This window comes from Cupriavidus sp. 10L43_2, assembly GCF_056395265.1.
This window is the reverse complement of sequence record NZ_JBFTJE010000003.1, coordinates 166,545-222,766: the sequence shown is the minus strand read 5'-3', so window position 1 is coordinate 222,766 and position 56,222 is coordinate 166,545. Positions and strand designations below refer to the sequence as shown.

General features: G+C 66.9%; 52 protein-coding genes (2 of these 52 cut by a window edge). 19 read left to right on the top strand and 33 right to left on the bottom strand.

Going from position 1 to position 56,222, the window contains the following annotated elements; all coding sequences use genetic code 11:
• On the bottom strand, positions 1–615 hold the 5' portion of the coding sequence (locus AC1DEL_RS05780; RefSeq protein WP_092290452.1) for a gamma-glutamylcyclotransferase. It extends 180 nt beyond the left edge of the window; only the first 615 of its 795 coding nucleotides appear in the window; it begins with the start codon at positions 613–615; its stop codon lies beyond the left edge, outside the window.
• 148 nt (positions 616–763) lie between these two features.
• Between AC1DEL_RS05780 and AC1DEL_RS05775 the strand changes: the two genes are divergently transcribed.
• Complete coding sequence (locus AC1DEL_RS05775) at positions 764–1,084, top strand: hypothetical protein (protein ID WP_092290450.1); 321 nt, start codon at positions 764–766, stop codon at positions 1,082–1,084.
• Positions 1,085–1,162: 78 nt separating this feature from the next.
• Here AC1DEL_RS05775 and AC1DEL_RS05770 read toward each other — a convergent pair whose 3' ends face one another.
• The 7 genes from AC1DEL_RS05770 to AC1DEL_RS05740 all read right to left on the bottom strand — a co-directional run bounded on the left by AC1DEL_RS05770 (position 1,163) and on the right by AC1DEL_RS05740 (position 5,749).
• Entirely contained in the window at positions 1,163–1,510 is a 348-nt protein-coding gene (locus AC1DEL_RS05770) for an FKBP-type peptidyl-prolyl cis-trans isomerase (protein ID WP_092290448.1), read from the bottom strand.
• 58 nt (positions 1,511–1,568) lie between these two features.
• Positions 1,569–2,117, bottom strand: coding sequence for a YaeQ family protein (locus AC1DEL_RS05765; RefSeq protein ID WP_092290873.1), 549 nt, complete (start codon positions 2,115–2,117; stop codon positions 1,569–1,571).
• Between the two features lie 150 nt (positions 2,118–2,267).
• The gene (locus AC1DEL_RS05760; protein ID WP_092290446.1) at positions 2,268–2,576 is read right to left on the bottom strand and encodes a hypothetical protein; all 309 of its coding nucleotides are present in this window, start codon (positions 2,574–2,576) and stop codon (positions 2,268–2,270) included.
• A gap of 177 nt (positions 2,577–2,753) precedes the next feature.
• Complete coding sequence (locus AC1DEL_RS05755) at positions 2,754–3,338, bottom strand: YceI family protein (protein WP_441590600.1); 585 nt, start codon at positions 3,336–3,338, stop codon at positions 2,754–2,756.
• A 1-nt stretch (position 3,339) separates the two neighbouring features.
• Positions 3,340–3,726: an MAPEG family protein gene (locus tag AC1DEL_RS05750; protein WP_092290442.1), complete on the bottom strand. Its 387-nt coding sequence runs from the start codon at positions 3,724–3,726 to the stop codon at positions 3,340–3,342.
• Between the two features lie 38 nt (positions 3,727–3,764).
• A complete protein-coding gene (locus AC1DEL_RS05745) occupies positions 3,765–3,989 on the bottom strand; it encodes an RNA-binding S4 domain-containing protein (protein ID WP_092290440.1) in 225 nt (74 codons plus the stop codon).
• A 2-nt stretch (positions 3,990–3,991) separates the two neighbouring features.
• Positions 3,992–5,749 (bottom strand): glutamine--tRNA ligase/YqeY domain fusion protein, encoded by a 1,758-nt coding sequence (locus AC1DEL_RS05740; RefSeq protein ID WP_092290438.1) that lies wholly within the window; start codon positions 5,747–5,749, stop codon positions 3,992–3,994.
• 241 nt (positions 5,750–5,990) lie between these two features.
• On the opposite strand from AC1DEL_RS05740, the gene AC1DEL_RS05735 reads away from it, so the two are divergent.
• Complete coding sequence (locus tag AC1DEL_RS05735; RefSeq protein WP_477125470.1) at positions 5,991–7,478, top strand: CoA transferase; 1,488 nt, start codon at positions 5,991–5,993, stop codon at positions 7,476–7,478.
• Positions 7,479–7,525: 47 nt separating this feature from the next.
• Here AC1DEL_RS05735 and AC1DEL_RS05730 read toward each other — a convergent pair whose 3' ends face one another.
• The 5 genes from AC1DEL_RS05730 to AC1DEL_RS05710 form a co-directional block, all read right to left on the bottom strand.
• The gene (locus AC1DEL_RS05730) at positions 7,526–8,149 is read right to left on the bottom strand and encodes an FMN-binding negative transcriptional regulator (RefSeq protein WP_477125471.1); all 624 of its coding nucleotides are present in this window, start codon (positions 8,147–8,149) and stop codon (positions 7,526–7,528) included.
• Between the two features lie 45 nt (positions 8,150–8,194).
• A complete protein-coding gene (locus tag AC1DEL_RS05725) occupies positions 8,195–8,812 on the bottom strand; it encodes a pyridoxamine 5'-phosphate oxidase family protein (protein ID WP_092290432.1) in 618 nt (205 codons plus the stop codon).
• A gap of 35 nt (positions 8,813–8,847) precedes the next feature.
• On the bottom strand, positions 8,848–9,708 hold the full coding sequence (locus AC1DEL_RS05720) for a PhzF family phenazine biosynthesis protein (protein ID WP_092290430.1): 861 nt from the start codon (positions 9,706–9,708) through the stop codon (positions 8,848–8,850).
• A gap of 215 nt (positions 9,709–9,923) precedes the next feature.
• Complete coding sequence (gene ggt / locus AC1DEL_RS05715; RefSeq protein ID WP_441590593.1) at positions 9,924–11,549, bottom strand: gamma-glutamyltransferase; 1,626 nt, start codon at positions 11,547–11,549, stop codon at positions 9,924–9,926.
• Positions 11,550–11,562: 13 nt separating this feature from the next.
• Positions 11,563–12,540, bottom strand: coding sequence for a Bug family tripartite tricarboxylate transporter substrate binding protein (locus AC1DEL_RS05710; RefSeq protein WP_092290426.1), 978 nt, complete (start codon positions 12,538–12,540; stop codon positions 11,563–11,565).
• Between the two features lie 147 nt (positions 12,541–12,687).
• Here AC1DEL_RS05710 and AC1DEL_RS05705 point away from each other — a divergent pair, with 147 nt between their 5' ends.
• Positions 12,688–13,572, top strand: coding sequence for a LysR substrate-binding domain-containing protein (locus AC1DEL_RS05705; RefSeq protein ID WP_092290424.1), 885 nt, complete (start codon positions 12,688–12,690; stop codon positions 13,570–13,572).
• A 13-nt stretch (positions 13,573–13,585) separates the two neighbouring features.
• Here AC1DEL_RS05705 and AC1DEL_RS05700 read toward each other — a convergent pair whose 3' ends face one another.
• The 3 genes from AC1DEL_RS05700 to AC1DEL_RS05690 all read right to left on the bottom strand — a co-directional run bounded on the left by AC1DEL_RS05700 (position 13,586) and on the right by AC1DEL_RS05690 (position 17,434).
• Positions 13,586–15,223, bottom strand: coding sequence for a hypothetical protein (locus AC1DEL_RS05700; RefSeq protein ID WP_477125472.1), 1,638 nt, complete (start codon positions 15,221–15,223; stop codon positions 13,586–13,588).
• Between the two features lie 233 nt (positions 15,224–15,456).
• Complete coding sequence (locus tag AC1DEL_RS05695) at positions 15,457–16,959, bottom strand: tripartite tricarboxylate transporter permease (RefSeq protein WP_092290420.1); 1,503 nt, start codon at positions 16,957–16,959, stop codon at positions 15,457–15,459.
• 13 nt (positions 16,960–16,972) lie between these two features.
• Positions 16,973–17,434, bottom strand: a complete 462-nt coding sequence (locus AC1DEL_RS05690) for a tripartite tricarboxylate transporter TctB family protein (RefSeq protein ID WP_092290418.1) — start codon at positions 17,432–17,434, stop codon at positions 16,973–16,975.
• A 384-nt stretch (positions 17,435–17,818) separates the two neighbouring features.
• Between AC1DEL_RS05690 and AC1DEL_RS05685 the strand changes: the two genes are divergently transcribed.
• Positions 17,819–19,591, top strand: coding sequence for a potassium/proton antiporter (locus AC1DEL_RS05685; protein WP_092290416.1), 1,773 nt, complete (start codon positions 17,819–17,821; stop codon positions 19,589–19,591).
• Between the two features lie 15 nt (positions 19,592–19,606).
• Here the strand turns inward: AC1DEL_RS05685 and AC1DEL_RS05680 are convergent, their stop codons facing one another.
• The 3 genes from AC1DEL_RS05680 to AC1DEL_RS05670 all read right to left on the bottom strand — a co-directional run bounded on the left by AC1DEL_RS05680 (position 19,607) and on the right by AC1DEL_RS05670 (position 22,431).
• Positions 19,607–20,635 carry a tripartite tricarboxylate transporter substrate binding protein gene (locus tag AC1DEL_RS05680; protein ID WP_092290414.1) on the bottom strand — a complete coding sequence of 343 codons (1,029 nt, stop codon included), beginning with the start codon at positions 20,633–20,635 and terminating at the stop codon, positions 19,607–19,609.
• Between the two features lie 31 nt (positions 20,636–20,666).
• Positions 20,667–21,122 (bottom strand): DUF2214 family protein, encoded by a 456-nt coding sequence (locus AC1DEL_RS05675; RefSeq protein WP_477125473.1) that lies wholly within the window; start codon positions 21,120–21,122, stop codon positions 20,667–20,669.
• A gap of 88 nt (positions 21,123–21,210) precedes the next feature.
• A complete protein-coding gene (locus AC1DEL_RS05670; RefSeq protein WP_477125474.1) occupies positions 21,211–22,431 on the bottom strand; it encodes a CaiB/BaiF CoA transferase family protein in 1,221 nt (406 codons plus the stop codon).
• Between the two features lie 251 nt (positions 22,432–22,682).
• Between AC1DEL_RS05670 and alaS the strand changes: the two genes are divergently transcribed.
• Entirely contained in the window at positions 22,683–25,307 is a 2,625-nt protein-coding gene (alaS, locus tag AC1DEL_RS05665) for an alanine--tRNA ligase (protein ID WP_477125475.1), read from the top strand.
• A 99-nt stretch (positions 25,308–25,406) separates the two neighbouring features.
• Here alaS and AC1DEL_RS05660 read toward each other — a convergent pair whose 3' ends face one another.
• From AC1DEL_RS05660 to AC1DEL_RS05650, 3 genes are all read right to left on the bottom strand, one after another.
• Positions 25,407–26,150, bottom strand: coding sequence for a slipin family protein (locus AC1DEL_RS05660; RefSeq protein WP_092290406.1), 744 nt, complete (start codon positions 26,148–26,150; stop codon positions 25,407–25,409).
• A 1-nt stretch (position 26,151) separates the two neighbouring features.
• On the bottom strand, positions 26,152–27,579 hold the full coding sequence (locus tag AC1DEL_RS05655; RefSeq protein WP_477125476.1) for an NfeD family protein: 1,428 nt from the start codon (positions 27,577–27,579) through the stop codon (positions 26,152–26,154).
• 107 nt (positions 27,580–27,686) lie between these two features.
• A complete protein-coding gene (locus AC1DEL_RS05650; RefSeq protein WP_092290402.1) occupies positions 27,687–28,565 on the bottom strand; it encodes a LysR family transcriptional regulator in 879 nt (292 codons plus the stop codon).
• Between the two features lie 121 nt (positions 28,566–28,686).
• On the opposite strand from AC1DEL_RS05650, the gene AC1DEL_RS05645 reads away from it, so the two are divergent.
• From AC1DEL_RS05645 to AC1DEL_RS05620, 6 genes are all read left to right on the top strand, one after another.
• Positions 28,687–29,934 (top strand): YbfB/YjiJ family MFS transporter, encoded by a 1,248-nt coding sequence (locus AC1DEL_RS05645; RefSeq protein ID WP_454757233.1) that lies wholly within the window; start codon positions 28,687–28,689, stop codon positions 29,932–29,934.
• A gap of 101 nt (positions 29,935–30,035) precedes the next feature.
• Positions 30,036–30,809, top strand: a complete 774-nt coding sequence (locus AC1DEL_RS05640; protein WP_477106396.1) for a class II aldolase/adducin family protein — start codon at positions 30,036–30,038, stop codon at positions 30,807–30,809.
• A gap of 34 nt (positions 30,810–30,843) precedes the next feature.
• On the top strand, positions 30,844–31,032 hold the full coding sequence (locus AC1DEL_RS05635; RefSeq protein ID WP_092290396.1) for a 4-oxalocrotonate tautomerase: 189 nt from the start codon (positions 30,844–30,846) through the stop codon (positions 31,030–31,032).
• Between the two features lie 10 nt (positions 31,033–31,042).
• On the top strand, positions 31,043–32,074 hold the full coding sequence (locus tag AC1DEL_RS05630) for a threonine aldolase family protein (protein WP_454757232.1): 1,032 nt from the start codon (positions 31,043–31,045) through the stop codon (positions 32,072–32,074).
• 19 nt (positions 32,075–32,093) lie between these two features.
• Positions 32,094–32,690: an NUDIX domain-containing protein gene (locus AC1DEL_RS05625; protein WP_092290392.1), complete on the top strand. Its 597-nt coding sequence runs from the start codon at positions 32,094–32,096 to the stop codon at positions 32,688–32,690.
• Between the two features lie 14 nt (positions 32,691–32,704).
• Complete coding sequence (locus AC1DEL_RS05620) at positions 32,705–32,932, top strand: sulfurtransferase TusA family protein (RefSeq protein WP_092134760.1); 228 nt, start codon at positions 32,705–32,707, stop codon at positions 32,930–32,932.
• Positions 32,933–33,003: 71 nt separating this feature from the next.
• Here AC1DEL_RS05620 and galU read toward each other — a convergent pair whose 3' ends face one another.
• Both galU and AC1DEL_RS05610 read right to left on the bottom strand, forming a co-directional pair.
• Complete coding sequence (galU, locus tag AC1DEL_RS05615; protein ID WP_092290390.1) at positions 33,004–33,873, bottom strand: UTP--glucose-1-phosphate uridylyltransferase GalU; 870 nt, start codon at positions 33,871–33,873, stop codon at positions 33,004–33,006.
• Positions 33,874–34,042: 169 nt separating this feature from the next.
• Complete coding sequence (locus tag AC1DEL_RS05610; protein WP_092290388.1) at positions 34,043–36,910, bottom strand: valine--tRNA ligase; 2,868 nt, start codon at positions 36,908–36,910, stop codon at positions 34,043–34,045.
• Between the two features lie 240 nt (positions 36,911–37,150).
• Between AC1DEL_RS05610 and AC1DEL_RS05605 the strand changes: the two genes are divergently transcribed.
• Positions 37,151–39,544: a UvrD-helicase domain-containing protein gene (locus tag AC1DEL_RS05605; protein WP_092290386.1), complete on the top strand. Its 2,394-nt coding sequence runs from the start codon at positions 37,151–37,153 to the stop codon at positions 39,542–39,544.
• A gap of 45 nt (positions 39,545–39,589) precedes the next feature.
• Here the strand turns inward: AC1DEL_RS05605 and AC1DEL_RS05600 are convergent, their stop codons facing one another.
• The 4 genes from AC1DEL_RS05600 to AC1DEL_RS05585 all read right to left on the bottom strand — a co-directional run bounded on the left by AC1DEL_RS05600 (position 39,590) and on the right by AC1DEL_RS05585 (position 43,042).
• Positions 39,590–40,390 carry a BPSS1780 family membrane protein gene (locus AC1DEL_RS05600; RefSeq protein WP_441644025.1) on the bottom strand — a complete coding sequence of 267 codons (801 nt, stop codon included), beginning with the start codon at positions 40,388–40,390 and terminating at the stop codon, positions 39,590–39,592.
• Positions 40,391–40,396: 6 nt separating this feature from the next.
• On the bottom strand, positions 40,397–41,383 hold the full coding sequence (locus tag AC1DEL_RS05595; RefSeq protein ID WP_092290382.1) for a homoserine kinase: 987 nt from the start codon (positions 41,381–41,383) through the stop codon (positions 40,397–40,399).
• Positions 41,384–41,529: 146 nt separating this feature from the next.
• Positions 41,530–41,898 carry a DUF2782 domain-containing protein gene (locus AC1DEL_RS05590; RefSeq protein ID WP_092290380.1) on the bottom strand — a complete coding sequence of 123 codons (369 nt, stop codon included), beginning with the start codon at positions 41,896–41,898 and terminating at the stop codon, positions 41,530–41,532.
• Between the two features lie 196 nt (positions 41,899–42,094).
• A complete protein-coding gene (locus tag AC1DEL_RS05585; RefSeq protein ID WP_441590580.1) occupies positions 42,095–43,042 on the bottom strand; it encodes an LOG family protein in 948 nt (315 codons plus the stop codon).
• A 4-nt stretch (positions 43,043–43,046) separates the two neighbouring features.
• Here AC1DEL_RS05585 and polA point away from each other — a divergent pair, with 4 nt between their 5' ends.
• The 4 genes from polA to AC1DEL_RS05565 all read left to right on the top strand — a co-directional run bounded on the left by polA (position 43,047) and on the right by AC1DEL_RS05565 (position 49,514).
• Entirely contained in the window at positions 43,047–45,869 is a 2,823-nt protein-coding gene (gene polA, locus AC1DEL_RS05580) for a DNA polymerase I (protein WP_477125477.1), read from the top strand.
• A gap of 204 nt (positions 45,870–46,073) precedes the next feature.
• Positions 46,074–47,546: an NAD(P)/FAD-dependent oxidoreductase gene (locus AC1DEL_RS05575; RefSeq protein ID WP_477125478.1), complete on the top strand. Its 1,473-nt coding sequence runs from the start codon at positions 46,074–46,076 to the stop codon at positions 47,544–47,546.
• A 105-nt stretch (positions 47,547–47,651) separates the two neighbouring features.
• Positions 47,652–48,527: a dienelactone hydrolase family protein gene (locus AC1DEL_RS05570; RefSeq protein WP_441590578.1), complete on the top strand. Its 876-nt coding sequence runs from the start codon at positions 47,652–47,654 to the stop codon at positions 48,525–48,527.
• Positions 48,528–48,704: 177 nt separating this feature from the next.
• Positions 48,705–49,514, top strand: a complete 810-nt coding sequence (locus AC1DEL_RS05565) for a ZIP family metal transporter (RefSeq protein WP_255370686.1) — start codon at positions 48,705–48,707, stop codon at positions 49,512–49,514.
• 21 nt (positions 49,515–49,535) lie between these two features.
• Here AC1DEL_RS05565 and AC1DEL_RS05560 read toward each other — a convergent pair whose 3' ends face one another.
• From AC1DEL_RS05560 to AC1DEL_RS05540, 5 genes are all read right to left on the bottom strand, one after another.
• Positions 49,536–50,411 (bottom strand): sulfurtransferase, encoded by an 876-nt coding sequence (locus AC1DEL_RS05560; RefSeq protein ID WP_477125479.1) that lies wholly within the window; start codon positions 50,409–50,411, stop codon positions 49,536–49,538.
• A 53-nt stretch (positions 50,412–50,464) separates the two neighbouring features.
• Entirely contained in the window at positions 50,465–50,743 is a 279-nt protein-coding gene (locus tag AC1DEL_RS05555) for a hypothetical protein (RefSeq protein ID WP_477125480.1), read from the bottom strand.
• A complete protein-coding gene (locus tag AC1DEL_RS05550) occupies positions 50,740–51,198 on the bottom strand; it encodes a DUF2778 domain-containing protein (protein WP_477106407.1) in 459 nt (152 codons plus the stop codon). Before AC1DEL_RS05550 ends, AC1DEL_RS05555 begins: the two co-directional genes overlap by 4 nt.
• Positions 51,199–51,296: 98 nt before the next feature.
• The gene (locus AC1DEL_RS05545; RefSeq protein WP_144198115.1) at positions 51,297–52,217 is read right to left on the bottom strand and encodes a DMT family transporter; all 921 of its coding nucleotides are present in this window, start codon (positions 52,215–52,217) and stop codon (positions 51,297–51,299) included.
• 196 nt (positions 52,218–52,413) lie between these two features.
• The gene (locus tag AC1DEL_RS05540; RefSeq protein WP_092290362.1) at positions 52,414–53,517 is read right to left on the bottom strand and encodes an aromatic ring-hydroxylating oxygenase subunit alpha; all 1,104 of its coding nucleotides are present in this window, start codon (positions 53,515–53,517) and stop codon (positions 52,414–52,416) included.
• A gap of 489 nt (positions 53,518–54,006) precedes the next feature.
• On the opposite strand from AC1DEL_RS05540, the gene AC1DEL_RS05535 reads away from it, so the two are divergent.
• The 3 genes in view from AC1DEL_RS05535 to dxs are tightly spaced (at most 44 nt apart) and all read left to right on the top strand, a layout consistent with a single transcriptional unit that may run on beyond the window.
• Complete coding sequence (locus AC1DEL_RS05535) at positions 54,007–54,309, top strand: exodeoxyribonuclease VII small subunit (protein WP_092290360.1); 303 nt, start codon at positions 54,007–54,009, stop codon at positions 54,307–54,309.
• Positions 54,306–55,190 (top strand): polyprenyl synthetase family protein, encoded by an 885-nt coding sequence (locus AC1DEL_RS05530; protein ID WP_092290358.1) that lies wholly within the window; start codon positions 54,306–54,308, stop codon positions 55,188–55,190. The genes AC1DEL_RS05535 and AC1DEL_RS05530 overlap by 4 nt, the downstream gene beginning before the upstream one ends.
• Before the next feature lie 44 nt (positions 55,191–55,234).
• Positions 55,235–56,222: the 5' portion of a 1-deoxy-D-xylulose-5-phosphate synthase gene (dxs, locus tag AC1DEL_RS05525; protein ID WP_092290356.1), read on the top strand. The gene runs 932 nt beyond the window's last position; only the first 988 of its 1,920 coding nucleotides appear in the window; its start codon is at positions 55,235–55,237; its stop codon lies off the right edge, out of view.

Here is a 56,222-nt window from a genome sequence, read left to right as displayed (position 1 = left end):
CAGGCCCAGCAGCGTCTGCTGGAGATATTCGCGCGCCGGGCCGTACAGGCCGCAGGCGTGGCGCAGGCAGTCCACCACGCGGTTATCGGGCAGGCGGCCCGCGTAGGCGGGATGTTCGCGGTTCATCACAAAGGCCAGCGCGCGGGCCTCCGGGGCGTCCGGGTCATTGTCGAGTTTCACGCGCAGCCAGCGCGGATGATAGGCGCCGGTCAGCATCTCGCGGCGCCAGAGCACGCGGAATTCCTGCTCGATCACATGGGCCGGGATGCGGAACACCATGCCGGTGCAGCAGCCGCCCCGGTCCAGGCCGAGCACGAGTCCGGGGTTGTCCCAGGTGCCGCGATTGATCCGGGAATAGAGGTAGAAGCCGCGATGGTAGCCATGCACGGTGGCCAGGCGCCGGTCCGTGTGGACCACCATCGGATTCCAGATCAGCGAGCCGTAGCCGAACAGCCAGACATCGCCGTGCATGGCATCGCCGTCAGGCCGGGCGGCCAGCGTGTCATGGAGCGATTGCTCGATATCGGCCTCAGGCAGCAGCGAGGACGCGACCGGGGTGCTGCACAGCGATGCGCGCAGCCTGTCCGCTTCGAGGTCCTGTCTGGTGATGGCCATGGATGCAAGGATAATCCAAAGCGTATTGATCCGTCGCAAGGAAGCCACAGACGGGGAGTGGGGTGTGTGTCACAGGCAACGGTTTGCCATGCGCCCGCCGGGCCGGCAAGTCTCTACAATGAGGGCCTGACTTCTTGGAGAACCGGTCATGGCGCGTACGCTTACCGTGGTGTTCGGCAGTGGCAAGGAATTCGATTTCACGCTTGGCGATGCCGAGCTGGCGGCCGTGACCGAGGAGGCCGCGTGGCGCTGGTTCGACCGCGAATATGCCGAACTGGACTGCCAGGCATCGAGCCCGGTGGGCAAGGTGCTCGTCATCGACAAGATCTTGAACGTGGCCAAGTTCTCGGGCGAGAACCGTTTCAGTGGCAATGCCGAGTGGGCACAGGACTTCGCACGGCACGCCGGCCGGCTGCTGGACCGCGACAAGGTCCGCGTGGACGTGGGGAATGCGGCGATCGGGTTCTGAACCCTCGAGTTTCAGATTCCACGATGTAAAAACGGACGCCGAGGCGTCCGTTTTTATTGGGTCAGGTCAGGCCGAGGCTCAGACCGACAGCAGTTCCACTTCGAACAGCAGCGTGGCGTTCGGCGGAATCACGCCACCGGCGCCACGGGCACCGTAGCCCAGGTCGGCCGGGATCACCAGACGGCGCGTGCCACCCACCTTCATGCCCTGCACGCCTTCGTCCCAGCCACGGATCACGTGGCCGGCGCCCAGCGGGAACACGAAGGGGTCGTTGCGGTCCTTGCTCGAATCGAACTTGCGGCCAGCCTGGTCGTTCTCGTACAGCCAGCCGGTGTAGTGCACGGTCACGTGCTGGCCTGCGCGGGCTTCGTCGCCAGCGCCGACAACGGTGTCTTCGAATTGCAGGCCGGAGGGAGTGGTTTGCATCGCAATCTTCCTGTTTTTGGTTGATGAAGCGTTATCTGGGGCTCGGGCGGCGACCCGCTCAGCCGGCGGCGCGCTGGAGCACGTCGAGCGTCAGCTGCACGTTGTGGTCGTCGTCGCTGACCCAGATCTCGGCGTCCTGGATGGTCACGGACAGGCGCATGGCGCGCTGCGCCATGCCGGCCAGTGCCTCCACGGCTTCCGACGGCACATTGTAAATGGTCACGTTGCGCAGCTTGCTGGCCTTGCCAGCCATGCCCTTCCACCATTCGCGCGCGCTGGCGCTCTGATAGGTATAGACGGTGACGCGGTCCGCGCGGGACGAGGCGCGCCGCAGCCGGGATTCGTCGGGCTGGCCGAGTTCCACCCAGTGGGCGATCTCGCCGGTCAGCGTCTTGTCCCAGAGGTCGGGTTCGTCGGGCTCGTCGAGGCCGCGCGTGAAGGTGAGGGACTCGGACGCCTCGCAGGCGAAGGCCAGCAGGCGCACCATCATCCGCGCGTCGTTCTCGGACGGATGCTGGGCGATGGTCAGCGTATGGCTGCCGTAGTAGGGCCGATCCATGTCCGATACGGACAGTTCGGCCTTGAAGATGGTGGACTTGAGCGCCATGGAATCACGGGAAATGCGGGCTCGCGCCGGCCACGGGATGCCATACGGCACGGCGCGCGAAGGCCGCATCATACGTGATCCGCGTGGGCAGGCGATGGAAAACCATCGCCCGAAGGTGCGTTGGCGCGCGGAGCCCGGGCGGGCCTTCGCTCAGGACTTGCGCTTGTGGCTGACCCAGAAGCGCAGCACCGCCGACACCAGCACGAGCGCCAGGAACGCGGCGGCCGCCACCAGCGCGAGCCCGGCCTTGCTGTTGATCTGGCCTTCGAGCGCCACGCTGACCAGCAGCGTGCCGACCATGACGGCTAGCAGCGGCAGCAGCAGGGCGCCACGGCCATAGGTCTGGTAGGCCCAGAGCGGGAATTTGCGGACGGTTTGGGCAGGGACGCTGCAGGCCAGGCAGGCGCCGGCTGCGGCCAGGGACGCCGCAACGACGTCTCCGACGTGAATAGTGATCATCTCGACTCGCGAATCGCCGGATACGCTGGGGGCGGAACGCGGCAGGATGGGAACGGGCAAGGCGCTGATTTTACTGAAATTTTTCCCGGCAAAGGTGACGCGGGGTCGTCATCGGGCTCGATATCGGCGATCGATTTCCCCTATTCAGGATGGCGGCGCGCTGCCGTCCGCCCCGGGCTACTGCGCGGGCGTCGCTTCGACGGAAATGTGGAGCGTCACGGTATCGCCGACGTCGGGCAGGAACCGTGTCATGCCGAAGGCACTTCTGGGCAGGCTGGCGTGGAAATCTCCGCCGCAGACGTCCCGGCCCACGCCGAACAGCACCACGCGCCCGCAGCTGAAGCGGTCCGCCTCCAGCCGCAGCGGCCGGGTCACGCCCAGCAGCGACACCTGACCCTCCACGGCTACGAGCTTGCCGCCTTCCACGACGAACCGGTTGCCCTGGAAGCGCGCGACCGGAAAATTCTGGGCATCGAAGAATTGTGGCGAACGCAGCACGCCATCGAGGCTGCGATTGCCGGTGTCGACCGACTCGGTATCCACCGTGAAGTCGATTGACCCCGCCCCGGTGGCCGGGTCATAGACGATGCGGCCATCCAGCTTGTTGAAGCGGCCGCGCACCGTGGTGCGGTCGAAATGGCTCGCGCCGAAGTAGACCGCGGTGTGGGTGGGATCGACGTTGTAGTTCACGGGCGCCGCCCAGGCCGGGAGGCTGGCACCTGCCAGGGCGCCAACGAGGGCAGCGATCAGCAGGGGCCGCATGTCAGTGGACGAACACCGGCAGCAGGAACAGCCCGATCACCGTCAGCAAGCCGATGGTCCAGCACAGCGTGCGCAGCGTGGCCCGGTCGGTCAGGTAGCAGACCGTATAGAGAATGCGCGCGACGACGAACACCACCGCCAGTTCGTCGATCCGAGCCTGCGGCGCGCTCATGTGCGTGGCAATCAACACGCCGGCCGCGAAGAACGGGAAGGCCTCGAAGTGGTTACGGTGGGCGAGGTCGGCGCGCCGCGCCCGCCCACTCTGCTTCTCCAGCCAGCCGCGCGGGTCGTGGTTGTCGAAGCCGCCACGCCCGCCTGCCTTGGCGATGGCCACCGTCAGTACGGGCAGCAATCCCGCCACCAGCACACACCAGAACGCAATCGGCATATCGGTCCTTTGTGTCCCTTCGGTTCTCGGGTTCTATATCAGGCGGCCACCACCTTGATGCGCACGCCGGCCATGGTCACCACCTGCCCGGCGCGGATCTTGGCGGTCTTGCGCGACTCGGCCGCGCCATCCACCGAGACCTCGCCAGCCGCCACCAGCGCCTTGCCGGCGCCGCCGCTGTCACAGACGCCGGCCAGCTTCAGCAGGTCGTTCAGGGCGATGAACTCGCCCTCGAGCGGAAATTTGATCGTTTGTGTCGTCATCGTCACTTGCCCCAGCTATCTTTCAGGCCAACCGTGCGATTGAAGACGGGCTTGCCCGGCTGCGAATCGGTACGGTCTGCCACGAAGTAGCCGTGACGCTCGAACTGGAAGCGGTCTTCCGGCTTGGCGTCGCGCAGGCCCGGCTCCAGGTAGGCTTTGACCACCTTCTTGGAATCCGGGTTCAGCGCCTCGAGGAAGTTCTTGCCGCCGGCGTCGGGGTTCGGGTCGTTGAACAGGCGGTCGTACAGGCGCACTTCGGCTTCGACCGCATGCGGCGCGCTGACCCAGTGGATGTTGCCCTTGACCTTGACGCTGTCCGCGCCCGGCGTGCCGCTCTTGGTTTCCGGCAGGTAGTTCGCGTGCACGGCCACCACATTGCCGTCCGCGTCCTTGTCCACGCCCGTGCACTCGATCACGTAGCCGTAGCGCAGGCGCACCTTGTTACCCGGGAACAGCCGGAAGTAGCCCTTGGGCGGCGTCTCGGTAAAGTCGTCGCGCTCGATCCACAGTTCGCGCGAGATGGGGAACACGCGGCGGCCCAGTTCGGGCTGCTTGGGGTGCACCGGCGCCGAGCATTCCTCGGTCTGGCCTTCCGGGTAGTTGTCCAGGATCAGCTTGACCGGGTCGAGCACGCCCACGCTGCGCGGGGCGCGCGCGTCAAGGTCGTCGCGCACGGCGCCTTCCAGCGTGCTCATGTCGATCCAGCTATCGGCCTTCGACACGCCCACGCGGTCGCAGAACAGCTGGATCGATTCCGGCGTATAGCCCCGGCGGCGGATGCCGACGATGGTGGGCATGCGCGGGTCGTCCCAGCCGTCCACGCGGTTTTCGTCCACCAGCTGCTTGAGCTTGCGCTTGCTGGTGATGGCGTAGGTCAGGTTCAGGCGCGCGAACTCGTACTGGTGCGGCAGCGGGTCGCGGAACACGCCAGCTTCGCGCAGGTGCTGGAGCACCCAGTCGTACAGCGGGCGGTTGTTCTCGAACTCCAGCGTGCACAGCGAATGCGTGATGTTCTCGATCGCGTCCGAGATGCAGTGCGTGAAGTCGTACATCGGGTAGATGCACCACGCATCGCCGGTACGGTGGTGATGGGCGTGGCGGATGCGGTAGAGCACCGGGTCGCGCAACACGATGTTCGGTGCGGTCATGTCGATCTTGGCGCGCAGTACGTGCTCGCCATCGCCGTACTTGCCGGCGCGCATGTCGCGGAACAGCGCGAGGTTCTCTTCCACCGTGCGGTCGCGGAACGGCGAGGGCTTGCCCGGCTCGGAGAAGTTGCCACGCGTGGCGGCGATCTGCTCGGCGGTCTGGCTGTCCACATAGGCGGCGCCGCGCTCGATCAGCGTTTCCGCAAAGGCGTACAGTTGCTCGAAGTAGTCGCTGGCGTAGTACAGGTGCGGCTTGCCGCCCGGCGCTTTGGCGTCCCACGAGAAGCCGAGCCAGTGCACGGCGTCGATGATCGAGTCGACGTACTCGGTGTCTTCCTTGACCGGATTGGTGTCATCGAAGCGCAGGTGGCACTGGCCGGCGTAGTCGCGCGCCAGGCCGAAGTTCACGCAGATGCTCTTGGCGTGGCCGATGTGCAGGTAGCCGTTCGGCTCCGGCGGGAAGCGCGTGATGACCGGCGGCAGCGCGGCGCCCTGGGTGTCCGTCCGCCCGGCGTAGGTGCCCGCGGCCAGATCCTGGTCGATGATGCTGCGCAGGAAGTTCGAGGAGGCCGGGTTGTCGGTCTTGTCGGTAGGCTTGTTGTCTTGGCTCATGGTGGCGCCGCGTCGCACGCGGCCAATGGCATGGTGTGGGGCCCCGGGACGTGCTCCGGCTCCCCTTGTTCGGTGGAATGGCGGGATTTTACCGTGCCTGCGGGGCAACCCGGCGGTGCGCCGCTATTTTCAGAATCGGCTCACAGCGCGGTGGCCACAAGTGGTGCAGAATCCACGGCAGGTCATCGCATGCCGCCATCGTGGCATGAAAAGGTTGGGCCATGTTGCGGGAACACAACCCATGAACACTGCTTCCTCTCCTGATTCGTCCGTCCCGGCCATTTCGGCCGGTTCGTCAGCCTCGGCCACCTTGCCGGCGGACGCCCTGGCCGGTCTCTGGCACGGCGCCGGCCTGCCGCCCGAGGCGCTTGCGCACCTGGCGCTGACCGGTGCGGACCCCATCCTGCCATCGAGCTTCGCCGTGGGCACGGCGGCGCAGGCCAGCCTCGGGGCGTCCGCGCTGGCTGCGGCGGCGCTCTGGGCGCAGCGCACGGACCGCTGGCAGGACGTGGCGGTGGACATGCGCCACGCGCTGGCGGAATTCCGCAGCGAGCGCTACCTGCGCGTGAACGGCGGGCCGGCGCCCGAACTCTGGGACAAGATCGCCGGCCTGTACCCGTGTGGCGACGGGCGCTGGGTCCGGCTGCACACCAATTTCCCCCATCACCGCGACGGCGTGCTGCGCCTGCTCCAGTGCGCGCACACCAAGGACGCGGTGCGCGCGGCGCTGGGCCGATGGGAGGCCGAGGCGTTCGAGTCCGCCGCGTCGGACGCCGGGCTCGTGGTGGCCGCCATGCGGCCCTATGACACCTGGCGCGCGCACCCGCAGGCGGAGGCCATTGCCGGGCTGCCGCCGGTGACGATCGAGAAGATCGGCGAGGCGCCGCCCCAGCCCCTGCCGCCGCTGGCGGACCATGCCGAGCTCAATGTCGATGCCCGCCCGCTGACCGGCGTGCGCGTGCTCGATTTCACGCGGATCATCGCCGGCCCGGTGGCGGGGCGCACGCTGGCCGCGCATGGCGCCGATGTGCTGCTGGTGACGGCCGCGCACCTGCCGGCCATCGCGCCGCTGGTGATCGACACCGGGCGCGGCAAGCGCTCCTGCCAGCTTGATCTGCGCGACCCGGACGACAAGCGCACGCTGCACAAGCTGCTGCATGGCGCCGATGTGGTGGTGCAGGGCTATCGCCCGGGCGGGCTGGCCGAACTGGGCGCCGGCCCGGAGGCCGCGGCGCGGGCGCGGCCCGGCATCGTCTATGTGTCGTTGTCGGCCTACGGGCACGTGGGGCCGTGGGCGGGCAAGCGCGGCTTCGATTCGCTCGTGCAGACGGCCACCGGCTTCAACGACGACGAGGCGCGGGCGGCCGGCAGTGCCGAGCCCAAGCCGCTGCCGGCCCAAGTGCTCGACCACGCGGCGGGCTACCTGCTGGCGTTCGGCGCGATGGCCGCGCTGCACCGGCGCGCGGTGGAGGGCGGAAGCTGGCACGTGCGGGTGTCGCTGGCGCAGGTGGGGCAATGGCTGCGTGGGCAGGGCCGCGTGCCGGAGGGCTGGCGCGTGCCGGACCCGCATTTCGACGAGATGTCGGACCTGCTGGAGGTAGAGGAGTCGGGGTTTGGAGAGCTGACCGTGGTGCGCCATGCCGCCCGGCTGTCCGAGACGCCCGCGCACTGGGCGCTGCCCTCGGTGCCGCTCGGCACCCACGCGCCGGAGTGGCTGCGGCGTGGGTGAATTTTCTCCCCTCTCCCTTTGGGAGAGGGGAGCAAGACAACGGACCGTCAGTTCGCGCCGGTCAGCCTTGCCATCCAGTCGGCCATGTCCTGCTCGATGGCGGTGCCGGCGCGCTGGGCTTCCAGGATCCGGGCGCGGTCGGTGGCGGGGCGGTTCTGGCTTAGCTTGAACTTGCCTTCCACGCGCGTCGGCACCAGCCGCAGCCCGACGATGGCGCCTAGCATCTTCTGCTGGAAATCCTCGGGCAGGTCGCGCCACTGCTGGGCGTAGCCCGGCTCGTTGCGGCCGATCAGCCGCTTGAGCAGGGCATCCTTGTCAGTGGCGTCGTGGACCGTGGTGATCTCGCCGTAGACATGCACGGCCACGTAGTTCCAGGTCGGCACGGACAGCTTCTGTTCATAGAGCGACGGCGACACGTAGCCATGCGGTCCCTGGAACACGAGCAGCGCGCGCGGGGTCTGCTCGAGCCACTTCCAGTGCGGATTGGCACGTGCGACGTGCCCCTCGATGCGCCAGCCGCCCTCGGACGCCCGCTCCGCCACCACGGGCAGGTGCGTGGCGAACGGCAGGCCATCCGCATCGGTGCCGACCAGCGTGGCGAAGGCGTAGCGGCGCATGACCTCGTCGATCAGGTCAGGGTTGTCGCTGGCGAAGTGGGACGGCATGTACATGGCAGATTCTCTTTTTGTGGAGGTGGGGCAGGCCGTGAGTACCGGCTAGTACAGCGTCTTGCGCATGCGCTCGGGCAGTTCGCGGTCGTACGTGGCGCCGTCGATGGCGTTCTTGCTCAGTTCGGCGACCATGGTGCCCGTGCTCGGCAGGCGCTCGCGCGGAATCTGGGTCTCGGGCGACCACAGCGCCGAGCGCACGAGGGCGCGGGCGCATTGGAAGAATACCGAGCGGATCGAGATCACCAGCACCGTGGTCGGCGCCTTGCCGTCATGCACGCAGCGCGCGATCAGCGCGGGGTCGGTCGAGATCTTCGCCACGCCGCTTACACGCAGCGTTTCGTTGACGCCCGGCACGAGGAACAGCAGGCCCACGCGCGGGTCGTTGACGATATTGCGCAGGCTGTCGATGCGGTTGTTGCCGCGCCGGTCCGGCAGCAGCAGCGTGCGGTCGTCCAGCACCTGCACGAAGCCGGGCTGGTCCCCGCGTGGCGAGCAGTCGCCGCCGTGCGCGTTCATCGTGGACAGCAGGCAGAACGGCGAGGCATCCACGAAGGCGCGGTAATGCGGGTGCAGGTAGTCGACTTCCTTGGCCAGCGAGGCGCCGGCCGGCTCCGCGTACAGCGTTTCGAGGTCGGCGAGCGCGGCAATGTCGTGTGAGGTCATGGCGGAGAGGGGGGGAGGCGGGGGATCGAATCTTGTCAGATCGTAATAGTGCCACGTCCGATCTCGACCACGCGGCCGCCCACGCGGATCGCGCCATCGGTGGTCACGGCGAGGTCCAGCCGGCAGCGGCGGTCGACCTGTTCGCCCTGATCCACCTCGTACGTGGCCGGCAGCGCGTGACCCGTGGCCAGCAGCCAGCCGCCGAGGTTGGCGCAGGCCGAGCCGGTGCCCGGGTCTTCGGCCACGCCGCCGCCCTGCTTGGTGAAGAAGTAGCGCACGAGCACCTTGCCGGGCTGCGTCGGGTCGAAGGCGAACACATAGGCGGTCTTGCGGCCCAGGCTGCTCTGCGGCCACTGGTCGAGCCGGCTGCTGTCGGGTGCGGCGCGGCGCACGGCGTCCGGCGTCTTCAGCGGCACCAGCAACTGGTCGGCGCCGGTATCCACCCACATCGGCGAGCCGGCCAGATCGTCGGCGGACAGGCCCAGCAGGGAGGCCATGTCGGCATCGGGCAGGCCAGCCGGTGCGGTGCGCGGGGCGCCCTCGTGCGGCGCGGTCAGGGTCCAGCGGTCGCCGGCGGCGGTCACCGGTACCAGGCCGGCCTTGAATTCGAGGGTGAGCGCATCCCCGGTTTTTGCGAGGTCGCGCACCACATGGGCCGTGCCCAGCGTCGGGTGACCGGCGAAACGCATCTCGTAGCCCGGGGTGAAGATCCGCACGGCCGCCGTCGCGCGCTCGGACGGCAGCACGAAGGTGGTCTCTGAGAGGTTGAATTGCAGCGCCAGCGCCTGCATCGTGGCGTCGTCCAGGCCGCGCGCGTCCTCGAACACACAGAGGGGATTGCCGCCAAGCGTGGTCTCGGCGAAGACGTTGACGATGCGGAAGGCGTAGGAGGCCATGGCGGGAACGGGCAGGAAATTGGACGAATTGCCAGTGTAGTGCGCACGGCGCGGCGCACCATGCACAGTTCCACGCGCCGCGAACAGAACAGTTGGCGCGCCGCCCGGCCGTCGGCCATGAAAAAAGGCGCCAGGGTTGCCCCTTGGCGCCTTGCAGGACGGCTACTGCGGTACGGCGGTACTGCGGTGCTTCTCTATATATATAGTGCGGTCGATCAGAAGCCCACGGCCTGGCCGTCGCGGCGACTGTCGCTGGCGGCCACGTAGCCCTGTTCGGCATCGTCGGACAGGCGCCAGATGAACTGGCCGGAGCCGAAGTCCATGTAGGGGTCGTTCACGGACTTGAGCTGGTGGCCACGATCCTTCAGGCCGGCCACGGTGGTCGGGTCCATCGTGCCTTCCACGTCGAGCGTGAAGTCACGGTTGACCTTCCAGCGCGGCGCGCAGCAGGCGGCCTGCGGTTGCTGGTCGTAGTCGAGCATGCGCACCACGGTCTGCACGTGGCCCTGCGGCTGCATGTCGCCGCCCATCACGCCGAAGCTCATCACCGGCTGGCCGTCCTTGGTCAGGAAGGCCGGGATGATGGTATGGAACGGGCGCTTGCCGCCAGCCACCACGTTGGCGGACTTCGGATCCATCGAGAAACCCACGCCACGGTTCTGCAGGCTGATGCCGGTATTCGGCACCACCACGCCCGAGCCGAAGCCCATGTAGTTCGACTGGATGAACGAGATCATCATGCCGTTCTCGTCGGCGGCGGTCAGGTAGATCGTGCCGCCGGTCTTCGGCATGCCAGGCGTGAACGGCGTGGCGCGCTGCATGTTGATCAGCTTGGCGCGGGACTTCAGGTAGGCCGGATCCAGCATCTGCTCGGGCGTGACTTCCATCGTGCGCGGGTCGGCCACGTAGCGGTAGAGGTCGGCGAAGGCCAGCTTCATCGCCTCGATCTGCAGATGCTGCGAGTCCACCGAGTCCACCGGCAGCGAGCCGACGTCGAACTGGTCGAGGATGCCCAGCGCGATCAGCGCGGCAATGCCCTGGCCGTTCGGCGGAATCTCGTGCACGTCGTAGCCGCGATAGGACTGGCTGATCGGCTTGACCCAGTCCGGGCGATAGTTGCGCAGGTCGTCCATCGTCATCGCCGCGCCGCATTCCTTGCTGAAGGCGGCGATCTTCTCGGCGATCTCGCCTTCATAGTAGGCGCGGCCCTTGGTGGCGCCGATCTTGCGCAGGGTGTCGGCGGCGGCCTTGAAGACGAACTTCTCGCCCACGTTCGGCGCGCGGCCATGCGGCATGAAGGTGTCGGCGAAGCCCGGCTGGGTCTTCAGGTCCGGCACGGCGGCGGCCCACTTGTGCGCTACCACGGGCGGCACGGCGTAGCCGCGCTCGGCGATCTCGATCGCCGGCTCCATCAGGTCTTCGAACGGCAGCTTGCCGAACTTCTCGTGCAGCGCGGCCCAGCCGGCCACCATGCCCGGCACGGTGACCGCATCCCAGCCGCGGATCGGGCGATTGGCGAGGCCGTTGCCGTCCACGCCGTACTTGTTCTTGAAATACTCGGGGTTCCAGGCGGCCGGGGCCACGCCCGACGAGTTCAGGCCGTGGAGTTCCTTGCCGTCCCAGAGAATCGCGAAGGCGTCGCTGCCCAGGCCGCACGAGACCGGCTCCACCAGCGTGATGGCGGCGGCAGCGGCGATGGCCGCATCGACGGCATTGCCGCCCTTGAGCAGCATGCGCAGGCCGGCCTGCGCCGCCAGCGGGTGCGAGGTGGAGACCACGTTGCGCGCGAACAGCGGAATGCGCACGGTGGGGTATGGGTTGGTCCAGTTGAAGTTCTTCATGGTTGTCTCTCTCTTAGTCCACCTGAATCTTGCGATCCTTGATCAGCTTGCCCCAGCGGGCGCTGTCCTTCTTGACCATGGCCGCGAACTGCGCTGGCGTGCCGCCGACCGGTTCGGCGCCGAGCTTGCCCAGGCGGTCGCGCACGTCCTGCGACTGGATCGCCTTGTTGAACTCGGCGTTGAGCCGGGTGACCACGTCAGCCGGCAGCCCCTTGGGGCCGTAGATGCCGAACCACGTGTCCGACTCGAAGCCCGGCAGGCCCGATTCGCTGGCCGTCGGCAGGTCCGGCGCCAGCGGCGAGCGCTTGAGGCTGGTCACGGCCAGCGCCTTGAGCTTGCCGTCCTTCACGTGCGGCATGCCGGAGACGATGCTGTCGAACAGCACCTGCACCTTGTTCGAGATCAGATCCGGCACCGCGAGCGCCGTGCCGCGATACGGGATATGGGTGATGAACACGCCGGCCTGCGCCTTGAACGCCTCGGCGGTCAGGTGCACCACGGTGCCGTTGCCGCTGGAGGCGTAGTTCAGCTCGCCCGGATGCTTCTTGGCGTAGTCGATCAACTCCTTCACATTCTTCACCGGGAGCTGGTTCGGCACCACCAGCACGTTGGTGGCCACGGCTACCTGGCCGATCGGCGTGAAGTCGGTCTCGGTGTTGTACGGCAGGTGCGTATTGATATAGGGGCCGATCGAGTGCGTGCTGGTCGTGGCGATCAGCAGCGTGTAGCCGTCGGCGGGGGCCTTGGCGGCCATGTCGGAGCCGATGGCGCCACCCGCGCCCGGACGGTTATCCACCACGATCTGCTGGCCCATGTTGGTGCCCACCTTCTGGGCGATCGCGCGCGCCAGCAGGTCGGTGGCGCCGCTGGCCGGGAACGGCACGATCAGCCGGATCGGCTTGGACGGATACGTATCCGCGTGCGACGGCGCGGCAACCAGGGTCAGGCTCGTGGTAAGGCCGATGCCGAGCAGGCGTAGCCAGGAAGTCATTCTTCTTCTCCGATGCGGATAACGGGCAGGCAGGCAGGAAAAACCGAGCCAAATCAAGGCTCGCCCATCATTATTCCGCGCGCCGGGTCACAATGAAAGCTAATATTCCTTTTGTGATCAACAAGAAAACCTTGTGAATCGACTCACATGAGTACCATCCGATTTCTCCGCACTTTCGTCGCCGTGGCCGAGCAGGGCTCGTTTGCCGCCGCCGCCGGCCGCGTGGCGCTGACGCAGGCGGCGGTCAGCCTGCAGATGCGCTCGCTCGAACAGGAACTGCGCCGTGAACTGTTCGACCGCAGCGGGCGGGTGGCCGTGCTGAACGCGGACGGCCGCGAACTGCTGCCGCAGGCGCGCCGGCTGCTGGCGCTGTACGAGGAAATGCGCCTGCCACAGGGGGGCGCCGAGGATATGGCGGGCGCCGTGGCGGTGGGGGCGGTAGTGTCGGTGATGGGCGGGCTGTCGCACGTGGTGGCGCGGCTCAAGCGGGCCTATCCGGCGCTGGACGTGCGGCTGGTCGGCGCCAAGTCCATCGATCTGGCCGAGCAGGTGGAAAGTGGCGAACTGGACGCCGCGTTCCTGGTGGAGGGCGCGGGCCGGCCCGCCGGCACGCTGCGCTGGACGCCGCTCTACCAGGAGCCGCTGGTGGCGATTGCCGCGCGCGGCAGCCCCGGCGAGACCGCGCGCGAGGCGCTGGCCGCCAATCCCTTCCTTCGGTTCGACCGGGGCCAGCGCACCGGCGCGCTGGTGGAGCGGGCGCTGCGGCGCGCGCACCTGCGTACCAACGAGTTCCTCGAACTGAATTCGATCGAGGCGCTGGTGGAACTGGTGCGGCAGGAGGTGGGGGTGACGGTGGTGCCGCTGCTGCGGCTGGCGCGCTGGCACGAGGATCCCGCGCTGCGCCTGCTGCCGCTGCAGGCGGGCGGCGAGCCCGTGGTGCGCACGCTCGGCATGCTTGAGCGGCGCGACCACGGCCGCGCCCATGTCACGGAGGCGATCCGGTCAGCCTGCGAGGCGCTGTTCGCGAGCTAGGCGTAGTGGGCGGCTATGGCCGGTCGGCGCCCGCGCGACGGGATGCCTGATGTGTCGATGGCTGCACATGCGCCGGGGTGGCTGCCATCCCGCGTGGGGATGACCCCGGCCGCCGCGGCGGCGCCGTCGCGGCCAGGATATGCCGTAGCGACAGCAGCATCCCGGCCAGGAACAGCAAGGTCCAGAGCGTGCCCGCCGCCTTGCCGGCCGGGGACAGCTCGACCAGCCGCATCGCGAAGAGGTCCGGGAAGCGCCGCGCGGCATCGGTCATGGCGGTCTTGGGGTCGTTGGTCTTGGGGAACACCAGCGGCTCGCCGGCCAGGCTCATCTGGATGCCGGTCCAGACGCCGATGTGCTGGTAGGGCAGGGCCGAGTTCTGCGGCCGCGCGCCGGGAAACTCGCCCACGATCACATGCCAGTTGATCAGCGTGGGCGCCAGGTTGAGCAGGAACGAGATGACCAGCAGCGGCACCGCCGTGCGCCGGGCGTGCTGCCACATCCATTGCAGCGCCGGGGCCGCCGCGAAGAACAGCACCGGCAGCAGCGGCACCATGTAGCGCGGGCCCCAGCCGAAATGCCCCCAGTTCTTCATGTGCGCGATCATCAGCAGGTAGCAGACCCCGGACGCCAGCGCCGCGTACAGCAGGTGCTTCTGGCGCGCGGGCAGCGTGTGGCGCATCTTGAATACGAACAGGGCCAGCAGCAGCACCGGCGCGAACAGGAACAGCCCCATGTTGGGGCTGGCCAGCAGGCCGAGCAGGCCGGTCAGCGGGTTGCCGTTGAGCGCGAGGCTGTCCGAGAGGTGCAGGTCGGCGGCGATGGCGGGGCGCAGGAACAGGCCGGTGCGGATGTGGTTGTAGTAGAAGGCGGGCAGCATGGTGATGCCGAGCGCCACCAGCAGCACCGCAAAGCCGGTCTTGTGGCGCGCGCGCTCCATCCACAGCAGCCAGAGCACGCCCATGCCGAAGAACGGCAGCAGTGAGTAGCGGAACGAGCAGGCCAGCCCGAGGGCCACGCCGGCGGCCACGAAGGCCCACAGCGACGTGGGCGGCCGCAGCGCGCGGGCCATGAAGTACAGCCAGGCGCAGAGGCTGGCCGCAGCCGGGGTCACATCCCAGGCCGTCTTGGCGTAGGGCATGAAGGTCGTGCCGGCGTAGAACACCAGCGCCAGCCCGAAGGCCGCGCGGGCGGAGCAGAACTCGCGCATCAGCAGGAACATGAAGATCACGCCGAGCGTGTTGTACGCCGCGTAGACGAACGAGGTGATCAGCTTGCCATACGTGCGGCCAACGTAGCGGTCGCGTACCAGGTGGTAGGAGTCGATATCGTCGAGCGCCTCGTCGATCAGGGCGCCGGGCATCATCAGCAGCAGCGCGCCCACGTCGTGGGGTTCGTAGTAGAGGCCGTCAGGGCCCTTGTTCCAGTACGTCAGCAGGGGCGGATTGACCGGACTGCCGAGCTGCCCCGTGGCCGCCAGCAACTGCGCTGAACGGTATTGCTCGCCCGCGTCGCCGCTAGCCAGCCGTCCGCTGGACAGCAGCATGGCGAGGCTGAAGAAAAACACAATGACCAAGGCGGTGACCATCCCGGCGGGCGTCGTGGCAGACCCGTGGGACAACCCGTGCGGTCGATGGCTTGCGGTACGCATCATGGCAAGTCCTCTGGGCGCATGTAAGGGAGGGAATACACGCGCATGTTGCCGGGACGCCGGGGCACCTTATGTACGTTCCGACACCAATCGCACCATTGCCATTGCCGCCAACAATGACCATCGCGCATGCCGCATGGCCATTGGCGTTTCAGGAAGAAAGCGCATAAAAAAAGGGCGCCATAAGGCGCCCTGAGCTTGCGTTGTGTGGCCGGTACCCCCGGCCAGGGTAAGCCTTATTCTTCCTGGAACGCTTCTTCGCGCTTGGACTTGATCGACGGCATCGCCACGATCGCCACCAGGATCGCCGCGGCGATCAGCAGGCCCATCGACAGCGGGCGCGTCACGAACACGGTGAAGTCACCACGCGACAGCAGCAGCGAGCGGCGGAAGTTCTCTTCCATCATCGGTCCGAGCACGAAGCCGAGCAGCAGCGGCGCCGGTTCGCACTTGAGCTTGATGAACAGGTAGCCGATCACGCCGAAGGCCGCGGTCTGGAACACGTCGAACGTGGTGTTCTGGACCGAGTACACGCCGATGCAGCAGAACGTCAGGATGGCCGGGTACAGGAAGCGGTACGGCACCTTGAGCAGCTTGACCCAGATACCGATCATCGGCAGGTTCAGGATGATCAGGATGAAGTTGCCGATCCACATCGAGGCGATCAGGCCCCAGAACAGCGCCGGGTTGCTGGTCATGACCTGCGGACCGGGCTGGATGTTGTGGATGGTCATCGCGCCCACCATCAGCGCCATCACGGCGTTGGGCGGAATGCCCAGCGTCAGCAGCGGGATGAAGGAGGTCTGTGCCGCGGCGTTGTTGGCCGATTCCGGACCCGCCACGCCTTCGATGGCGCCCTTGCCGAACTCATGCGCGTACTTCGAGGTCTTCTTCTCGAGCGAGTAGGCCGCGAACGAGGCCAGTGCCGCACCGCCGCCCGGGAGGATACCCAGCGCCGAACCCAGGGCCGTGCCACGCAGGATGGCCGGGATCATGCGCTTGAAGTCTTCCTTGGTCGGGAACAGGTTGGTCACATGATCCGTGAACGTCTCGCGGTGTTCCTTCTGCTCCAGGTTCGCGATGATTTCCGCGAAACCGAACACACCCATGGCCACCGACACGAAGTTCAGGCCGTCGGTCAGCTCGGGGACGTCGAACGAGAAGCGCGCCGCGCCCGAGTTCACGTCGGTACCGACCAGGCCCAGCAGCAGGCCCAGCACGATCATCGAGATGGCCTTTACCAGCGAGCCCGAAGCCAGTACCACGGCACCGATCAGGCCGAGCACCATCAGCGAGAAGTATTCGGCGGGACCGAACTTGAACGCCAGTTCCGACAGCGGGGCCGCGAAAGCAGCCAGGATCAGCGTGGCCACGCAACCAGCGAAGAACGAACCGAGACCGGCAGTGGCTAGCGCCACCCCGGCCCTGCCTCGCCTCGCCATCTGATAGCCATCGATGGTGGTCACCACCGACGACGATTCACCCGGCAGGTTCACCAGAATTGCCGTGGTGGAGCCACCGTACTGGGCGCCGTAGTAGATACCGGCCAGCATGATCAGCGCCGCCACCGGGGGCAGCGTGTAGGTCACCGGCAGCAGCATGGCGATCGTGGCCAGGGGCCCGAGGCCCGGCAGCACGCCGATCAGGGTCCCGAGAATACAGCCCGCGAAGGCGTATGCCAGGTTCTGGAAGGTCAGGGCGGTGGAGAAGCCCAGACCAAGGTTGGTCAACAGTTCCATTTCGGCCGTCTCCTCAGTTCGCCAGGAAAGCCGGCCACACCGGCATCTGCAGGTTGATGCCGTACACGAAGGCGCCCAGGCTGATCACCACGAGGATGATCGAGTTGAGGATAGCTCCCTTCCAGCTGAATTCATGGCTGGCCATCGAGGAGACCAGCACCAGTACGAGCACCGACAGCACCATGCCAAGCGGCTTGAGCAGCAGGCCGAACAACACCACGGCACCCAGGATCCACAGCAGGCTCTTGATATCCCAGCGGGCCAGCTGGTCTTCCTCGCCCTTGGACGACAACGATCCCCACAGGACTAGCGCGCCAAGTATGGCGAGCACGATGCCGAGCCAGAACGGGAAGTATCCCGGTCCCATCTTGGCGGCCGTTCCCATGGAATAGCCACGGGCGACGAAGGAAAAGCCGAATCCGACCAGGACAAACATCAGGCCGGAGGCAAAGTCCTTTTGGCTACGTATGCGCAAAATGATTCTCCTCGATATAAAGCTTGAAATCCGCGTGCGGTGATTGGTGTACGCATGTTGCGCACCGTCCCGAAGGGACAGCTCCCCCCAACCCCGTCACGAGCAGGGTGGAAGTTAAAAGCGCATCCTTTCAGCTACCTTTCATATGTCTGCAATCAGGGTCAACTTCAGGGTATCTCCCTACGCAGACGTCTGAAAGTCAGGCGAAAGTTGTCCGAAAGCCGAACGTAAGTCGTTGACAAGGCAAGGGAAATTGCGCGGAAGGGGTGTCGCGGCGAGGTGCCGCCGCCGGTACCGGGCGGGGCGGCGGGAGGGCGGCGGAGGGGCGTGCGCTATCATCGGTCGCACTCCCCCGGCCCAGCGTGGCGCAATGAAAGGAATCGATTGGAAAGTATCGACCATGCCATCCTGATCGGCGCCGTGGTGATGACGCTGGGCATCCTGCTCGGCGTGTTCTCGGCGCGCTTCGGCGTGCCGTTCCTGCTGGTGTTCCTGGCGGTCGGCATGCTGGCCGGCGTGGACGGGCCCGGCGGCATCCGCTTCGCCAATACCTGGCTCAGCTTCCTGGTGGGCAATATCGCGCTGGCCGTGATCCTGCTCGACGGGGGCCTGCGCACGCGCTTCGCCACCTTCCGCGTGGCGTTGCGGCCATCGCTGTCACTGGCGACGGTTGGGGTGGGGATTACGGCGGTGCTGGTCGGGCTGTTCGCGGCGTGGATGCTCGGCATCGACTGGAAGCTCGGCCTGCTGCTCGGCGCCATCGTCGGCTCCACGGACGCCGCGGCGGTGTTCTCGCTGCTCAACGGCAGCGGCATCCGGCTCAAGGAGCGGGTGGCGAGCGTGCTGGAGATCGAGTCGGGCATCAATGACCCCATGGCGATTTTCCTGACCCTGACGCTGATCGAATGGATCACGGCGCCGGACGGCCTGACCGCCAGCGCGCTGGCGTGGCGGCTGGTGGTGCAGTTCGGCGTGGGCGGGGTGCTCGGCGTGGTGCTGGGCCTGGGCGTGGCGCGGGTGATGGAGCGCATCCATGTGGCCGAGGGCCTCCAGGCCATCCTGGTCTGTGCGGCCGGCTGCATGGTCTTCGCGCTGGTCCAGTCGGCGCACGGCAGCGGCTTCCTGGCGGTCTACCTGACCGGGATGATCGTCGGCAATCGCGAACGGGCCGTGACCGACGACACCATGCGCGCCATGGACGGCATGGCGTGGCTGGCGCAATCGGTGATGTTCCTGCTGCTCGGCCTGCTGGTCACGCCGAGCCGTATCTGGGAGGTGGCGCTGCCGGCGGGCGCCGTGGCGCTGTTCCTGATGGTGGTGGCGCGGCCCGTGGCGGTGTGGATCGCGCTGCTGCCGTTCCGCTTCAATGGGCGCGAGAAGGGGTTCCTGGCGTGGATGGGCCTGCGCGGCGCGGTGCCGATCGTACTGTCGCTGTTCCCGCTGCTGAAGGGCATGGAGGACTCGGGGCTGCTATTCCGGGTGGCATTCGCCGTGGTGCTGTTCAGCCTGCTGTGCCAGGGCACGACAGTGGCGCTGGCGGCGCGGCTGGCCCGGGTGCTGCGGCCGGCGTACAACGACCCGGTCTCGCGGGAGCGCCTGCAGGGCACCCGCTCGCCGGCGCTGGAATTGATGCAGTTCTCCGTGGCGGCCAACGCGCCGGTGGTGGACCTCCGCGCCGACCAGCTCGAACTCCCTCCGCGCAGCCGCCTGATGACCGTGGCGCGCGACGGCGCGCTGGTGCCGCTGGAGCAGGTGGTGCTGCGCGCGGGCGATGCGGTCTCGGTACTGGCCCCCGGCGGCTCCGTGCCGCTGCTGTCGCGGCTGTTCCAGAGCGCGGCGCGCGCCCCGGCCTGGGCGCAGCTCTCGCACGATTTCCTGCTGTCCGGCGATGCCCTGCTGCGCGACGTGGCCGCCCTCTACGCCACCCGCCCCCTGACCGCCGACGAGGCGGCCCGGTCCCTGGAAGACGCGATGCTGGCGGTATTCCCCTCGCCCCCCGTGGAAGGCGACGCCCTGGAAATCGCCGGCCTCCGCCTGACCGTGACCCGCATGGAAGGCCCGAAGATCGTCCAGGTCGGCCTGCTCCTGCCACGCGGCCCGGCCACCGAGGACACGATCAAGGACAAGATGTGGCAGTTACGGCGCAAGGCGCCTTGACGGGTCGTCCGCCCCTCAATCCACCTTCGCCCCCGATACCTTCACCACCTGCCCGTACTTCTTCAGTTCGCGCTGGATCAGGGCGCCGAACTGCTCGGGGGTGGTGGGGGCCGGCTGGGCGCCAATGCGGGCCAGGCGGGCTTTCATATCGTCGGTCTTGAGGATGGCCACGATGTCGTGGTTGAGGCGGTCGACGATCTCGCGCGGGGTGCCGGCCGGGGCCAGGACGCCGAACCACGTCGAGATGTCGAACCCTTCCAGCCCGAGGCCCTTGCCGGCTTCGGCGATGGTCGGCAGTTCCGGGAACGCGGCGGCGCGGGCCGGCGTGGTCACGGCGAAGGCCTTGAGCTTGCCGGCCTTGATATTGGCCGATGCCGAGGCGAGGTTGTCGAAGATCAGGTCGGTCTGGCCCGACAGCACCGACAGCTGCGCCGGCGACGCCCCGTTGTACGGGATATGGACCATGCTGACGCGGGCCATGCTCTTGAACAGTTCGCCCGACAGGTGGCCGGCGCTGCCGTTGCCGCCCGAGGCGTAGTCGAGCTTGCCCGGATGCTTGCGCGCGTACTCCACGAGGTCACGCACCGTATTGATATGCAGCTCGGCGGCCTTGCCGGGGTGCATGACCAGCACGTTCGGCACGTCGGCGACCAGCGTGATCGGCGCGAAGTCCTTCACCGGGTCGTACGGCATCTTGGCGAACAGCGTGGGATTGATGGCGTGGGTGGCCACGGCGCCCATGACGATGGTGTAGCCGTCGGCCGGCTGCTTGGCGACGTAGTCCGCGCCGAGGTTGCCGCCCGCGCCGGGTTTGTTCTCGACGACGACCGGCTGGCCCAGGCTTTCGCGGAGCCGTTCGCCGATGGCGCGCGCCACGGTGTCCAGCGGGCCGCCGGCGGGGTAGGGCACCACGAACTTGATCGGCTTGGTCGGCCAGTTTGCCGGGGCCGGGGCAGCGGCATGGGCCGGCGTGGCCAGGGTGGCTGCCGCCAGCGTGGCGGCGGAGGCGGCCATCTTCGTGGCCGTCAGCAGGGTCTTCAGCATCTCAGGAGTCTTCAACGGATCGATGAAAAGGTCAGCGCGCGCCGATGCCGCGCGCCATCATCACGGCGCAGAGCGGCAGCAGGATGAACACATGGGCCTCGATCATGACCCAGCGGCGGGCGCGCTTGATCTCGTCCGGCATCGGCACGAAATCGGGCAGCTTGCGCGCCTGCTTGCGCCAGCGCGCGATGGCGAGCGTCGGCGGCAGCGAGCACAGGGCAATCAGCACGAACACGGTCACCTTGGCGTGGAACCACGGGTTGTGCAGGTAGAAATCCACGCCCTTGGCGCCGTAGAACAGCCGCAGCAGGCCGGTGGCGAGCACCACCATGGCCGACAGGAAGTAGAGCAGGTCGTACAGCGACAGCCGGCGCACGATGGCCGGCGTCATCCCGGGGCGCAGCACCACGGCCTCGGCGGCCAGCAGCGTGACCAGGAGGAAGATCGCCAGAAAATGGAAAAACGCCAGGAAGGCATCAGTCAGCATGCATGCTCCTAATTAGTCAGGGGACGCAAACAGAAAATCTCGCCTTCGGCTGCGGCCGGCGTGGCTCCCGAGTCGGGGGGAATCGGGGTCAGACCACGCCCTTGGCGCGCAGTGCGGCGATGTGCTCCGCACTGTAGCCGAGTGTCTCGCCCAGCACCACCTCCGTGTGCTCTCCGAGCAACGGGGGATGGCGCAGCGCCTCGGGCGGCGTGGCGCTCATCTTCATGGGGCTGCCCACCAGCTTGACCTCGCCGGCCGTCGGGTGCGGCAAATCGACGCGCAGGCCCCGCGCCAGCACCTGCTCGTTCTCGAAGACCTCGTCGAGCGTGTTGATCGGGCCGCACGGCACGCCGGCCTTTTCCAGATCCAGGATCCACTGCTCGCGGGTGCGCGGCTGGACCATCTCGGCGATGATCGGCACCAGCACGTCCCGGTGCGCCACGCGCTGCGGATTGGTGGCGAAGCGCGGGTCGTCGGCCAGCTCCGGCCGGCCGCCGGCCGTCACGAACTTGCGGAACTGCCCGTCGTTGCCTACCGCGACGATGATCCAGCCGTCGGCGGCCTGGAAGGTCTGGTAGGGCACGATGTTCGGGTGGGCGTTGCCCCAGCGGCGCGGCGCCTCGCCGCTGGCGAGGTAGTTGGTATTCATGTTTGCCAGCATCGATACCTGCACGTCCAGCAGCGCCATGTCGATGTACTGGCCCTCGCCGGTCCGGTCGCGGTGGGCCAGGGCAGCCAGCACGGCGATGGTGGCGTACTGGCCGGTCATCAGGTCCGAAATGGCCACGCCGGCCTTCTGCGGGCCGCCGCCGGGCAGGTCGTCCCGCTCGCCGGTCAGGCTCATGAAGCCGCCCATGCCCTGGATGATGAAGTCGTAGCCGGGACGCTGGGCGTACGGGCCGGTCTGGCCGAAGCCGGTGACCGAGCAATAGATGATGTCCGGCTTCACCGCCTTGAGCGATTCGTAGTCGAGGCCATACTTCTTGAGTTGGCCGACCTTGTAGTTCTCGAGCACCACGTCGCTCTGGGCGGCGAGGTCGCGCACCAGCTGCTGGCCCTCGGGCGTGCTGATGTCGCAGGTTACCGAGCGCTTGTTGCGGTTGGCGGCCAGGTAGTAGGCGGCTTCGGCCGTGTCCCGGCCATCCTCGGTCTTGAGCCAGGGCGGACCCCATGTGCGCGTATCGTCACCTGCGCCGGGGCGCTCGATCTTGATCACGTCGGCGCCGAAGTCGGCGAGGTTCTGGGCGCACCATGGCCCGGCGAGGACGCGGGTCAGGTCGAGGACGCGGAGATGGCTCAAGGCTCCCATGGCAGTGGCGGCTCGGTAGATATATTGGGGGAGCACTCTACCACCGGCCCGCCGCGCCGATGTACCCGCACGGGGCGGCGCCAGGCCAACGGTGGGCGATATTCGGCCATCGCCAGCCCGCCCGGTGCGCGCCGCCGGGCGGCCGCCCGCGAGAATGCCCCGGGAGGGGGCTTGCCCCGTATAATCAACGGTTTGCAAATCCAACCTGACTGACTGCGCCCTGCCACGATGCGGGATGCGCCCGATACAACATGAAAGTCTCCGACATTCGCAGCAAGTTCCTGCAGTACTTCGAGTCGAAGGGCCATTCCGTGGTCCGCTCGTCCAGCCTCGTGCCGGCGAACGACCCGACGCTGCTGTTCACCAATTCGGGCATGGTGCAGTTCAAGGACGTGTTCCTGGGCACCGACAAGCGTCCCTACTCGCGCGCTACGTCGTCCCAGCGCTCCGTGCGCGCCGGCGGCAAGCACAACGACCTCGAAAATGTGGGCTATACGGCACGTCACCACACGTTCTTCGAGATGCTGGGCAATTTCTCGTTCGGCGACTACTTCAAGCGCGAAGCCATCCAATACGCCTGGGAACTGCTGACCAAGACCTACCAGCTGCCGGCCGAGAAGCTCTGGGTCACGGTCTACGCCGAGGACGACGAGGCCTACGACATCTGGGCCAAGGAAGTCGGCGTGCCGGCCGAGCGCATCGTGCGCATCGGCGACAACAAGGGCGCGCGCTACGCCTCGGACAACTTCTGGCAGATGGCCGACACCGGCCCGTGCGGCCCGTGCTCGGAAATCTTCTATGACCACGGCGCCGATGTCTGGGGCGGCCCCCCGGGATCGCCCGAGGAAGACGGCGACCGCTACATCGAGATCTGGAACCTCGTGTTCATGCAGTTCAACCGCGACGAGCAGGGCAACATGACGCCGCTGCCCAAGCCGTGCGTGGACACCGGCATGGGCCTCGAGCGGATTGCCGCCGTGCTCCAGCACGTGCACAGCAACTACGAGATCGACCTGTTCCAGGCGCTGATCAAGGCCGCTGCGCGCGAGACCCATCTGGACGACCTGAACCAGAACTCGCTGAAGGTGATTGCCGACCATATCCGCGCGTGCTCGTTCCTGATCGTCGACGGCGTGATCCCGGGCAACGAAGGCCGCGGCTACGTGCTGCGCCGCATCGTGCGCCGCGCGATCCGCCACGGCTACAAGCTGGGCCAGAAGACGCCGTTCTTCCACAAGCTGGTGCCGGACCTGGTGGCGCAGATGGGCGAGGCCTATCCGGAGCTGGCCGAGGCGCAGGCGCGCGTGGTGGAAGTGCTCAAGGCCGAGGAAGAGCGCTTCTTCGAGACCATCGAGAACGGCATGACCATCCTCGACACCGCCGTGGCCGACCTCAAGGCCAAGGGTGGCAAGGTGCTGGACGGCGAACTGGCGTTCAAGCTGCACGATACCTTCGGCTTCCCGCTCGACCTGACGCAGGACGTGGCGCGCGAGCAGGAGATTGCGGTGGACGAACCCGCGTTCGACGCCGCCATGAACCGCCAGCGCGAGCAGGCCCGCGCGGCCGGCAAGTTCAAGATGGCCGCCGGCCTGGAGTACACGGGCGACAAGACCGTGTTCCACGGTTATGACGAACTGGGCTTCGAGCGCGCCCGCGTGACGGCGCTGTATGTCGACGGCGCGTCCGTCGACACCATGCAGCCGGGCCAGACCGGCGTGGTGGTGCTGGACAACACCCCGTTCTACGCGGAGTCCGGCGGCCAGGCGGGCGACCAGGGCACGCTGGTGGCAGGCGCGGCCGTGTTCAACGTGACCGACACGACCAAGGTGCAGGCCGATGTGTTCGGCCACCAGGGCACGCTGGCTAACGGCCCGCTGAAGGTGGGCGACACCGTGGCGGCGCAGGTGGATGCCATCCGCCGTGCACGTACTGTACGTAACCACTCGGCCACCCACCTGATGCACAAGGCGCTGCGCGAGGTGCTCGGCACCCATGTGCAGCAGAAGGGCTCGCTGGTCGATGCCGACAAGACGCGCTTCGACTTCTCGCACAACGCGCCGCTGAGCGACGCGGAGATCCGCCAGGTCGAGGAAATCGTCAATGCCGAGATCCTGTCCAACGCGCCGACCCATGCCGAGATCATGCCGTTCGACGACGCGGTGAAGAGCGGCGCGATGGCGCTGTTCGGCGAGAAGTACGCGGACGATGTGCGCGTGCTGTCGATCGGCACCTCGAAGGAACTCTGCGGCGGCACGCACGTGACGCGCACCGGCGACATCGGCTTGTTCAAGATCGTGGTGGAAGCGGGCGTGGCAGCCGGGATTCGCCGCGTGGAAGCGATTACCGGCGACAACGCGCTGCATTACCTGCAATCGCTCGACGCCCGCCTGAACGAAGCCGCCGCCGCGCTGCGCGCGCAGCCGTCGGAACTGGTGCCGCGTATCGGCCAGGTGCAGGAGCAGGTGCGGGCGCTCGAGAAGGAACTCGAGAAGCTCAAGAGCAAGCTCGCGGCATCGCAAGGCGACGAACTCGCCGAGCAGGCCATCGACATCAACGGCCTGAAGGTGCTGGCCGCCCAACTCGACGGTGCCGACGTGAAGACGCTGCGCGAGACCATGGACAAGCTCAAGGACAAGCTCAAGAGCGCGGCCATCGTGCTGGGGGCAGTGTCGGATGGGAAGGTTTCGCTGATTGCTGGTGTGACCGCCGATGCGACGGGCAAGGTCAAGGCTGGGGAGCTGGTGAACTTTGTGGCCCAGCAGGTGGGCGGCAAGGGCGGCGGCCGGCCGGATATGGCGCAGGCTGGGGGGACGGAGCCGGCGAATCTGCCGGCGGCGCTGGCAGGGGTGAAGGAGTGGGTGGCTGGTAAGGTTTGAGGGATTTACTAGCTGTTGAGAAGGGCGCTCTGGGGTTTGGGGCGCCCTTTTTGTTTTTGTTGCGCTCAACAGCCAACACCACAGAACCAAACCCAAAACCTACTTCATCAACCCCCTAACCAAATCCATCGGCAACGGAAACACAATAGTAGAACTCTTATCCCCAGCAATCTGCGTCAGCGTCTGGAGATACCGCAGTTGCATGGCCTCAGGCTGCTGCGCCAGCATCTGTGCCGCCTCCAGCAGTTTCACCGAAGCCTGCAATTCCCCTTCCGCGTGGATGATCTTGGCCCGCCGCTCGCGCTCGGCCTCCGCCTGGCGGGCGATGGCCCGGATCATGGTCTCGTTCAAATCCACATGCTTGATCTCGACATTGGACACCTTGATGCCCCACGCGTCGGTCTGGGCGTCGAGCACCTTCTGGATGTCGAGGTTGAGCTTTTCGCGCTCGGCTAGCATTTCGTCCAGTTCATGTTTGCCGAGCACGGACCGCAGCGTGGTCTGGGAGAGCTGGCTGGTGGCCTCGAGGAAGTTGGCCACCTGGATGATGGCCCGCTCGGGGTCCACGACCCGGAAATAGACCACCGCGTTGACCTTGACCGACACATTGTCGTGAGAGATCACGTCCTGTGGTGGCACGTCGAAGACGACCGTGCGCAGGTCCACGCGGACCATCTGCTGTATGCCGGGGATGAGCAGCACCAGCCCGGGCCCCTTGACGCCCCAGAATCGCCCGAGCATGAAGACAACCCCGCGTTCGTATTCGCGCAGCACGCGGATCGCGGCCACCACGAGCAATGCCAGCAGGAAGATCAGCCCACCAAAACTGAATCCGAATGCCATATCACGCTCCGTTGTGTTCCAGGGATGCGGCCATGTCGGCCACGACTTCCAGTACCAGCCCGCGCCGCCCGGTCACGCGTACCCGCTGGCCGCGCGCGAGCGGGCCGTCGCCATGAATTCGCCACTGTTCGCCGTGCACCATCGCCCAGCCGTCGGCGGGCGTATCGTCGATGACCGTGGCCAGGCTGCCGACCAGCGTGTCCGCGCCGCTGACCACGGGGCGCTTGCGCGAGCGCATCAGCATCGCGGACATGCCGACCAGGAACAGCGCCGACACCCCGGCCAGCGCCGCGATCACCGTGAGCGGCACGCCGAAGCCGGGCACGTCGGTATCGATCAGCATGACCGCGCCAAACGCGAAGGCGACGATGCCGCCCACCCCGAGCGCGCCGAACGTCGGCAGGAAGAATTCGGCCACCATGCAGCCGATGCCCAGCGCGATCAGCGCCAGCCCCGCATAGTTGACGGGCAGCATTTGCAGCGCAAACAGGCCGATCAGCAGGCAGATGGCGCCGACGATGCCCGGCACGACCATGCCCGGCGTGGAGAACTCGAACATCAGCGCGTAGATGCCGATCATCATCAGGATCAGCGCCACGCTGGGTTCGGTGATGACGGCGAGCAGCCGCGCTCGCCAGTCCGGCGTGACCGTGACGATGGGCGCATCGTTGGTGTGCAGCACGCGCGATACGCCGGCCGCCTGCAGGCGCTTGCCATCGACCTGCCGCAGCAGTGCTGGCAGGTCCGGCGCGACGAGGTCGGCCACGTGCTGGGCCACTGCCTCGTCGGCGGAGAGGCTCACGGCCTCGCGCACCGCGCGCTCGGCCCAGTCGGCGTTGCGCTGGCGCAGCTGGGCCAGCCCGCGCAGGTAGGCGGAGGCATCGTGCATCTGCTTGCGTGCCATGGTGTCTTCGGTGCCGGGCGCGCTGGCTGGTGCACTGGCGGGGGAAGATCCGGGCGAGGCACCCGGCTTCGGGCCGCCGACACCGATGGCAACCGGACTCGCCGCGCCCACATTGGTCCCGGGCGCCATGGCGGCGATGTGGCTGGCATAGAGGATGTAGGTGCCGGCGCTCGCGGCCCGCGCGCCGCCCGGGTAGACGAAGGTCGCCACGGGTACGGGGGAGGCGAGGATGGCCTGGATGATGTCGCGCATGGCCACGTCGAGCCCGCCGGGCGTGTCCATTTCCAGCACGATCAACTGCGCGTTCTGCTTCTGCGCCTGCGCCATGCCGCGCGTGGCGAAGCTGGCGCTGGCTGGCCCGATGGCGCCCTTGATCGGGATGACATAGACGGGGGCCACGCCAGCCTTGGCGGCGGGCGTTGAAGCGCCTTGGGCGTAGACCATCGCGGGCAGGGCGAGGAGCATGGCCAGCCCCATCGCCATCCGGCAAACCAAAGATCGTAGCGGCGCGAAGACGAATGTCATGGCGGGGCGCGGCCCGCGAGTATGCCGTGGCAGCGCCACTTTCAGTGTAGGCGACCGGCCACATCTTGCACGCCGCAGCGCGGGCAAGGAATCCGAAGCGGAAGGGGTCAGGCAGCCTTTTGCGTGATGTCCGATACACCCGGCAGCATGTCGGCCAGCGCTGCCAGCGCCGCGCTGCCCATCGCCGGATGCCACGCCAGCACGGTGGTCACGTCCCCTTCGTCGCCGAGCGGGTGGATGCTGATCTGCGGCAGGTCGCGGTATAGCGTCAGCACCGAGCGCGGCATGATCGCCACGCCGATACCGGCCGCCGCGCAGGCGACGATGGCATGGTAGGAGCCCAGTTGGATCACCCGCCCCGCCGCGTGGCCGTCGCGATTGCACCACTGCTCGAAGCGCGTGCGGTAGTTGCAGCCGGCCTCGAACGCGAGCAGCGTGTGGCGCTCCAGGTCGGCGGCGGAGTGGATCGGCGCATGCTGCGCGCTGGCGATGATCACCAGTTCCTCGGTAAAGGCGGGCCGGGTGACCAGTTCGGCATCGCCGAGCGGCTCGGCGACGAAGGCGCAATCGACCTCGAAGCGGCGCAGGGCGTCCAGCGCCTGTCGGGTTGGCAGCGTCACGAGTTCCAGTTCGACGTCCGGCCACGCCTGGTGATAGCGCGCCAGTACCGTCGGCAGCCGGCTGGCCGCCGTGCTTTCCATCGACGCCACCCGCAGCCGCCCGTGCGGCCGCGCCGGCTGCACCGCGTGGCGAGCCTCGTCGGACAGTTGCAGGATGCGCCGCGCGTAGTCGAACAGCGTCTGCCCGGCCGGGGTGAGCACCATGCGCTTGCCGTCGCGCAGGAACAGCTCCACGCCGAGCGACTGCTCCAGTTGCCGGATGCGCGTGGTCACGTTCGACTGCACGCGGTGCAGCCGCGTGGCGGCGCGTGTGATGCCTCCGGCCTCCACCACGGTGCGGAAGATTTCGAGTGCGGCGAGATCCATGATCGGCTTCCTTCTTGAATTGAGATTGATGCTATCTCAATAATTCATTTTATGTGATGGATGAATGCGACTAGGATAGTCAGGAATCCCGCTGGCCGCCAGCCGAACCCGCCCCCCGATCATGTCTCTCGTGAATACCGATGTCTCCGCCGCCCGCGCGGCCCCGCAAACTGCCGGACCCTGGGCGGTGGCCATGGCTGGCTTCGTGTCGCTGGCGCTGGCGATGGGCATCGGTCGGTTCGCCTTCACGCCGCTGCTGCCGATGATGTTGCATGACGGCACTGTCACGCTGGCCGAGGGCGGGGCGCTGGCCACGCTGAACTACATCGGCTACCTGCTGGGGGCGCTGCTGTGCCTGTTCATCCGCCCCGATCCCGTGCGGATGGTGCGCGTGTCGCTGGTGCTCACCGTGGTGCTCACGCTGGCCATGGCGCTGCCGGGCGGCATGCCCGCGTGGCTGGCATGGCGCACGATTGCGGGCATCGCCAGCGCGCTGGTGATGGTCTACGCCACCGCGTGGTGCATGCAGCGACTGGCCGAACTGGGCCATCCCACGCTGGGCGGGCTGATGTTCTGCGGTCCCGGCGTGGGGATCGTCGTGACCGGGCTGTCGGCGTTCGGCATGGTCGGCGCGCACTGGCTGGCGAACTGGGGCTGGATCGCCTTCACGGTGCTCGGCGCGTTGATGCTGGCGCCGGTCTGGCGCGTGTTCGGCGCGCCGCCGCCGGCCCTGCAGGCGCGGGCCGGACAGCCGGGGAGTGCAGGGCATGCGGAGGCAGTCGCCCCGACACCCCGGCTGGACCTCGAAACCTGGGCCCTGACCGTGGCCTACGGCCTCGCCGGCTTCGGCTACATCATCACCGCGACCTTCCTGCCCGTGATCGCCCGCCAGGCCATGCCCGGCACGGTCTGGGCGGACCTGTTCTGGCCGATCCTGGGCGCTGGCGTGGCCATTGGCGCCTTCCTGGCCACGCGCGTGGGCATGCATCACGACAACCGCCGGCTGGCGATGATCCTGTACGCGGTGCAGGCGGTTGGCGTGGCCGTGGCGGCATTCTGGCCGACCGTGCCGGGCTTTGCGCTGAGCAGCCTGCTCGTCGGCCTGCCGTTCACGGCGCTGGTGTCGTTCCTGATGCGCGAGGCGCGCCGGCTGTGGGGCAGCGCCGCCCCGAAGCTGATCGGGCTGATGACGGCCGCCTACGCGCTCGGGCAGATCGCCGGCCCGCCGCTGGCCACCACGCTGGTGGCGCGCACGGGCGGCTTTGCGGCATCCCTGGCCACCGCCGCCGCCGCGCTGCTGGTGGGGGCGGGCATCCTCGGCTGGATGGTCCGCGCCATGCCGTTGCGGGACGCTGCCGCCCCGCGCTGACTGCGCTACAGTTACGCCTGCGCCGCCTACTCGACCGGGACTGAACCCGCACGTGTCTGGAGCACGCCTCGCAGCAGGGCGGCCGCGGAGCGAATGTCCCCATGTCTTTTGCCTTGCAGCCCGCGCGTGCCGCGGGCCCGGCCGTTCCCGTCAGCGCCGAGGAGGCGCGTGTGCGCACCGACCTCGCCGCCGCCTACCGGCTGGCCGCGCTGGAGCGCTGGGACGACCTGATCTACACCCATATCTCGGCCACCGTGCCCGGTGAGCCGGACCACTTCCTGATCAACCCGTTCGGCTTCGCGTTCGACGAGATTCGCGCGTCGGACCTCGTCAAGATCAATGGCCGGGGCGAGGTGGTCGGCGAGACCGTGCACCCGGTCAACGTGACCGGCTTCGCCCTCCACGCCGCCGTGCACGCCGCGCGGGCCGATGCGCACTGCGTCATGCACCTGCACAACACCGCCGGCATCGCGGTCTCGGCGCAGGCGGACGGACTGCTGCCGCTGTCGCAGCACGCCATGCGCTTCCACGGCCGCATCGGCTATCACGACTACGAGGGCCTGGCGTTCACCCCGGCCGAAGGGGCCCGGCTCACGGTGTCGCTGGGCCAGCACCCGGCCATGCTGCTGCGCAACCACGGTACGCTGACGGTGGGCCGCACCGTGGCCGAGGCCTACGTGCTGATGGCCACCCTGATCAAGGCCTGCGAGATCCAGCTCGGCGCGCAGGCGGGCCGCGCCACAGTGCAGCCGCCGGCCGGGGTGGCCGAGCGCACCTCGATGCAGCTGTACGACAACGGCGCCGTCGAGGGCGAGATGGAATGGCCCTCGCTGCTGCGCAAACTCGATAGAATCGATCCCTCTTACCGAGACTGAGTCTCGCAAAATCCCTAAAAACGGAGTCAGCAGCATGCCCACGTTTCACGTCGAGATGTTCGAAGGCCGCACGGTCGAGCAAAAGCGCAAGTTTGTCGAGGAAGTGACGCGCGTCACCTGCGAGACGCTGGGCTGCTCGGTGTCGGCAGTGGACATCATCATCACCGATATCAAGCGCGAGAACTGGGCCACCGGCGGCGCGCTCTGGATCGACAAGAAGTAAAGACCCGCCCATGCAGCACTTCGCCTCCGACAACTACGCCGGCTTCTGCCCGGAATCGCTGAAATACTTCCTCGAGGCCAACGCCAGCGGCCACGAGAAGGCCTATGGCGACGATTCCTGGACCCAGCAGGTCTGCGACCGCATCCGCAACCTGTTCCAGACCGACTGCGAGGTCTTCTTCGTCTTCAACGGGACGGCGGCCAACTCGCTGGCGCTGTCGTCGCTGTGCCAGTCGTACCACTCGGTGATCTGCCATGAACTGGCGCACATCGAGACGGACGAGTGCGGCGGGCCGGAGTTCTTCTCGAACGGCTCCAAGCTGCTCACGGCGCCCGGCGTCAACGGCAAGCTGACCGCCGATGCGGTGGAGGCGCTGGTCACGCGGCGCACCGACATCCACTATCCGAAGCCGCGCGTGGTCTCGCTCACGCAGTCGACGGAAGTCGGCACGGTCTACACGGTGGAGGAGGTGCGCGCCATTGCGGCCATCGCCAAGCGGCGGCAACTGCGCGTGCACATGGACGGCGCGCGCTTCGCCAATGCGGTGGCGGCGCTGGGCGTGCATCCGTCCGAGATCACCTGGCGGGCTGGCGTGGATGTGCTGTGCTTCGGCGGCACCAAGAACGGCCTGCCGATGGGCGAGGCCGTGGTGTTCTTCGACCGCCGCCTGGCCGAGGACTTCGCCTACCGGGTGAAGCAGGCCGGGCAGTTGGCCTCGAAGATGCGCTTCATTTCCGCGCCGTGGCTGGGCATGCTCGAGAACGATGTCTGGCTGTCCAACGCCCGCCATGCCAACGCGATGGCGCAACTGTTGCACCAGCGCATCGTCGACATTCCCGGCGTGCGCATCATGTTCCCGACCGAATCGAACGCGGTCTTCGCCGAACTGCCGCTGCCGGCCATCGAGGCCTTGCGCGCCAAGGGCTGGCTGTTCTACACCTTCATCGGCGCGGGCGGTTGCCGGCTGATGTGTTCGTGGGACCTGCAGCCCGAGACCGTGGAAGCGTTCGCCGCCGATATCCGCGCGGCCTGCGCCCTCTGAACCCCTGGAGCCCCCTCCGATGCAACCGTACCGTTTCTGCCCCCAATGCGGGGCGCCGCTGGAGCACTTGCCGATGTCCGGCCGCTATCGTCATGCCTGCGTGCAGGACGGCTGCGGCTTCGTGCACTGGAACAACCCGCTGCCGGTGCTGGCGGCGGTGGTCGAGTACGAGGACAAGCTGCTGCTGGCGCGCAACGCGGTATGGCCGGAGGGGATGTTCGCGCTGGTCACCGGCTTCATGGAGCGCGACGAGACGCCCGAGCTGGGCGTGGCGCGCGAACTCAAGGAGGAGACCAATCTCGACACGGAATCCGCGTCGCTGATCGGCGTCTACGAGTTCATGCGCAAGAACGAGCTGATCATCGCCTATCACGTGAAGGCGACGGGGCGCATCGAACTGTCCGAGGAACTGGCCGAATACAAGCTCGTGGCGCCCGAGAAGATGCGGATCTGGAACGCCGGCACCGGCTTTGCCGTGGCCGATTTCCTGGAGCGGCGCGGGCTGCCCGTGCGCTTCTTCGACCGCGCCTCGGGCGAGGACATCCCCGACCCGCGCCGGCCGACGGACTTCAGCCTTGTCGCCGCTTCGTTACAATACGGCATCGACCAAAAATAAGTGGGATGAGAGGAATGGACTTCCAGAAAGAAGTGGACGCGCGCGGCCTGAACTGCCCGCTGCCGATCCTGCGGACCAAGAAGGCGCTGGCGGACATGGCCAGCGGCGACGTGCTCAAGGTGCTGGCCACCGACCCGGGCGCCACGCGCGACTTCCAGGCCTTCGCCAAGCAGACCGGCAACGAGCTGCTGTCGCACGCCGAGGTGGACAAGGTGTTCGTGTTCTACATGAAGCGCCGCTAAGACCGCCTGGCCCCCGGCCATAAAAAAAGCCGCCTCGATCGAGGCGGCTTTTTCATGCCGGGGCGGAACGCTTATCCGCGCTGGGCCAGATAGGCGCTGAACTCGTCGCGCACTTCCGGGTGCTTCAGGGCGAACTCGACAGTGGCCTTCAGGTAGCCGAGCTTGCTGCCGCAGTCGTAGCGCACGCCGTTGTAGCGGTAGGCCAGCACCTGTTCCTGGTCGAGCATCGACTGGATGGCATCGGTCAGTTGGTACTCGCCGCCGGCACCCGGCTTCAGTTCACGGATGTGGTCGAAGATGCGCGGCGTGAGGATGTAGCGGCCCACCACGCCAAGGTTCGACGGGGCGTCCTCGGGGGCCGGCTTCTCGACGATGCCGGACATCTTGATCACGCGCTCGTCCCATTCGCGGCCTTCCACCACGCCGTAGGAGCGGCTTTGTTCCGGCGCGATCTCTTCCACGCCCAGGACCGAGCAGTTGTAGTGGTTATAGACGTCGACCATCTGCTTCATGATCGGCACGTCGCCGTCGAGCAAGTCGTCCGCCAGCATGACCGCGAACGGCGTGTCGCCGACCAGCTTGGCCGCGCACAGCACGGCGTGGCCCAGGCCCAGGGCCTCGGGCTGGCGCACGTAGTAGCACTCCACGTGCGCAGGCTTGATCGAACGCACCACATCGAGCAGGGCCTGCTTGTTCTTGGCCTCCAGCTCCATTTCCAGTTCGTACGCCTTGTCGAAATGGTCCTCGATGGCGCGCTTGGAGCGGCCCGTGACAAAGATCATTTCCGTGATGCCGGCGGCCATGGCTTCTTCCACGGCGTACTGGATCAGCGGTTTGTCCACCACTGGCAGCATTTCCTTGGGACTCGCCTTGGTCGCGGGGAGGAATCGGGTACCTAGCCCAGCGACCGGAAAGACGGCCTTGGTGACGCGGTTTTCCATTTCAGCTTTCCTTTTCAATCCGGTGTAACACCGTGCCGTACAGGGAGGGCGCCGTCTGTCCGGCTTCGTCCGACGCTGACGTAACAGTCACATGTCGTTACACATGAACGAGGCCGGATACCAGTCGAGTTGCAACTTTCGTGCCGGTGGCGCAGAAGTGGCGAACCCGTCAGGCGGGCAGACGCTGTAGTTGATCCTGGAGCTTGGCCAGCGTCTGTTCGAAATCCGACAAACGCTGTGTTTCCTGCGCCACAACCGCGGGCGGCGCCTTGGCCACGAAGGCTTCGTTGGTCAGCTTGCCCCGGCATTTGCCGATTTCATTGCTGATCCGGTCGATCTCCTTGCCCAGGCGCACGCGCTCGGCTGCGACGTCGATCTCGATCTTCAGCAGCAGGTGATTGCCGCCGACGATGGCCACCGGCGCCCCGGCGCCTTCCTTCTGGAGGGCGACCTCGTCTTCGAACACCTTCACCTCGGAAAGTTTCGCCAGCGCCTGGATTTGCGCCGCCGCCGCGTTCAGGAAGGTGCTGTCGCCGTGCGTGTAGAGCGGAATGCGCTGGGCCGGCGAGATGTTCATCTCGCCCCGCAGGTTGCGGCAGGCGTCCACCACGGCCTTGAGCTGGGCCACCCAGGCTTCGGCGGCTTCGTCGATCTTGGCGGCGGCCGGCAGCGGGTAGGCCTGCAGCGCGATGGTCTCGCTGCCGTCACCCTTGGCGCGGCCGGCCAGCGGGGCCACCTTCTGCCAGAGTTCCTCGGTAATGAACGGGATGATCGGGTGCGCCAGGCGCAGTACCGTCTCCAGCACGCGCAGCAGCGTGCGGCGCGTGGCGCGTTGCTGGGCCTCGGTGCCGGTCTGGATCTGCACCTTGGCGAGTTCCAGGTACCAGTCGCAATACTCGTCCCAGACGAACTTGTAGATTGCGCTGGCGATATTGTCGAAACGGTATTCGTCGAAGCCCTTTTCGACTTCACCTTCCACGCGCTGGAGCAGCGAGACGATCCAGCGGTCTGCCTGCGAGAAGTGCAGGTAGCCGTCCGGGCCGCAGTCGTTGCTGCACGGGCCCATGCCGCAATCATGGCCCTCGGTGTTCATCAGCACGAAGCGGGTGGCGTTCCAGAGCTTGTTGCAGAAGTTGCGATAGCCCTCGCAACGGCCCGTGTCGAAGTTGATATTCCGGCCCAGCGTGGCCAGCGAGGCGAAGGTGAAGCGCAGGGCGTCCGCGCCGAACGCGGGAATGCCGTCCGGGAACTCCTTCTTCGTCTTCGATTCGATGCGCGGCGCGTCCTTCGGGCGGCGCAGGCCCGTGGTGCGCTTCTTGAGCAGCGGGGCCAGCTCGATGCCGTCGATCAGGTCCACCGGGTCGAGGGTGTTGCCCTCGGACTTGCTCATCTTCTTGCCTTCGGAGTCACGCACCAGGCCGTGCACGTACACGGTGTGGAACGGCACCTGGCCGGTGAAGTGCTTGGTCATCATGACCATGCGCGCCACCCAGAAGAAGATGATGTCGTAGCCCGTGACCAGCACCGACGACGGCAGGAAGTGCTCCAGTTCCGGCGTCTGCTCGGGCCAGCCGAGTGACGAGAACGGCACGAGCGCGGACGAGAACCACGTGTCGAGCACGTCTTCCTCGCGGCGCAGCGGGCCGGTGCTGCCGGCCGCCTGCGCCTTGGCGCGGGCGTCTTCCTCGGTGCGGGCGACGAAGCAGTTGCCGGCGTCGTCGTACCAGGCCGGGATCTGATGGCCCCACCAGAGCTGGCGGCTGATACACCAGTCCTGGATGTTGGCCAGCCACTGGTTGTACGTGCTGTTCCAGTTCTCGGGCACCAGCTTGATCTCGCCGCTCTGCACGGCGTCCAGCGCCACTTCGGCGATCGAGCGACCCGGATAGAACGTGCCCTCGGGGGCCGGCTTGCTCATGGCGACGAACCACTGGTCGGTCAGCATCGGCTCGATCACGCTGCTGGTGCGCTCGCTGCGCGGCACCATCAGCTTGTGCTTCTTGACCTCGCCCAGCAGGCCCTGTTCCTTCAGGTCGGCCACCATCTTGTCGCGGGCCTCGAAGCGGTCCATGCCGGCGTAGGCGGCCGGCGCGTCGGCGACGATCTTGGCGTCCAGCGTCAGGATCGAGAGCTGCGGCAGGTTGTGGCGCTGGCCCACCGCGTAGTCGTTGAAGTCATGGCCCGGCGTGACCTTGACCACGCCCGTGCCGAAGGCGCGGTCGACGTATTCATCGGCAATGACGGGGATCTGGCGATCGGTCAGCGGCAGGTGCACGAACTTGCCGATCAGGTGCGCGTAGCGCTCGTCCTCGGGGTGGACCATCACGGCGGTGTCGCCGAGCATGGTTTCCGGGCGCGTGGTGGCCACGGTCAGGTGCGTCAGGCCGTGCACGGCGTCCGGCTCGGCCAGCGGGTAGTGGATGTGCCAGAGCGAGCCTTCCTCCTCCACGCTGTCCACTTCGAGGTCGGACACGGCCGTGCCCAGCACCGGGTCCCAGTTGACCAGGCGCTTGCCGCGATAGATCAGGCCCTGTTCGAACAGGCGGACGAATACCTCGGTCACGGCCTGCGACATCTCGGGCGACATCGTGAAGTACTCGCGCGTCCAGTCGATCGACGCCCCCATGCGGCGCACCTGGCGCGTGATGGTGGAGCCCGACTCCTCCTTCCACTCCCAGACCTTCTCGACGAACTTCTCGCGGCCGAGGTCATGGCGCGACACGCCTTGGGCTTCCAACTGGCGCTCCACCACGATCTGCGTGGCGATACCCGCGTGATCGGTACCCGGCACCCACAGCGTATTGGCGCCGCGCATGCGCGCGTGGCGCGTCAGGCCGTCCATGATGGTCTGGTTGAACGCGTGGCCCATGTGCAGCGTGCCGGTCACATTGGGCGGCGGCAGCTGGATGGCGAAATCGGGACGATTGGCGTCCATCGTGGGCTGGGCGATGCCGCGGCGCTCCCATTCGGGGCCCCACTTCTCCTCGATGGCGGCGGGTTCGAAGCTCTTGGCAAGGGACTGGTCTTGGGCGGTCATGCTGGGGATGTCGAGGTATGCGGGTCGGGGCTGGGCGGTGGGCGGACTGATCGAAATCCATCGAAACCAGTCGGCGCGCCACGGCGTCGGGCCGGGAAAACGTCAAATTATAGGGGAGGCGGGGGTGCCGGTGCGCATTTGCCGACGCCGACGGCTGCCGGGTGCCGCTGGCGGCCCCGGTCCCCCCGGTATAATTGCCGCCATTCCCCGGCCCCACGCGGCCAAAAGGCCCCTTCCCCGATGTCCAGCCTGCTTGCCAATCTCAACGCCGAACAACTCGCCGCCGTCACGTTGCCCGATGAACCGGCCCTGATCCTGGCGGGGGCGGGCAGCGGCAAGACCCGCGTGCTGACCACCCGCATCGCCTGGCTGATCCAGAACGGCCGGGTGTCGCCGGCCGGCGTGCTGGCCGTGACATTTACCAATAAGGCGGCCAAGGAGATGCAGACCCGCCTGTCGTCCATGCTGCCCATCAACACGCGCGGCATGTGGATCGGCACCTTCCACGGGCTCTGCAACCGGATGCTGCGCGCGCACTTCAAGGACGCCGGGCTGCCGCAGACCTTCTCGATCCTGGACACCCAGGACCAGCTTTCCGCGCTCAAGCGGCTGCTGAAATCGCTGAATGTCGATGACGAGAAGTATCCGGCCAAGAACGTCCAGTACTTCATCAACAACGCCAAGGAGCAGGGGCTGCGCCCCCGCGACGTGGAGGCGAACGACGATTTCAACCGTCGTTTCGTCGACCTGTACGCCGCCTACGACGAGCAGTGCCAGCGCGAAGGCGTGGTCGATTTCGCCGAGTTGCTACTGCGCTGCTACGAACTGCTGCGCTACAACGACGCCATCCGCCAGCACTACCAGCACCGCTTCCGCCACGTGCTGGTGGACGAGTTCCAGGACACCAACGTGCTCCAGTACCAGTGGCTCAAGCTGCTGGCCGGTTACGGCACGGGTAGCGCGGCGGCCGTGTTCGCCGTGGGCGATGACGACCAGAGCATCTACGCGTTTCGGGGTGCCAACGTCGGCAATATGCGCGACTTCGAGAGCGAATTCCGCGTGCGCCACCTGATCAAGCTGGAGCAGAACTACCGCTCGCATGGCCACATCCTCGATTCGGCCAACCACCTGATCGCCCACAACGCGCGGCGGCTGGGCAAGAACCTGCGCACGGACGCGGGCCACGGCGAGCTGGTGCGGGTGTTCCAGGCCGGCTCGGACGGGCAGGAGGCCTCGTGGATCGTCGAGGAGATCCGCGACCAGATCGCCCAGGGGATGTCGCGCTCCGAGATCGCCATCCTGTATCGCAGCAATGCGCAGTCGCGGGTGATCGAGCACGCGCTGTTCTCGTCCGGCATCGCCTATCGGGTGTATGGCGGCCTGCGCTTCTTCGAACGGGCCGAAGTGAAGCATGCGCTCGCTTATCTGCAGTTGATCGAAAACCCGCGCAACGACGCGGCGTTCGGGCGGGTGGTCAACTTCCCGACGCGCGGCATCGGGGCGCGTTCGCTGGAGCTGCTCCAGGACGCCGCGCGCCAGTACAACGTCTCGCTCTCCGAGGCCGTGGCCTACGTGCCGGGCAAGGCGGGCAGCACGATGGGCGCGTTTATCCGCCTGATCGAGCAGATGCGGGCCGAGACGCGGCGCATGACGCTGCCGGAGACGGTGGAGTATGTGATCAACACCAGCGGCCTGATCCAGCACTTCCAGAACGAGAAGGAAGGGCAGGACCGCATCGAGAACTTGCAGGAACTGGTCACCGCCGCGCAGGCTTTCGTGGTGGAAGAGGGCTATGGGCTCGACGCGCTGGCCAGCGTGCTGCCCGCCAACCGGATCGGCGACGCCGCGCCAGTGCTGGCCGATGGCGACCAGGTGCTCCAAGTGCTCGATCCCGAGCAGTTGCCGGTGGTGATGACGCCGCTCGTGGCCTTCCTGACCCATGCCTCGCTGGAGGCCGGCGACAACCAGGCCCAGGCTGGCCAGGACGCGGTGCAGATGATGACCGTGCACGCGGCCAAGGGCCTCGAATTCAACGTGGTGTTCATTACCGGGCTGGAAGAGGGCCTGTTCCCGCACGAGAACAGCGCGATGGAGGCCGATGGGCTCGAGGAGGAGCGCCGCCTGATGTACGTGGCGATTACCCGGGCGCGCGAGCGGCTCTATATGTCCTTCGCCCAGAGCCGCGTGCTGCACGGCCAGATGCGATATCACATCCGCTCGCGCTTCTTCGAGGAGTTGCCCGAGGCGTCGCTGAAGTGGATCACGCCGCCGGCACAGGCCTACGGTGCATACGGTGGCGGCGGCGGTGGTGGCGGCTATGGCCGCAACCGCCAGGGCGGCGGGGAGCGGGAAAGCGGCTGGGGCCGCGACTGGTTCAAGAAGCCCGAGGACGTGCCCTACAGCGGCACCCGGCCCACGGGCGGCATGGACACCGGCAAGAACTACGCCGAGGAAAAGCGCGCGGCCGACACCGGCTTCCGGGTCGGCCAGAACGTGTTCCACAACAAGTTCGGGGAAGGCAAGATCACGGCGCTGGAAGGCGAGGGCGCCGATGCGCGCGCCAATATCAACTTCAAGCGCCACGGCGCCAAGTGGCTGGCGCTGGCGGTGGCCAAGCTCGACACCATCGACTAAAGCCGGGCCCTGGCCGGGGGTAGCCCCGGCCAAGTGCCTAATACGTCATGGATTGACGTTCTGGGTGTCGGTGGCCTCGGCCGGCACGATGTTGAAGCAGCCGCGATAGGTGGCGTAGAAAGAGCAGTACAGGATCGCCAGCATCAGCAGCGAGTACGGCGTGACCAGGAACGACAGCACCGTCTCCGCGCCGATCGCGGCGAAGATTACCTCCAGGAACAGCGGCAGCGCCACGATCAGGACGGCGAACAGGCCGGCGTAGGCGAAGAACGCGCCCCGGTTGCGCCAGCAGGCCGTCCAGCTGAAGAACAGCGCCTTCACCGGCGGCACGCCGTGCCAGGCAGTCAGCATCGGCGCGAACCAGAACAGCATCGCGATCGGCGTGTAGAGCGCTGCCCCGGTCAGCATGGCCAGGTAGAGCTGGCGCATCGCGTCCGGCGTGGGCTCCTCGCCCTTCAGCACCACCTGCGCCAGCGCGCCGATATCAACCAGCGACGTGGCGATCAGGCTCAGCAGGAACACCAGCGCCGCATAGATGCCGCCCAGCACGAACAGATGCCGCATGGCCTGCTTGCCATTGCTGCGGAACCCGGCCAGCAGCACGGTCGGTAGCACGCGCTTGCTCTGGATGACATCGCGGCAGGCCGTCATCACCCCCACGTTGATGCCCGGCGTGACCACCAGCAGCGCGATGATGCCGAACAGCGGCACGAAGATCGCGAGCTGCGCGGCAATCAGGTAGATGAACAGCAGCATCAGGAACGCGAGCGGGTTCTTGCGGAACAGCCAGATACCCTGGCGGAACCAGACGTAGCCTTCCTTGGCGGGAACTTCCAGTAGTTGCATGGCGAATCAGATCCAGGGGAGCGGTGCGGCGTCGTCGAGACGGCGGCGCAGGATGCGTTCGAAGTGGGTCGGATCGTGCGGCTGGAGCATGTCGGCCTCGCGCGGCAGGAAAAAGTCCCACAGACGCGATACCCAGAAGCGCAGCGCGCCCGCACGGAGCATGTCCTGCCAATGCGCGGCCTCGGTCGCCGTGAGCGGCCTCACCGCATGATAAGCCCGCAGCATGGCCTGCGCCCGGTCAACGTCCAGCGCGCCGGTGGGCAGGTCGATACACCAGTCGTTCACGGTCACGGCCAGGTCGAACAGCCACTTGTCGTTGCCGGCGAAGTAGAAATCGAAGAAACCGCCGAGTTGCGGCGCGCCGCTGGCGTCGGTGTCGAACAGGACGTTGTCGCGGAACAGGTCGCAGTGGCACGGGCCGCCGGCCAGCGCGGCGTAGTCGGCGCTGCCGAAGAACGCGGTCTGGTGGGCGATCTCGCCGGCCAGCAACTGGCGCTGGGCCGGGTCGAGGAACGGCAGGATCTCGGGCTCGGTCTGGCGCCACCAGGCCAGGCTGCGCAGGTTGGGCTGCTGGCGCGGATAGTCCTGCCCGGCCAGGTGCATGCGGGCCAGCATGGTGCCCACCTCGGCGCAGTGGCTGGCCTGCGGGGACAGTTGCGACGCCCCGGAGAGCCGCGTGACGATGGTCGCCGGCTTGCCCTTGAGCGCGCGCAGGATTTCCCCGTCGCGCGCGGCCACGGGCGCCGGCACGCTGATGCCGTGTCGGGCCAGATGGTCCATCAGGTGCAGGTAATACGGCAGCTGCGCGAAGGTCAGCCGCTCGAAGATGGTCAGCACGTACTCGCGCGTGACGCCATCCTGCTCCATGGTCAGAAAGAAATTGCTGTTCTCGATCCCGGAAGCAATGCCGCGCAACGCGCGGACTTCGCCAAGGTCGTAGTCAAGCAGCCAGCGGGCGATCTCGTCCTGCGAGACCGTGGTGAATACGGCCATACTGTTTTATTGGTGCGAATCGGGCGCGGCAGGCCGGTCTGGACAAAAACCGTCCGCCGCCGCGGCATGACTGCCGGAGGGCCGGCGCGATCCGGTCGGGCGTTGCCGTCCGGCCGGGTCGTGGGTGAAAAGGGTCGTTGAGACGCTCAGAACTTCAGGTTGACCGACGGCACGCGGTTCACGTCATGGTCACGAATCTTGGGCGAGCTGTCTTCCGGCTTGCTCATCTCGTACTTCGTGCCCACGCCGGAGCGTACCTGGATATCGGTGGCCTGCCCCTTGTTCCGGTACTCGGTCACCTGGGTCCCATCGCGCTCACGCAGCACGAAACTCGGCTCGCGCGGCTGGTTGAGCTGGCTTTTCGACGCGGGCGCGATCGGCTGATTGTTGATCTGGTTCAGTTCTTGTTGTGTCAGCGCACTGCTTTCCGCGTTGCCCTGTGCGGCGGCCAGGGCCGGCACGAGTGCCAGCACGGTCGCGGCGAGCACGGCAGCCGGGTGCGAGGGGGAGGTCATCTGGGGCTCCTGTGCGTGCGGGCCGGCAGGCCCCGCCACGCGGATTGAGTCTGCGGCCCGGCGGCGCCGGACCTGGCAGACTGACAGGCTTCCATTCTAGCAATTCCTGCCGCCCACGGGCCGCTCTCGTGACCCCCGGGGCACCCCGGCACGTGCTGCCTGCGCCCCCTGGCTGGCCGGGGACGCCGCCAATGCCTTACAGATAGAACATTTCTTCCTTAGGCGGAATCGGGTGATCGCCGCCGCGCTTCTCGTAATAGTCATAGACCGCCTCCAGCACTTCCTGGGGCTCGTCCACGATCTTCATCAGGTCGAGGTCGTGCTCGGCGATCAGGCCCATCGGCAGCAGCGTGAAGCGGAACCAGTCCAGCAGGCCCTTCCAGAACCGGCTGCCGTACATCACCACCGGCACCGAGCGCGACTTGCCGGTCTGCACCAGCGTGAGCACCTCGGCCAGCTCGTCCAGCGTGCCGAAGCCGCCGGGCATGACGATGAAGGCGTCCGAATTCTTCACGAAGGTGACCTTGCGCGTGAAGAAGTGGCGGAAGCGCATGGCGATGTCCTGGTACGGATTGCCCTGCTGCTCGTGCGGAAGCTCGATGTTCAGGCCGACGCTGGCGGACTTGCCGGCGTGCGCGCCCTTGTTCGCCGCTTCCATGATGCCGGGGCCGCCGCCGGAGATCACCGCGAAGCCGGCGTCCGAGAACAGCCGGGCAATCTCGATGGTCTTCTGGTAGTACGGCGAGTCCTCGCGCAGGCGCGCGCTGCCGTAGATCGAGACCGCCGGGCGGATCTCCGAGAGGTACTCGGTCGCCTCGATGAACTCTGCCATAATCGTGAACATTTGCCACGAGGCACGCGCCTTCTTCGCGGTGGCGCGGTCTTCATCCGCCAGCGCGCGCAGGCTCGGAATCATCTTGCGTGGGTTGGCACGCGCAGCTGCCGCCGCGGCAGCTGCATCCTGGGCTTCGGGCGATTTGCCCGCCGCCGCGGCATCGGCTTTCGCGGCGATGGCGGCGGCATGCGCCGAGGCCTTCTCGGGCGGCGGGTTCACGGTATCGCCGGAGATGTCGGAAACGTCCGTATCGGCCAGGGGGCCGGTCGCTGCGCCACCAGCAGGGGCGCCAGTCAATTTAGAGTCCATGGGAATGTCGGATAGTCAAAAAACGCTTTTGCTCGTCGATGGATCGAGCTACTTGTATCGCGCGTATCACGCTCTGCCGGACCTGAGGAATGGCGAAGGGCTGCCTACAGGGGCAATCTACGGCATGATCAACATGTTGCGCAAGCTGCGCAACGACTTCCCGGCAGAGTATATCGCTTGCGTGTTCGACGCCAAGGGCAAGACGTTCCGGGATGCGCTATACCCCGCATATAAGGAACATCGCCCGTCCATGCCCGAGGATCTGGCCAGGCAGATCGAGCCGATCCACGAGGCCGTGCGCGCGCTGGGCTGGCCGATCGTGGTGGTGGAAGGCGTGGAGGCCGACGACGTGATCGGCACACTGGCCTGCCAGGCCACGGCACAGGGCGTGCGTACCGTGGTATCCACGGGCGACAAGGACCTCGCGCAGCTGGTGAACGACCACGTCACGCTGGTCAACACCATGAGCGGCGAAGTGCTCGATCCGCCCGGTGTGGTGGCCAAGTTCGGCGTGCCGCCGGAGCGGATCGTCGACTATCTCTCGCTGATTGGCGATGCGGTGGACAACGTGCCCGGTGTGCCCAAGGTGGGTCCGAAGACCGCCGTGAAATGGCTGGCCGAATACGGCACGCTCGACACCATCATGGCCGGTGCCGATGGCATCAAGGGCGTGGTGGGCGAGAACCTGCGCAACACGCTCGACTGGCTGCCGCGCGCCCGGGAGCTGGTCACGGTCAAGACCGACTGCGACCTCAGCGACGCCGTGGCGGACTTCCACGCGCTGCGCGAACTGGGCGAGGACAACGAGAAGCTGATCGCCTTCTTCTCGCGCTATGGTTTCAAGACCTGGCTGCGCGAGGCCACGGGCGAATCGCTGCCGAACGCCCGTGCCGCCGCCCGCTCGTCGCGTGCCGGCGCCGCGCCGGCGCCTTCGCCGCAGGGCGGGCTGTTCGATGGCCCGGCCGATGTGTCGACCGACCTGCCGGCCCCCGACACCACCCCGGCCGAGATCCGCTACGAGACCGTGACCACCGAGGCCGCGCTCGACGCCTGGATCGCCCGGATCGTCGACGCGCCGCTGACCGCCATCGACACGGAAACCACCTCGCTCGACCCGATGCAGGCCCAGTTGGTGGGCCTGTCGCTGTCGGTGGAGCCCGGCGAGGCCGCCTACATCCCGGTCGCCCATCGCGGCCCGGACGTGGCCGGCATGGATAACCACGGCCAGCTCTCGCGCGAATACGTGCTGGAGCGCCTGCGCCCGTGGCTGGAAGACCCGGCGCGGCCGAAGCTAGGCCAGCACCTGAAGTACGACTCGCACGTCTTCGCCAACCACGGCGTCAAGCTGCGCGGCATCGCCCAGGACACGATGCTGGAAAGCTACGTGCTGGCCTCGCACCGCAATCACGGCATGGACAGCCTGGCCGAGCGGTTGCTGAACCTGAAGACGTTGACCTACGAGGAAGTCTGCGGCAAGGGCGCCAGCCAGATCGGCTTCGACCAGATCGACCTCCAGCGCGCCACCGAGTACGCGGCCGAGGATGCCGACGTGACGCTGCGCCTCCATCGCAAGATGCATCCGCAGCTGGACGCGGCAGACGGGCTCAAGTACGTGTACGAGAATATCGAGATCCCGGTCTCGGTGGTGCTTCAGAAGATCGAGCGCAATGGCGTGCTGATCGATGCCGCGCGGCTTGGCGCGCAGAGCGCCGAACTCGGCCAGCGCATGATGGAACTGGAAAAAGCCGCCTTCGAGGCCGCTGGCCAGCCGTTCAACCTCGGTTCGCCGAAGCAGATCGGCGAAATCCTGTTCACGCAGATGAAGCTGCCGGTGGTCAAGAAGACCGCCAGCGGGGCGCCGTCCACCGACGAAGAGGTGCTGCAGAAGCTGGCGGAGGACTATCCGCTGCCCAAGCTGCTGCTCGACTATCGGGGTCTGTCGAAGCTCAAGTCCACCTACACGGACAAGCTGCCGAAGATGGTCAACCCGCAGACCGGACGCGTGCACACGAGCTACGGCCAGGCCACGGCCGTGACGGGCCGGCTGGCCTCGACCGAGCCGAACCTGCAGAACATCCCGGTGCGGACCGAGGAAGGCCGGCGCATCCGCGAGGCGTTCATCGCCGCGCCGGGCAACGTGATCGTCTCCGCCGACTACTCGCAGATCGAGCTGCGCATCATGGCCCATATCTCGGGCGACGAGAACCTGCTGCGCGCGTTCGCCAACGGCGAGGACATCCACCGCGCCACGGCGGCCGAGATCTTCGGCGTGGAGCGCGAGGCGGTGTCCAGCGAGCAGCGCCGCTACGCCAAGGTCATCAACTTCGGTCTGATCTACGGCATGAGCGCGTTCGGGCTGGCCAGCAACCTCGGCATCGAGCGCGAAGCGGCCAAGCACTACATCGACCGCTACTTCATGCGCTACCCGGGCGTGGCCCACTACATGGAAGAGACCCGCCAGACCGCGCGCGAGCAGGGCTACGTGGAAACGGTGTTTGGCCGCCGCCTCTGGCTGCCGGACATCAACGGCGGCAACGGCCCGCGCCGCCAGGGCGCCGAGCGCGCCGCCATCAACGCGCCGATGCAGGGCACGGCGGCGGACCTGATCAAGCTGTCGATGATCGCCGTGCAGGACTGGCTCGAGCGCGACAACCTCGGCACGCGCCAGATCATGCAGGTGCACGATGAACTGGTCCTCGAAGTGCCGCAGGCCGAACTCGAGCTGGTGAAGACGCGCCTGCCCGAGCTGATGTGCTCCGTGGCGACGCTGCGCGTGCCATTGGTGGCCGAAGTGGGCAGCGGCAGCAACTGGGAAGAGGCGCATTGAAGGTGACGCCTCTCCTGCATGCGGATGCGTACAGGAGAGGCGTTGCGGTGAATGCGCGACATCATCGCGTGGAGGCTTGCCAGTTCTATTGCCGTGCAGCAAACTGGCAGCAACGAACATGATCCGCGCGACGCCACAACGACAACATAATCCTCGCCGACGCGGGTCGACACCGGTTTCCAAATAGAGAAGATCGGGTAGACCATGAGCACCACGGATGGCAGTACAACCGGTAGCGAAGTAGCGGCAGGCACGGCGGCACACATCGGTACGCAAGCCGATACACGGGGCGAGACATCGCCCACCCCATCGCCCACCCCATCGCCCAACGCCCAGCGCGACGCGCTGCGCGCGACGCAGGCATCCACCCATCGGATCATCGTCGTTGGCGGCGGGGCCGGCGGGCTCGAACTCGTGACCCGGCTCGGCGACAAGCTGGGCAAACGCGGCCAGGCCCAGGTGGTGCTGGTGGACCGCTCGCCCACGCACATCTGGAAGCCGCTGCTGCACGAAGTCGCCGCCGGCAGCATGGATCCCAACACCCACCAGCTCGAGTACGTCGCGCAGGCGCGGTGGCACCACTTCGAGTTCCAGCAGGGCGAACTGACGGGCGTCGATCGGGCGCGCAAGGTCATCCAGGTGGCCGCGTGCGTCGATCTGGATGGCACGGAGCTGCTGCCCGCACGCGAACTCCCCTATGACACGCTGGTCCTGGCCATCGGCTGCGTCACGCACTTCTTCAACGTGCCCGGCGCGGCCGAGCATGCGATCGCGCTTGATACCGTCGAGCAGGCGGAGCGCTTCCGCCGCAAGCTGATTGCCGCGTGCGTGCGCGCCCAGAACGGGCGGGGTCGCACCGGCGAGGACGGCCGGCCGCGCGTGGACGTGGCGATCATCGGCGCCGGCGCCACGGGCGTGGAACTGTCCGCCGAGCTGCGCAACACCGCGCACGTGCTCAACGCCTACGGCCTGCACCAGTTGGACCCGCGCCGCGACGTGCGCATCCACGTGATCGAAGCCGGCCCGCGCATCCTGCCGGCGCTGTCCGAGCGCGTTTCCGCCGAGACCACCAAGCTGCTGCGCAAGCTCGACGTGGACGTGCTGACCGCCGAGCGCGTGACGCAGGTCACCGACGACGCCGTGCTCACCGCCAGCGACAAGCGCATCGACGCCGACCTGACGGTCTGGGCGGCTGGCATCACCGCGCCGGGCGTCCTCCGCACGCTTGGCCTGCCGGTCAGCAAGCAGGGCCAGATCGTGGTCGGCCCCACGCTGCAGACCGAGGCCGATCCGGACATCTTCGCGTTCGGCGACTGCGCCAGCTGCCCGTGGCCCGAGAAGCAGACCGCCGTGCCGCCGCGCGCGCAGGCGGCGCACCAGCAGGCCACCTTCCTCTATGACGCGATCCGCGCGCGCATGGAGGGCAAGCCGCTGCCGCAGTTCGCGTTCAAGGACTTCGGCTCGCTGGTGTCGCTGGGGCACTTCAGCGCGGTCGGCAGCCTGATGGGCGGGCTGATCGGCGGGTCGATGTTTATCGAGGGGCTGATGGCGCGCTTCATGTACACCTCGCTGTACCGGATGCACGTGCTGGCGCTCCACGGCGCCATCGGCATGGGGCTCGATACGGTGACGCACTGGCTGCGCAGCAAGACCAGCCCGCGCGTGAAGCTGCACTGAGGGAGGGGGCGGGGGAGTCGCACGGGGCGGCAAAGTGCGCTTAGAATCGCTGGCGTTGCGTGAGCACCGTATGCGTCACGCCAGCGACCCCAAGGAGCCCGCCCCATGCTGCAGCCTGAAGTGGAAAGCCTCGTCCCCGGCCAGACGTTCGATCGCCGGCGTTTCGTCAAGACCGCGCTGGGCTCCGCCTTCGCGGCGGCGGCCCTGCCGGTGGCGGCCGAAACCATCAAGACCGACTTCAACGGCCTGACCGCCGGCGAAGTGACCATCCCGTCCGGCGGCTTCAACATGCCCGCCTACCGTGCCCAGCCCGAAGGCAAGACCAACCTGCCCGTGGTGCTCGTGATCAGCGAGATCTTCGGGGTGCATGAACACATTGCAGACATTTGCCGACGCTTCGCCAAGCTCGGCTACCTGGCCATCGCGCCGGAACTGTTCGCGCGGCAGGGCGACCCGGGCAGCTTCGGCACGATCCAGGAATTGCAGACCAACGTCATCGCCAAGGTGCCGGACGCGCAGGTCATGGGCGACCTGGACGCCGCCAGCACCTGGGCCGGCGCCCATGGCGGCGACCTGAACCGGCTCGGCATCACCGGTTTCTGCTGGGGTGGACGCGTCACATGGCTCTACACCGCCCACAGCCCCCGGGTGAAGGCCGGCGTGGCCTGGTACGGCCAACTGGTGGGTGAGCCGACGCCGCTCAAGCCGCGCAGCGCGCTGGAGAGCGTCAACCAGCTCCACGCGCCCGTGCTGGGACTGTACGGCGGCAAGGACACCGGCATCACGCAGGAGCACGTCGCGAAGATGAAGGCCGCGCTGGCAGCATCGCCCGATGCCAATGCGAAGGCCTCGACCTTCGTGGTCTATCCCGAGGCCGGCCATGCCTTCAATGCCGATTACCGATCCAGCTACGTGGAAGCCGCCGCCAAGGATGGCTGGCAGCGCTGCCTCGCCTGGCTGAAGGCGAACAAGGTCGCCTGAGCCGGGGAGGGCGATTGACCCCGCGCTGAGTCGGACCATTGCGGACATTGCAAAGTCGGTGCGGACATACGTACAATGCGGCTTTCCAGTTTTTGCAACCTTGTTGCGTTAATCGGTATGCGGGCGGCCTGACCGTCGCATACCGGGCGCCGGGAGCCCATCATCCATTCCACGCTTCTGTACATTCTGCTGGCGGCGACCATTTCGGGCGTCGGGAGCATTCTCGGGGCGGCGCTGCTGTCGCTGACCGTGGCCTCGCGCGTGGTCGACCGCATGGTGAGCTTCTCGGTAGGGGTGCTGCTGGCCACGGCGCTGCTTCACTCGCTGCCCGAGGCGTTCGAGTCCGGCGCAGACCCGCGTGCGCTGTTCGGCACATTACTGGCTGGCCTGCTGGGCTTCTTCCTGCTGGAGAAGATCTCGCTGCTGCGCCACTCGCACCACCATGAGGGCGATGGGCACCACCATCATCACGGCCACGACCGCGAGGAAGCGGGCCGCAGCGGCCTGACCATCCTCGTCGGCGACACCTTCCACAACTTTGCCGATGGCATCGTGATTGCCGCTGCCTTCCTGGCCGATCCCAAGATCGGCGTGGTGACGGCGCTGGCGATTGCCGCGCATGAGATTCCGCAGGAAGTCGGCGATTTCATCGTGCTGCTCAACGCGGGGTTCTCGAAGGCGCGCGCCTTTGCATTCAACCTGTTGTCGAGCCTGGCGGCCGTGGTCGGCGGCGTGGTGGGATATTTCCTGCTGGACCAGCTGAGCGGCTGGATTCCGTACGTGCTCGTGATTGCATCGAGCAGCTTCGTCTACATCGCCGTGAGCGACCTGATGCCGCAGATGCAGCGCCGGCCGCGCCTCAAGGAATCGGCGGTGCAGGTGGTGCTGGTGGCGGCGGGCATCGCGGCGATCGTGTTCATCACGAACGGCGTGCGCGAGGAACACGACCACCACCGTGGGGCGAAGACGGAGGCGGCGTCGCGCTGACGCCGCTTCGCGCCTGGGGATTCAGGCCCCAGTCGCCACCGGCCGCTTCGGGTCGGCGCACCACTCGCTCCACGACCCCGGATAGAGCGCCGCGCCGGTCAGCCCGGCCACTTCCATCGCCAGCAGGTTGTGGCAGGCGGTCACGCCGGAGCCGCACTGCATCACCGTATCGGCCGGCGCCTTGCCGGCAAACACCTGGCCGAACTCCGCACGCAGCGTCTCCGCCGGCTTGAAATGGCCGTCCGCGGCGAGGTTGTCCTTGAAGAAGCGATTCACCGCACCGGGAATATGGCCGCCGACCGGGTCGAGCGTCTCGTTCTCGCCGCGGAAGCGGTCGGCGGCGCGGGCATCCACGACCAGCCGCGCGGGGCTGGCGAGGTTGGCCAGCAGCGCCTCGGCATCGACGGTCGGGACCAGCGACGCCTTGCGCGACAGGTCGCCGCCAGTGCCGTTATCAGTGTCCGTATCGGGCTCCGGGGTTGCCCCGCGCTCGAGCGGCAGCCCAGCCGCCACCCAGGCATTCTTCCCGCCATCGAGCACCGTCACGGCCCCATGGCCAATCCAGCGCATCAGCCACCAGAGCCGGGCCGCGAACATGCCGCCCTGGGCGTCATAGGCCACGACCAGCGAACCATCGTTCACGCCAAGCGCCCGTAGCCGCGCGGCGAACAACTCCGCATCGGGCAGCGGATGCCGGCCGTTGAAGCCGGTCTTGGGCCCGGACAGTTCGTTGTCGAGGTGGAGATAGTAGGCCCCCGGCAGGTGGCCCTGGTGATAGGCCTCGCGCCCGGCGGCCGGGTCGGCGAGATCGAACGAGCAGTCGAACAGCACGACGTCGTGGTTGCCCCGGCTAAGCAGTGCGTCCAGTTCCGTCGCGGTAATCAGTGGGTTCGGCATTGGCGATAAGCATCGGGTTGAGCAATGCCGTCAATGCTACACCGCGCGCCGGGTCAACGTCGGCTGGCGCGTCGGCGGAGCAGGCGCCGGACGAGAAGGGCGAGAGCCGTGGCGGCGGCCACGGGGAGGAAGGACAGGATCAGGTAGTAGTAGGTGGCGAGGGACTCGACATCGTCCATCTGTGGATCCGTTGTCAGCTGTCCGATGACATCAGCCACCCACTCCGGGTAGTCAGGGAAGAGGTCCGGGTAGTGGCTCCACGCCATGGCATACAAGAACGTGGCGAACACCAGCCAGATTGTTAGTAGCACGGCATTGGCGAGCCATTTCATTTGACCACCACTTTTCCATAGGCGCGGAAATCCGCGCCCGGGACAGTACTTTGTCTGGATCGTTTCAACAAGCTGTGGATGACGTGGAAGTCGGCTGCCCGGTGGACGGTGATGCATCCCTCACTGATGCCCCTCTCGCCCATGGGATGAAGCCTGAAGTTGCCACGCTTCACCTCGTTGCAGAAAGTCCAGTCGTCAATGCGGCCGTCTTCGGCATACAGGGCGAACCAGTTCTTTTTGTTGGCCACCAAGTCGCGCAGCCAGCCAAATCTGCCGCCTGTCTCGCGGTCTATGACGTAGTAGGTGCCGGGTGGAATTGGCCCGAGCTTTACCAGGCAACTGTTCGCCCGCTTGTTGATATAAGGTGTCTTTCCCGAGAAGGCTGGGAATGAAGCGCCGCCAACACTAAATGCGCTCATCGGCTGGTCGTTCAACACAAAACTGCACTGCTGCATGGCAAGGCTCCGTCGTCGCGTTCAGACGGGAGACTCTATCCATTCATCATCCGACGGATCTGACCCGCATCAAGGCGGGTCGGCCTTTCGGCGTTCTGCTACACCTCAGGATGCACTTCCGCCTCCGCCGACTTCACAGGCGTGGCCGGGGTCGGGTGCTTGTCGGTGTCGCGCGCGCGAGTGAGGGTGGTGGCGATGCCGCTGGCGATGATCAACACCATGCCGAGCCACGATATCCAGTTGAGCTTGTCGTCCCAGACCAGGATGCCCCAGAGGCTGGAGAACACGATGCCCGCGTACTGGAGGTTGGCCGTCAGCAGGGTGTTGCCGCGCTTGTAGGCGCGTGTCATCGAAGTCTGGCCCAGCGTGGCCAGGATGCCGATGGCGAGAAGCAGCCCGGCGCCGTGCCAGGTGTGGTGGCTGACGCCCGAGTAGAGCATCCAGACCAGCCCGCAGACCATGCCCACGGCCGAGAAATAGAAGACGATGCGGCCTTCGGGTTCGCCGAGCTGGCCGAGCTGGCGCACTTCCACATAGGCCAGCGCCGTGAACACGCCAGAGATCAGTCCGATGAGGCCGCCGGTCAGCTGGTCCTTGCCGACCGACGGCTGCAGCAGGCACAGCACGCCGGCGAACGACAGCAGGATCGCGCCGATCAGCTTGCGGTCCGCGCCGCCCGCCGTGCCGGCCAGCGCCGCGCTGGCGCCCAGGATCAGCGCGATCCAGACCGGCGACATGTAGTTCAGCGTCATGGCCGTGGCCAGCGGCAGCAACGTGATCGAGGTGAACCAGAGCAGCAGGGCGGTCACGCCGAACAGGCTGCGCTTGATGTGCGTGGCCATGTGCGGCGTGCGCACGGAGATGCCTTGCGAGCGCAGCATGATCCACATGATCGTCACGCCGATGATGCTGCGATAGAAGACGATTTCGCCCGTGGTGTAGAACTCGGATGCCAGCTTGACGCCCACCCCCATCAAGGAAAAGGCGAAGGCGGCGAACAGCATCCAGAGCGATTGCATGGCGGGGGCGAGAGAGGTGGAACGAAGGCTGTCCGGGCTTCGTGACGGCCGGTGCAGCGCGGGAAAACCCCGATTCTAACAGTGGCCAGATGGCCACTCCAACGCAAAACGGACCGTTTTCACGGTCCGTTTCGGGCTGGCTACAGGGGTGGGGCGATTAGCGGGCGATAAACGCCCACTGCCGACCACTGACACCCTAGCCGGTGTACTGCATGGCCCCCCGATACCACTCGTGGAAGTGCTGCATGCCGTCTTCCATCGGCGACTGGTACGGACCGGTCTCGCTGACGCCGCGCTTCATCAGCGCCTGGCGGCCGGCATCCATGCGCTCGGCGATCTCGTCGTCCTCGATGCACGTCTCCATATAGGCGGCGCGCTCGGCCTCGACGAACTCGCGCTCGAACAGCGCGATTTCCTCGGGGTAGTAGAACTCCACCACGTTGCGGGTCTTGCGCGGACCCACCGGATGCAGCGTCGAGATGACCAGCACGTTCGGGTACCACTCCACCATCACGTTGGGGTAGTAGGTCAGCCAGATCGCGCCGTGCTTGGGCAGTTTGCCGTTGTTGAAGCGCAACACCGCGTCGTGCCACTTCTGGTACGTCGGGCTACCCGGCCGCTTCAGGCCCTGGTGCAGGCCCACGGTCTGCACGCTATGCCATTCGCCGAACTCCCAGGTCAGGTCGTCGCACGAGACAAAGCTGCCCAGTCCCGGGTGGAACGGCACGACGTGGTAGTCCTCCAGATAGACCTCGATGAAGGTCTTCCAGTTGTAGTCGCACTCGTGCACTTCCACGTGGTCGAGCATGTAGCCGTCGAAGTTCAGGTCCTCGGCCACGCCCATGCGCGCGAGGTCCGCGCGCACGTCGCGGGCGCCCTCGAACAGCAGGCCGTTCCAGTTCTGGAGCGGCGACCGGTTCAGGTGGACGCACGGCTGCTGCGCGAAATGCGGCGCGCCGAGCAGGTCACCCTTGAGGTCGTAGGTCCAGCGATGGAGCGGGCAGACGATGTTCTTGGCGTTGCCGCGGCCGTTCAGCATGATGGCCTGGCGGTGGCGGCAGACATTCGACAGCAGCTCGATACCTTCCGGATTGCGGACCAGCATGCGGCCCTCGTCCTCGGCGGCGAGCGTGTGGAAATCGCCCGTCTCCGGGACCATCAGCGTATGGCCGACGTATCCCGGGCCCTTCTTGAACAGCAGTTCCAGTTCTTGTTGATGCAGCGCCTCGTCAAAGTAGACATCCACGGGCAACTGCGAATCAGCCGGCGCCAGCTTGAGCGCGGTGCTGAGATTGGACATTATCCCCACTCCCTAGTAACAGGCGAAAGCAGTGAACAACCCAACCATCGAAATATGAGAAATCGATTTGGGAAACCCTGTCAGACGAGCCGGGCGCGGTCCGGTTCCCCGGCGGGACTGGCCGAAACTGAGTTCGGTGCAGGCGGGCACAGGGCGGGAGCGGCGTTACCACAAAGACACGCAAAAGCTGGCAACGGGCGGCCCTTGGCACGGCGCCGCCGATCTCGCTGACGAGGGCGGAATTGTACCCGAGCCAAAAAGTTAAGGGTCTGATTATTTTGCCTTTTTAGCGAAAAAGTCGACCCGGGTCGTCATGGAGGTGCCCTTTGGATCGCATTCGGAATGACGACCATAGCGCACAAGTCACTTCCATGAAACGGGGTGATCGATAGATAACATTTCGTGCGTGTACGCCACGTTGACGATACGTATCTGCGGCCAAGTCCGGGATTGGCGTAAAATCCCTAATTCCCCTGAACAAGGCCCGACATGCCAAAACCCACGACCACACCGGTCCAGCCTGACGACGCGCCCGCAGCCGGCGCGCAGCCAGCCTCTTACGAGGCCGCCATGGCGGAGCTGGAAACCCTAGTGGCCAGCATGGAAAGCGGCGAACTGCCCCTCGAGGCCTCTTTCACCGCGTACCGTCGCGGTGCCGAACTGGTGCGCTACTGCCAGCAGAGCCTGGAGCGGGTGGCGCAGCAGGTCAAAGTACTGGAAGGCGACGCGCTGAAGCCGCTGGCTGGCGAGTCCCGTCCCGATAACAACAGCAACGGCACAGATTTCGAATGAGCGATTTCGCTACCTGGATGCGGGCGCAGGGCGCCCGGACCGAGGCCGCCCTGGACTCGGCACTGCCGTCCACGGACACAATTCCACACACCTTGCACGAGGCCATGCGCTATGCTGTCCTCGGCGGTGGCAAGCGGGTACGCCCGCTGCTGGTACACGCGGCCGGTGAAGTGGCCGGTGCCACGCCCGAGGCATGTGACGCGGCGGCCTGCGCGGTGGAGATGATCCACGCTTACTCGCTGGTCCACGACGACATGCCCTGCATGGACGATGACGACCTGCGGCGCGGGCGCCCCACAGTGCACAAGGCCTATGACGAGGCCACCGCGCTGCTCGTGGGTGACGCATTGCAGACCCAGGCGTTCATCCTGCTGGCCCGCACCCCGGCGCTGGCGCCCGAAGCGCGCCTGAAGCTGGTGGACGAGCTGGCCGTGGCCTCGGGCTCGGTCGGCATGGCCGGCGGGCAGGCCATCGACCTGCAGAACGTGGGCCTGGCGATGTCGCGCGACGCGCTGGAAGCCATGCACCGGATGAAGACCGGCGCCCTGCTGCGCGCGAGTGTGCGCATGGGAGCGTTGTGCGGAAGTATCGATCCCGCCGGCCTGGCCGCGCTGGACCGCTACGCGGCTGCCGTGGGATTGGCGTTCCAGGTGGTTGACGATATTCTGGACGTCACGGCCGATACGGCAACCCTCGGCAAGACCGCCGGCAAGGACGCCGCCAATGACAAGCCGACCTATGTGTCGCTGATGGGCCTCGATGCCGCGCGCGCGCTGGCTGCCCAGTTGCGCACCGATGCCCACGAGGCATTGGCGGGATTCGGCACCCGGGCAGGCCGGCTGGCCGAACTGGCCGACCTGATCGTGCTGCGCTCCAATTGAACTGACAAGCCGGACATAGAGAATCCGGCGGCCGAACGGACATCATGACCTACACGCTGCTCAACAAAATCGACGAACCCGCAGACCTGCGCAAGCTGGATCGACGCCAGCTCGACACGCTGGCTGACGAACTGCGCGCCTATGTGCTGGAATCGGTCTCCCAGACCGGCGGGCACCTGTCGTCCAACCTCGGCACGGTGGAGCTGACCATTGCGCTCCACTATGTGTTCGATACCCCGTCCGACCGCGTGGTCTGGGACGTGGGCCATCAGAGCTACCCCCACAAGATCCTGACCGGCCGCCGCGACCGCATGTCCACGCTGCGCCAGTACGGTGGCATCTCGGGCTTCCCGCGCCGCGCGGAGAGCGAGTTCGACACCTTTGGCACCGCCCACTCGTCCACCTCGATCTCGGCCGCGCTGGGCATGGCCCTGGGCGCCCGCACCAAGGGCGAGAAGCGCGTCGGCATCGCCGTGATCGGCGACGGCGCGATGACCGCCGGCATGGCCTTCGAAGCGATGAACAACGCCGGCGTCTACAAGGACCTGCCGCTGCTGGTGGTGCTGAACGACAACGACATGTCGATCTCGCCGCCGGTGGGCATGCTGAACCGCCACCTCGCGCGCCTGCTCTCCGGCCAGTTCTACGCGGCCACCAAGAAGGGCATCGAGCGCGTGCTGTCGGTGGCCCCGCCGGTGCTGGAATTCGCAAAACGGCTGGAAGAACATGCCAAGGGCATGGTCGTGCCGGCCACGCTGTTCGAGGAATTCGGCTTCGACTACATCGGCCCAATCGATGGTCACGACCTGAACTCGCTGGTGCCGACGCTGCAGAACATTCGCCAGCGCGCGCTGGAAGGCCACGGCCCGCAGTTCCTGCACGTGGTGACCAAGAAGGGCCAGGGCTACAAGCTGGCCGAGGCCGACCCGATCCTGTATCACGGCCCCGGCAAGTTCAATCCGGCCGAGGGCATCCGCCCGTCTGCCAAGCCGTCGCGCAAGACCTACACGCAGGTTTTCGGCGAATGGCTGT

Coding starts and splice junctions, on each gene's coding strand:
- AC1DEL_RS05650 (WP_092290402.1), bottom strand. CDS start 28,565: ATGGATCTCGCCGCACTCGAAATCTTCCGCACCGTGGTGGAGGCCGGA.
- AC1DEL_RS05695 (WP_092290420.1), bottom strand. CDS start 16,959: ATGGAACTGTTGACCAACCTTGGTCTGGGCTTCTCCACCGCCCTGACC.
- AC1DEL_RS05540 (WP_092290362.1), bottom strand. CDS start 53,517: ATGTCCAATCTCAGCACCGCGCTCAAGCTGGCGCCGGCTGATTCGCAG.
- AC1DEL_RS05625 (WP_092290392.1), top strand. CDS start 32,094: ATGCAACCGTACCGTTTCTGCCCCCAATGCGGGGCGCCGCTGGAGCAC.
- AC1DEL_RS05680 (WP_092290414.1), bottom strand. CDS start 20,635: ATGCTGAAGACCCTGCTGACGGCCACGAAGATGGCCGCCTCCGCCGCC.
- AC1DEL_RS05605 (WP_092290386.1), top strand. CDS start 37,151: ATGTCCAGCCTGCTTGCCAATCTCAACGCCGAACAACTCGCCGCCGTC.
- AC1DEL_RS05705 (WP_092290424.1), top strand. CDS start 12,688: ATGAGTACCATCCGATTTCTCCGCACTTTCGTCGCCGTGGCCGAGCAG.
- AC1DEL_RS05570 (WP_441590578.1), top strand. CDS start 47,652: ATGCTGCAGCCTGAAGTGGAAAGCCTCGTCCCCGGCCAGACGTTCGAT.
- AC1DEL_RS05745 (WP_092290440.1), bottom strand. CDS start 3,989: ATGACGACACAAACGATCAAATTTCCGCTCGAGGGCGAGTTCATCGCC.
- AC1DEL_RS05725 (WP_092290432.1), bottom strand. CDS start 8,812: ATGACCTCACACGACATTGCCGCGCTCGCCGACCTCGAAACGCTGTAC.
- AC1DEL_RS05760 (WP_092290446.1), bottom strand. CDS start 2,576: ATGATCACTATTCACGTCGGAGACGTCGTTGCGGCGTCCCTGGCCGCA.
- AC1DEL_RS05710 (WP_092290426.1), bottom strand. CDS start 12,540: ATGACTTCCTGGCTACGCCTGCTCGGCATCGGCCTTACCACGAGCCTG.
- AC1DEL_RS05575 (WP_477125478.1), top strand. CDS start 46,074: ATGAGCACCACGGATGGCAGTACAACCGGTAGCGAAGTAGCGGCAGGC.
- galU (WP_092290390.1), bottom strand. CDS start 33,873: ATGGAAAACCGCGTCACCAAGGCCGTCTTTCCGGTCGCTGGGCTAGGT.
- AC1DEL_RS05640 (WP_477106396.1), top strand. CDS start 30,036: ATGTCTTTTGCCTTGCAGCCCGCGCGTGCCGCGGGCCCGGCCGTTCCC.
- AC1DEL_RS05530 (WP_092290358.1), top strand. CDS start 54,306: ATGAGCGATTTCGCTACCTGGATGCGGGCGCAGGGCGCCCGGACCGAG.
- AC1DEL_RS05645 (WP_454757233.1), top strand. CDS start 28,687: ATGTCTCTCGTGAATACCGATGTCTCCGCCGCCCGCGCGGCCCCGCAA.
- AC1DEL_RS05630 (WP_454757232.1), top strand. CDS start 31,043: ATGCAGCACTTCGCCTCCGACAACTACGCCGGCTTCTGCCCGGAATCG.
- polA (WP_477125477.1), top strand. CDS start 43,047: ATGTCGGATAGTCAAAAAACGCTTTTGCTCGTCGATGGATCGAGCTAC.
- AC1DEL_RS05670 (WP_477125474.1), bottom strand. CDS start 22,431: ATGGGAGCCTTGAGCCATCTCCGCGTCCTCGACCTGACCCGCGTCCTC.
- AC1DEL_RS05700 (WP_477125472.1), bottom strand. CDS start 15,223: ATGATGCGTACCGCAAGCCATCGACCGCACGGGTTGTCCCACGGGTCT.
- AC1DEL_RS05555 (WP_477125480.1), bottom strand. CDS start 50,743: ATGAAATGGCTCGCCAATGCCGTGCTACTAACAATCTGGCTGGTGTTC.
- AC1DEL_RS05655 (WP_477125476.1), bottom strand. CDS start 27,579: ATGACATTCGTCTTCGCGCCGCTACGATCTTTGGTTTGCCGGATGGCG.
- AC1DEL_RS05550 (WP_477106407.1), bottom strand. CDS start 51,198: ATGCAGCAGTGCAGTTTTGTGTTGAACGACCAGCCGATGAGCGCATTT.
- AC1DEL_RS05660 (WP_092290406.1), bottom strand. CDS start 26,150: ATGGCATTCGGATTCAGTTTTGGTGGGCTGATCTTCCTGCTGGCATTG.
- AC1DEL_RS05545 (WP_144198115.1), bottom strand. CDS start 52,217: ATGCAATCGCTCTGGATGCTGTTCGCCGCCTTCGCCTTTTCCTTGATG.
- AC1DEL_RS05595 (WP_092290382.1), bottom strand. CDS start 41,383: ATGGCCGTATTCACCACGGTCTCGCAGGACGAGATCGCCCGCTGGCTG.
- AC1DEL_RS05590 (WP_092290380.1), bottom strand. CDS start 41,898: ATGACCTCCCCCTCGCACCCGGCTGCCGTGCTCGCCGCGACCGTGCTG.
- AC1DEL_RS05610 (WP_092290388.1), bottom strand. CDS start 36,910: ATGACCGCCCAAGACCAGTCCCTTGCCAAGAGCTTCGAACCCGCCGCC.
- AC1DEL_RS05750 (WP_092290442.1), bottom strand. CDS start 3,726: ATGCCGATTGCGTTCTGGTGTGTGCTGGTGGCGGGATTGCTGCCCGTA.
- AC1DEL_RS05600 (WP_441644025.1), bottom strand. CDS start 40,390: ATGCAACTACTGGAAGTTCCCGCCAAGGAAGGCTACGTCTGGTTCCGC.
- AC1DEL_RS05720 (WP_092290430.1), bottom strand. CDS start 9,708: ATGGCCTCCTACGCCTTCCGCATCGTCAACGTCTTCGCCGAGACCACG.
- AC1DEL_RS05765 (WP_092290873.1), bottom strand. CDS start 2,117: ATGGCGCTCAAGTCCACCATCTTCAAGGCCGAACTGTCCGTATCGGAC.
- AC1DEL_RS05620 (WP_092134760.1), top strand. CDS start 32,705: ATGGACTTCCAGAAAGAAGTGGACGCGCGCGGCCTGAACTGCCCGCTG.
- AC1DEL_RS05740 (WP_092290438.1), bottom strand. CDS start 5,749: ATGAGCCAAGACAACAAGCCTACCGACAAGACCGACAACCCGGCCTCC.
- ggt (WP_441590593.1), bottom strand. CDS start 11,549: ATGAAGAACTTCAACTGGACCAACCCATACCCCACCGTGCGCATTCCG.
- AC1DEL_RS05730 (WP_477125471.1), bottom strand. CDS start 8,149: ATGTACATGCCGTCCCACTTCGCCAGCGACAACCCTGACCTGATCGAC.
- AC1DEL_RS05560 (WP_477125479.1), bottom strand. CDS start 50,411: ATGCCGAACCCACTGATTACCGCGACGGAACTGGACGCACTGCTTAGC.
- alaS (WP_477125475.1), top strand. CDS start 22,683: ATGAAAGTCTCCGACATTCGCAGCAAGTTCCTGCAGTACTTCGAGTCG.
- AC1DEL_RS05675 (WP_477125473.1), bottom strand. CDS start 21,122: ATGCTGACTGATGCCTTCCTGGCGTTTTTCCATTTTCTGGCGATCTTC.
- AC1DEL_RS05775 (WP_092290450.1), top strand. CDS start 764: ATGGCGCGTACGCTTACCGTGGTGTTCGGCAGTGGCAAGGAATTCGAT.
- AC1DEL_RS05770 (WP_092290448.1), bottom strand. CDS start 1,510: ATGCAAACCACTCCCTCCGGCCTGCAATTCGAAGACACCGTTGTCGGC.
- AC1DEL_RS05585 (WP_441590580.1), bottom strand. CDS start 43,042: ATGGACTCTAAATTGACTGGCGCCCCTGCTGGTGGCGCAGCGACCGGC.
- AC1DEL_RS05735 (WP_477125470.1), top strand. CDS start 5,991: ATGAACACTGCTTCCTCTCCTGATTCGTCCGTCCCGGCCATTTCGGCC.
- AC1DEL_RS05535 (WP_092290360.1), top strand. CDS start 54,007: ATGCCAAAACCCACGACCACACCGGTCCAGCCTGACGACGCGCCCGCA.
- AC1DEL_RS05635 (WP_092290396.1), top strand. CDS start 30,844: ATGCCCACGTTTCACGTCGAGATGTTCGAAGGCCGCACGGTCGAGCAA.
- AC1DEL_RS05755 (WP_441590600.1), bottom strand. CDS start 3,338: ATGCGGCCCCTGCTGATCGCTGCCCTCGTTGGCGCCCTGGCAGGTGCC.